The 56,546-nt window shown below is 53.3% G+C and carries 61 protein-coding genes; 51 read left to right on the top strand and 10 right to left on the bottom strand.

Features of this window, described 5'->3' with window-relative positions:
- Positions 1-67: 67 nt before the first annotated feature.
- Positions 68-241: a YtzI protein gene (ytzI, locus tag DFG60_RS09830; RefSeq protein WP_114571592.1), complete on the bottom strand. Its 174-nt coding sequence runs from the start codon at positions 239-241 to the stop codon at positions 68-70.
- A gap of 129 nt (positions 242-370) precedes the next feature.
- Here ytzI and DFG60_RS09825 point away from each other — a divergent pair, with 129 nt between their 5' ends.
- The gene (locus tag DFG60_RS09825) at positions 371-1,474 is read left to right on the top strand and encodes a PP2C family protein-serine/threonine phosphatase (RefSeq protein ID WP_114571591.1); all 1,104 of its coding nucleotides are present in this window, start codon (positions 371-373) and stop codon (positions 1,472-1,474) included.
- A gap of 92 nt (positions 1,475-1,566) precedes the next feature.
- Here DFG60_RS09825 and DFG60_RS09820 read toward each other — a convergent pair whose 3' ends face one another.
- Positions 1,567-2,502 (bottom strand): magnesium transporter CorA family protein, encoded by a 936-nt coding sequence (locus tag DFG60_RS09820; RefSeq protein WP_114571590.1) that lies wholly within the window; start codon positions 2,500-2,502, stop codon positions 1,567-1,569.
- A gap of 120 nt (positions 2,503-2,622) precedes the next feature.
- Between DFG60_RS09820 and DFG60_RS09815 the strand changes: the two genes are divergently transcribed.
- Positions 2,623-2,991 carry an Hpt domain-containing protein gene (locus tag DFG60_RS09815; RefSeq protein ID WP_114571589.1) on the top strand — a complete coding sequence of 123 codons (369 nt, stop codon included), beginning with the start codon at positions 2,623-2,625 and terminating at the stop codon, positions 2,989-2,991.
- Between the two features lie 45 nt (positions 2,992-3,036).
- Here the strand turns inward: DFG60_RS09815 and DFG60_RS09810 are convergent, their stop codons facing one another.
- A complete protein-coding gene (locus DFG60_RS09810) occupies positions 3,037-3,915 on the bottom strand; it encodes a chemotaxis protein CheV (protein ID WP_114571588.1) in 879 nt (292 codons plus the stop codon).
- 211 nt (positions 3,916-4,126) lie between these two features.
- Here DFG60_RS09810 and DFG60_RS09805 point away from each other — a divergent pair, with 211 nt between their 5' ends.
- A complete protein-coding gene (locus DFG60_RS09805; RefSeq protein WP_114571587.1) occupies positions 4,127-5,566 on the top strand; it encodes an NADP-dependent glyceraldehyde-3-phosphate dehydrogenase in 1,440 nt (479 codons plus the stop codon).
- 86 nt (positions 5,567-5,652) lie between these two features.
- Here DFG60_RS09805 and DFG60_RS09800 read toward each other — a convergent pair whose 3' ends face one another.
- A complete protein-coding gene (locus DFG60_RS09800; RefSeq protein ID WP_114571586.1) occupies positions 5,653-6,387 on the bottom strand; it encodes a VOC family protein in 735 nt (244 codons plus the stop codon).
- Positions 6,388-6,604: 217 nt separating this feature from the next.
- Between DFG60_RS09800 and DFG60_RS09795 the strand changes: the two genes are divergently transcribed.
- Genes DFG60_RS09795 through DFG60_RS09760 form a run of 8 tightly spaced genes read left to right on the top strand, consistent with a single transcriptional unit; the run spans position 6,605 to position 13,028 of the window.
- Entirely contained in the window at positions 6,605-7,600 is a 996-nt protein-coding gene (locus DFG60_RS09795) for an MBL fold metallo-hydrolase (RefSeq protein WP_114571585.1), read from the top strand.
- Entirely contained in the window at positions 7,584-8,342 is a 759-nt protein-coding gene (locus tag DFG60_RS09790) for an SDR family NAD(P)-dependent oxidoreductase (RefSeq protein WP_114571584.1), read from the top strand. Before DFG60_RS09795 ends, DFG60_RS09790 begins: the two co-directional genes overlap by 17 nt.
- Before the next feature lie 12 nt (positions 8,343-8,354).
- Positions 8,355-9,521: an ABC transporter substrate-binding protein gene (locus DFG60_RS09785; protein ID WP_232818690.1), complete on the top strand. Its 1,167-nt coding sequence runs from the start codon at positions 8,355-8,357 to the stop codon at positions 9,519-9,521.
- A complete protein-coding gene (locus DFG60_RS09780; RefSeq protein WP_114571583.1) occupies positions 9,508-10,269 on the top strand; it encodes an ABC transporter permease family protein in 762 nt (253 codons plus the stop codon). The genes DFG60_RS09785 and DFG60_RS09780 overlap by 14 nt, the downstream gene beginning before the upstream one ends.
- Complete coding sequence (locus DFG60_RS09775) at positions 10,266-10,985, top strand: ABC transporter permease (RefSeq protein WP_114571582.1); 720 nt, start codon at positions 10,266-10,268, stop codon at positions 10,983-10,985. The genes DFG60_RS09780 and DFG60_RS09775 overlap by 4 nt, the downstream gene beginning before the upstream one ends.
- A complete protein-coding gene (locus DFG60_RS09770) occupies positions 10,982-11,866 on the top strand; it encodes an ABC transporter ATP-binding protein (RefSeq protein WP_114571581.1) in 885 nt (294 codons plus the stop codon). The genes DFG60_RS09775 and DFG60_RS09770 overlap by 4 nt, the downstream gene beginning before the upstream one ends.
- Before the next feature lie 5 nt (positions 11,867-11,871).
- Entirely contained in the window at positions 11,872-12,453 is a 582-nt protein-coding gene (locus tag DFG60_RS09765; RefSeq protein WP_114571580.1) for a CDP-alcohol phosphatidyltransferase family protein, read from the top strand.
- Positions 12,450-13,028 (top strand): NUDIX hydrolase, encoded by a 579-nt coding sequence (locus tag DFG60_RS09760; RefSeq protein ID WP_114571579.1) that lies wholly within the window; start codon positions 12,450-12,452, stop codon positions 13,026-13,028. Before DFG60_RS09765 ends, DFG60_RS09760 begins: the two co-directional genes overlap by 4 nt.
- Before the next feature lie 47 nt (positions 13,029-13,075).
- On the opposite strand, the gene DFG60_RS09755 is transcribed toward DFG60_RS09760, so the two are convergent.
- Positions 13,076-13,384 (bottom strand): thioredoxin family protein, encoded by a 309-nt coding sequence (locus tag DFG60_RS09755; RefSeq protein ID WP_114571578.1) that lies wholly within the window; start codon positions 13,382-13,384, stop codon positions 13,076-13,078.
- A 138-nt stretch (positions 13,385-13,522) separates the two neighbouring features.
- Here DFG60_RS09755 and DFG60_RS09750 point away from each other — a divergent pair, with 138 nt between their 5' ends.
- Positions 13,523-14,068, top strand: a complete 546-nt coding sequence (locus DFG60_RS09750; RefSeq protein WP_114571577.1) for a PadR family transcriptional regulator — start codon at positions 13,523-13,525, stop codon at positions 14,066-14,068.
- 36 nt (positions 14,069-14,104) lie between these two features.
- Here DFG60_RS09750 and DFG60_RS09745 read toward each other — a convergent pair whose 3' ends face one another.
- Positions 14,105-14,761, bottom strand: a complete 657-nt coding sequence (locus DFG60_RS09745; protein ID WP_114571576.1) for a type 1 glutamine amidotransferase domain-containing protein — start codon at positions 14,759-14,761, stop codon at positions 14,105-14,107.
- A 70-nt stretch (positions 14,762-14,831) separates the two neighbouring features.
- A complete protein-coding gene (locus DFG60_RS09740; RefSeq protein ID WP_114571575.1) occupies positions 14,832-15,686 on the bottom strand; it encodes an aldo/keto reductase in 855 nt (284 codons plus the stop codon).
- A 145-nt stretch (positions 15,687-15,831) separates the two neighbouring features.
- Between DFG60_RS09740 and DFG60_RS09735 the strand changes: the two genes are divergently transcribed.
- From DFG60_RS09735 to DFG60_RS09690, 10 genes are all read left to right on the top strand, one after another.
- Entirely contained in the window at positions 15,832-16,362 is a 531-nt protein-coding gene (locus DFG60_RS09735) for an NUDIX hydrolase (RefSeq protein ID WP_114571574.1), read from the top strand.
- 103 nt (positions 16,363-16,465) lie between these two features.
- Positions 16,466-16,948 (top strand): ferric iron uptake transcriptional regulator, encoded by a 483-nt coding sequence (gene fur / locus DFG60_RS09730; protein WP_114571573.1) that lies wholly within the window; start codon positions 16,466-16,468, stop codon positions 16,946-16,948.
- Positions 16,949-17,073: 125 nt separating this feature from the next.
- Positions 17,074-17,958: a site-specific tyrosine recombinase XerD gene (gene xerD, locus DFG60_RS09725; protein WP_114571572.1), complete on the top strand. Its 885-nt coding sequence runs from the start codon at positions 17,074-17,076 to the stop codon at positions 17,956-17,958.
- A 109-nt stretch (positions 17,959-18,067) separates the two neighbouring features.
- A complete protein-coding gene (gene deoB, locus DFG60_RS09720) occupies positions 18,068-19,240 on the top strand; it encodes a phosphopentomutase (RefSeq protein WP_114571571.1) in 1,173 nt (390 codons plus the stop codon).
- A 37-nt stretch (positions 19,241-19,277) separates the two neighbouring features.
- Positions 19,278-20,090, top strand: a complete 813-nt coding sequence (locus DFG60_RS09715; RefSeq protein ID WP_114571570.1) for a purine-nucleoside phosphorylase — start codon at positions 19,278-19,280, stop codon at positions 20,088-20,090.
- Positions 20,091-20,119: 29 nt separating this feature from the next.
- Positions 20,120-21,421: a pyrimidine-nucleoside phosphorylase gene (locus DFG60_RS09710; RefSeq protein ID WP_114571569.1), complete on the top strand. Its 1,302-nt coding sequence runs from the start codon at positions 20,120-20,122 to the stop codon at positions 21,419-21,421.
- A 73-nt stretch (positions 21,422-21,494) separates the two neighbouring features.
- Complete coding sequence (locus tag DFG60_RS09705) at positions 21,495-22,502, top strand: S66 peptidase family protein (RefSeq protein WP_114571568.1); 1,008 nt, start codon at positions 21,495-21,497, stop codon at positions 22,500-22,502.
- 104 nt (positions 22,503-22,606) lie between these two features.
- On the top strand, positions 22,607-23,044 hold the full coding sequence (locus tag DFG60_RS09700) for a peptidylprolyl isomerase (protein WP_114571567.1): 438 nt from the start codon (positions 22,607-22,609) through the stop codon (positions 23,042-23,044).
- Between the two features lie 91 nt (positions 23,045-23,135).
- Entirely contained in the window at positions 23,136-23,660 is a 525-nt protein-coding gene (locus DFG60_RS09695) for a type 1 glutamine amidotransferase domain-containing protein (RefSeq protein ID WP_114571566.1), read from the top strand.
- Between the two features lie 169 nt (positions 23,661-23,829).
- A complete protein-coding gene (locus DFG60_RS09690; RefSeq protein WP_114571674.1) occupies positions 23,830-24,177 on the top strand; it encodes a GNAT family N-acetyltransferase in 348 nt (115 codons plus the stop codon).
- 6 nt (positions 24,178-24,183) lie between these two features.
- On the opposite strand, the gene DFG60_RS09685 is transcribed toward DFG60_RS09690, so the two are convergent.
- Positions 24,184-24,651: a DUF309 domain-containing protein gene (locus DFG60_RS09685; RefSeq protein WP_114571565.1), complete on the bottom strand. Its 468-nt coding sequence runs from the start codon at positions 24,649-24,651 to the stop codon at positions 24,184-24,186.
- 93 nt (positions 24,652-24,744) lie between these two features.
- Here DFG60_RS09685 and DFG60_RS09680 point away from each other — a divergent pair, with 93 nt between their 5' ends.
- The 27 genes from DFG60_RS09680 to DFG60_RS09550 all read left to right on the top strand — a co-directional run bounded on the left by DFG60_RS09680 (position 24,745) and on the right by DFG60_RS09550 (position 54,444).
- Entirely contained in the window at positions 24,745-25,500 is a 756-nt protein-coding gene (locus tag DFG60_RS09680; protein WP_114571564.1) for a segregation and condensation protein A, read from the top strand.
- Positions 25,487-26,065 (top strand): SMC-Scp complex subunit ScpB, encoded by a 579-nt coding sequence (gene scpB / locus DFG60_RS09675; RefSeq protein WP_114571563.1) that lies wholly within the window; start codon positions 25,487-25,489, stop codon positions 26,063-26,065. Before DFG60_RS09680 ends, scpB begins: the two co-directional genes overlap by 14 nt.
- Positions 26,065-26,826: a pseudouridine synthase gene (locus DFG60_RS09670; protein ID WP_114571562.1), complete on the top strand. Its 762-nt coding sequence runs from the start codon at positions 26,065-26,067 to the stop codon at positions 26,824-26,826. Before scpB ends, DFG60_RS09670 begins: the two co-directional genes overlap by 1 nt.
- Before the next feature lie 117 nt (positions 26,827-26,943).
- Positions 26,944-27,534, top strand: coding sequence for a redoxin domain-containing protein (locus DFG60_RS09665; RefSeq protein ID WP_114571561.1), 591 nt, complete (start codon positions 26,944-26,946; stop codon positions 27,532-27,534).
- Between the two features lie 18 nt (positions 27,535-27,552).
- On the top strand, positions 27,553-29,109 hold the full coding sequence (gene resB, locus DFG60_RS09660; protein WP_114571560.1) for a cytochrome c biogenesis protein ResB: 1,557 nt from the start codon (positions 27,553-27,555) through the stop codon (positions 29,107-29,109).
- Positions 29,106-30,272, top strand: a complete 1,167-nt coding sequence (gene ccsB, locus DFG60_RS09655; protein ID WP_114571559.1) for a c-type cytochrome biogenesis protein CcsB — start codon at positions 29,106-29,108, stop codon at positions 30,270-30,272. Before resB ends, ccsB begins: the two co-directional genes overlap by 4 nt.
- A gap of 138 nt (positions 30,273-30,410) precedes the next feature.
- Positions 30,411-31,184: a response regulator transcription factor gene (locus tag DFG60_RS09650; protein ID WP_114571558.1), complete on the top strand. Its 774-nt coding sequence runs from the start codon at positions 30,411-30,413 to the stop codon at positions 31,182-31,184.
- Entirely contained in the window at positions 31,181-32,908 is a 1,728-nt protein-coding gene (locus tag DFG60_RS09645) for an ATP-binding protein (protein ID WP_232818689.1), read from the top strand. The genes DFG60_RS09650 and DFG60_RS09645 overlap by 4 nt, the downstream gene beginning before the upstream one ends.
- Before the next feature lie 33 nt (positions 32,909-32,941).
- Positions 32,942-33,496, top strand: a complete 555-nt coding sequence (locus DFG60_RS09640) for a cob(I)yrinic acid a,c-diamide adenosyltransferase (protein ID WP_114571557.1) — start codon at positions 32,942-32,944, stop codon at positions 33,494-33,496.
- A complete protein-coding gene (gene yfmF, locus DFG60_RS09635; protein WP_114571556.1) occupies positions 33,493-34,746 on the top strand; it encodes an EF-P 5-aminopentanol modification-associated protein YfmF in 1,254 nt (417 codons plus the stop codon). The genes DFG60_RS09640 and yfmF overlap by 4 nt, the downstream gene beginning before the upstream one ends.
- The gene (gene yfmH, locus DFG60_RS09630; RefSeq protein ID WP_408608657.1) at positions 34,743-36,020 is read left to right on the top strand and encodes an EF-P 5-aminopentanol modification-associated protein YfmH; all 1,278 of its coding nucleotides are present in this window, start codon (positions 34,743-34,745) and stop codon (positions 36,018-36,020) included. Before yfmF ends, yfmH begins: the two co-directional genes overlap by 4 nt.
- Positions 36,017-36,721: an elongation factor P 5-aminopentanone reductase gene (gene ymfI / locus DFG60_RS09625; RefSeq protein WP_114571555.1), complete on the top strand. Its 705-nt coding sequence runs from the start codon at positions 36,017-36,019 to the stop codon at positions 36,719-36,721. The genes yfmH and ymfI overlap by 4 nt, the downstream gene beginning before the upstream one ends.
- Positions 36,722-36,808: 87 nt before the next feature.
- Positions 36,809-37,591 carry a DUF3388 domain-containing protein gene (locus DFG60_RS09620; RefSeq protein ID WP_114571554.1) on the top strand — a complete coding sequence of 261 codons (783 nt, stop codon included), beginning with the start codon at positions 36,809-36,811 and terminating at the stop codon, positions 37,589-37,591.
- 30 nt (positions 37,592-37,621) lie between these two features.
- The gene (locus DFG60_RS09615) at positions 37,622-38,497 is read left to right on the top strand and encodes a helix-turn-helix domain-containing protein (protein WP_114571553.1); all 876 of its coding nucleotides are present in this window, start codon (positions 37,622-37,624) and stop codon (positions 38,495-38,497) included.
- A 72-nt stretch (positions 38,498-38,569) separates the two neighbouring features.
- Entirely contained in the window at positions 38,570-39,148 is a 579-nt protein-coding gene (gene pgsA, locus DFG60_RS09610; protein ID WP_114571552.1) for a CDP-diacylglycerol--glycerol-3-phosphate 3-phosphatidyltransferase, read from the top strand.
- 61 nt (positions 39,149-39,209) lie between these two features.
- Complete coding sequence (locus tag DFG60_RS09605; RefSeq protein ID WP_114571551.1) at positions 39,210-40,442, top strand: competence/damage-inducible protein A; 1,233 nt, start codon at positions 39,210-39,212, stop codon at positions 40,440-40,442.
- Positions 40,443-40,555: 113 nt separating this feature from the next.
- Positions 40,556-41,596 carry a recombinase RecA gene (recA, locus tag DFG60_RS09600; RefSeq protein WP_114571550.1) on the top strand — a complete coding sequence of 347 codons (1,041 nt, stop codon included), beginning with the start codon at positions 40,556-40,558 and terminating at the stop codon, positions 41,594-41,596.
- A 175-nt stretch (positions 41,597-41,771) separates the two neighbouring features.
- Positions 41,772-43,325, top strand: a complete 1,554-nt coding sequence (gene rny / locus DFG60_RS09595) for a ribonuclease Y (protein ID WP_114571549.1) — start codon at positions 41,772-41,774, stop codon at positions 43,323-43,325.
- Positions 43,326-43,377: 52 nt separating this feature from the next.
- A complete protein-coding gene (locus DFG60_RS09590) occupies positions 43,378-44,172 on the top strand; it encodes a TIGR00282 family metallophosphoesterase (protein WP_114571548.1) in 795 nt (264 codons plus the stop codon).
- Between the two features lie 28 nt (positions 44,173-44,200).
- A complete protein-coding gene (locus DFG60_RS09585) occupies positions 44,201-44,461 on the top strand; it encodes a stage V sporulation protein S (protein ID WP_114571547.1) in 261 nt (86 codons plus the stop codon).
- 223 nt (positions 44,462-44,684) lie between these two features.
- Positions 44,685-46,436, top strand: a complete 1,752-nt coding sequence (locus DFG60_RS09580) for a 2-oxoacid:acceptor oxidoreductase subunit alpha (RefSeq protein WP_114571546.1) — start codon at positions 44,685-44,687, stop codon at positions 46,434-46,436.
- Complete coding sequence (locus tag DFG60_RS09575) at positions 46,423-47,289, top strand: 2-oxoacid:ferredoxin oxidoreductase subunit beta (protein WP_114571545.1); 867 nt, start codon at positions 46,423-46,425, stop codon at positions 47,287-47,289. Before DFG60_RS09580 ends, DFG60_RS09575 begins: the two co-directional genes overlap by 14 nt.
- Positions 47,290-47,384: 95 nt before the next feature.
- Positions 47,385-48,473 (top strand): L-threonine 3-dehydrogenase, encoded by a 1,089-nt coding sequence (tdh, locus tag DFG60_RS09570; RefSeq protein WP_114571544.1) that lies wholly within the window; start codon positions 47,385-47,387, stop codon positions 48,471-48,473.
- Positions 48,473-49,645: a glycine C-acetyltransferase gene (locus tag DFG60_RS09565; protein WP_114571543.1), complete on the top strand. Its 1,173-nt coding sequence runs from the start codon at positions 48,473-48,475 to the stop codon at positions 49,643-49,645. Before tdh ends, DFG60_RS09565 begins: the two co-directional genes overlap by 1 nt.
- A 168-nt stretch (positions 49,646-49,813) precedes the next feature.
- The gene (locus DFG60_RS09560; RefSeq protein ID WP_114571542.1) at positions 49,814-51,325 is read left to right on the top strand and encodes a histidine kinase N-terminal 7TM domain-containing diguanylate cyclase; all 1,512 of its coding nucleotides are present in this window, start codon (positions 49,814-49,816) and stop codon (positions 51,323-51,325) included.
- A 72-nt stretch (positions 51,326-51,397) separates the two neighbouring features.
- Positions 51,398-52,984, top strand: coding sequence for an alpha/beta hydrolase (locus tag DFG60_RS09555; RefSeq protein WP_114571541.1), 1,587 nt, complete (start codon positions 51,398-51,400; stop codon positions 52,982-52,984).
- Between the two features lie 11 nt (positions 52,985-52,995).
- Entirely contained in the window at positions 52,996-54,444 is a 1,449-nt protein-coding gene (locus tag DFG60_RS09550) for a phytoene desaturase family protein (RefSeq protein WP_114571540.1), read from the top strand.
- A 30-nt stretch (positions 54,445-54,474) separates the two neighbouring features.
- On the opposite strand, the gene DFG60_RS09545 is transcribed toward DFG60_RS09550, so the two are convergent.
- A complete protein-coding gene (locus tag DFG60_RS09545; RefSeq protein ID WP_157964522.1) occupies positions 54,475-54,873 on the bottom strand; it encodes a YciI family protein in 399 nt (132 codons plus the stop codon).
- A gap of 35 nt (positions 54,874-54,908) precedes the next feature.
- On the bottom strand, positions 54,909-55,406 hold the full coding sequence (locus DFG60_RS09540; protein ID WP_114571538.1) for a DinB family protein: 498 nt from the start codon (positions 55,404-55,406) through the stop codon (positions 54,909-54,911).
- Positions 55,407-55,714: 308 nt separating this feature from the next.
- On the opposite strand from DFG60_RS09540, the gene DFG60_RS09535 reads away from it, so the two are divergent.
- Both DFG60_RS09535 and DFG60_RS09530 read left to right on the top strand, forming a co-directional pair.
- The gene (locus DFG60_RS09535) at positions 55,715-56,008 is read left to right on the top strand and encodes a hypothetical protein (protein ID WP_114571537.1); all 294 of its coding nucleotides are present in this window, start codon (positions 55,715-55,717) and stop codon (positions 56,006-56,008) included.
- A gap of 215 nt (positions 56,009-56,223) precedes the next feature.
- Positions 56,224-56,546 (top strand): helix-turn-helix domain-containing protein (locus tag DFG60_RS09530; RefSeq protein WP_157964526.1); only part of this gene is annotated, 323 nt, incomplete at its 3' end.

The following is a 56,546-nucleotide window of genomic DNA, read 5'->3' as shown; positions in this document are numbered from 1 at the left end:
AAAACCTCAACTTGCTGAAACTTACAAAAAAACGAGCTGGTTGAGCCAGCTCGCGAACGGTGAATCCCTATTTTTTTGAACGGTCCCCATTTGATTCATTCGTGATCCGGCGATTGATCTCATCATAATCGATATCGATATCGTCCTTGTTCCCCTTATAGCCATAGCCTTTTGAGATGACGATGACAGAGGAGACGAGAACGAACAGGAAGATCAAGATAGAAACGACGTATATCCACATGTTCGAATTCCTCCCTTCAGACTTCTTACTCTTAAGTATGAGGGAAAAAAGTTCGCACGTCTAAACGAAATTCGAGCTTTATGTTAAACTAACTTCAGAAGTATATGTTTATTGGAACGAGGTGATGGTATGGCCATTATGGTAGTGGATGATGAGATCACGAATTTGTTGCTTCTTGAGCGCCTGCTCGAGAACGAAGGATACGAAGTAGAGACTGCGATGAGCGGTGAGGAGGCCATCGAGAAGATGGAGGATGCCGCTTTTCTTGAGAAGTTGGATGTCGTCCTGCTCGATGTTGAAATGCCTGGAATCAGCGGTATCGATACGACGCGACTGATTCGCCAACGGTTCGGGGTCGATGAGTTGCCGATCGTCATCGTCTCGAGCCGCTCGGACGAAGAGGACATCGCGGACGGTCTCGACGCCGGAGCTTCCGATTACACGATCAAGCCGATTCGCAAGACCGAGTTGCTTGCGCGAATCCGTAACGCGATGTCGCTCAAGCAAGCCGTCGACGCACGGAAGCGATATGAGAAGGTATTGCAGGAAGACTTCGATTTGGCGCAGAAGCTGCAGCAGAGCGTCCTCAGCGCAAACATCGAGGACGAGGAGATTCGGATCATGGCTACCTACATCCCGTCAAAGAAACTTGCCGGCGATATGTACGCCTGGTACCGTCTCTCGGAGAACAAGTATGCAATCATCGTCTTCGATGTGATGGGGCATGGTGTCTCGAGTGCCCTGATCACGATGGGGATGAGTTCGATTCTCTATGAGCTCGTTCATCGGGTAGGAAGGCCGGAACTCGTCCTTGAGGAACTGAATCGACAAATGAGCAGACTCTTTCCGGGTGATGAGACGGACATCTATTTCACGGCAGTATATCTCTACATCGATCTCGACAAGATGGAGCTGAGCTACGCGAACGCCGGGCACCCGCCTGGTCTGCTCCGCATGGGGGATCAAATCATTCCGCTTGGCAACACTGGGTTGCCTGTCGGGATGTTTGAGGATTCTACTTATACGAGTCAGGTCATACCGATCACTTCACCAGGCTGCATCTATCTTTACACCGACGGCTTCATGGAGCTGTACAGCAAAGGGATCGATGAGGGAATCAGTGCCATCATGGACTTGATCAATCTCCATGGACCGAACGTCCATCAACTGATCCAACCTGATCAAAGTGATGAAGCGGACGACCTGTGCCTTGTCACGGTCGAAATCAACTGACCGGAAATCGAATCGCAAGAAACAAAAAAGCGCTGATTGAAGTGAGCCTGACGGCATGACACTTCAAACAGCGCTTTTTGTGTTGTTCGGAATCAGAAAAACCTTCGTCTCCACAGGATGAATGCGGCAAGTCCGGAGAAAAAGACCATCATACTGAAGACGATCCAAAAACCGATCGCCTCGCCCTCCCAAGGAACTTGGACGTTCATCCCGAACATCCCGGAAATCATCGTCGGAATCGATATGACGATCGTGATCGAGGCGAGAAACTTCATGACGAAGTTGACGTTGTTCGAGATGACGGATCCGAACGTGTCCATCGTAGAACTGATGATGTCCTTATAGATCTGAGCCATCTCCATCGCCTGCCTGTGCTCGACGAAGACGTCCTCTAGCAGATCCTCGTCATCCTCATGCTTCTCGAGACTCGGTGTCTTGATGATCCGGTCGAGAACCCCGTCGTTCGACTTCAGCGACGTCATGAAGTAGACGAGCGACTTTTGCAGGTTCATCAGCTGGAAGATCTCCTGGTTTCGCATCGATCGCTGCAGCTCTTCTTCGAGCTCGTCCATCCGCCGGTCGATCTGACGGAGGAAGCGCAGATAGGATGAGCTGACCTTATAGAGAATCTGGAATACGAACCTTGATCGGTAATTGGTGCGGAAGCCGCGCATCTTGCCGTTTGAGAACAGCGAAAGCACATCGAGCTGTTGCGAACAGACGGTGATGAAATGGCGAGAGGTGACGATGATCCCGAGCGGAATCGTATTGTATCTCCGGCCTGATGACTCCTCCTCGATGTAAGGTACGTCGACGATCATCAGGAGGCCTTCATCATCTTTCTCGAAACGCGGTTTTTCTTCGACGTCAAGCGGGTCATAGATGAAATCCTCCGGGATCAAGGTCGCTTCGATCACCTGATCGGCTTCATCTTTCGTCGGATTGACGAGATGGATCCAAGAGCCCTTCGTGAACTCATTGATTTCATTGACCGCGCCCGTGACGTCGCTTCGATAAATCGTCAACATGGCATATCCCTCCTGCTCTTCACTTTTTCATTATAGGAACTGTTAACGGAGAGTGTAAATGATTCTATGATATTTTTCTTATGAAAATAATGATAAGATGAGGAAAGGGGAGGGATCAGCATGCCTTACTTCAATGATAAAAAACTTGAAGAACTACGTGCCATCGCGAACGGGGACGAAGCATTCCTCCGGAAGATCGGCGAGACATATATCATCCAGTTCGACAAAAAATATCCGGAACTCGTCGCAGCGGTAGAAAATCGAGATATCGTCCAGACCGAAAAACTTGCTCATCTGTTAAAAGGAGCATCGTATTCGGTAGCGGCCGACGATCTCGCTGACTTTTTCGAATCGCTCGAGAAGAGAGCGGAGCAAGGTTCGCTTGATGGGGCGGAAGAGACGATCGAAGCAATCGACTCATGCATGGTCGACTTCAGGGTCGTCTGGTTCGACGCATTCATCGGTAATGCGAATTTAAAACCATTTTAAAGATCAAAAAGGGAGCGCCCATCACGGGCAGCTCCCTTTGTTTGGTCAGAGGACGTGCAGGTCGACCGTCTCGATCAATTTACCGATTTCAGGTTTCGTGATCTGGGCGTTGACACCGACTGAATCACCCTTGTGGCGAAGGTCGTCAGAGATCAGCGACGAGAAGACGATGATCGGCAACGTCTTGTAACGAACGTCTTCACGCAGACGTTTCGAGAGGGTGAGTCCGTCCATCTTCGGCATTTCGATGTCCGTGATCAACAGGTCGCAATCGCTTCCTTCCTCGAATGCATCGAGCGCTTCCTTGCCGTTGAAGAAAAAGCGGATGCCGTGATAACCGGACTCCTCAAGCGTCTCGACGAGCAACGTTCGGAGCATCTCCGAGTCCTCAGCTACCCAGATGATTTTCTTGGATCGGTTGCGAGGAGTCACACGTTTGCTTTCCTCCCGTGCAAAGATATCCTTGCGGGAGAGCTCGAGAGCGATTTTTTCGTAGTCGAGAAGGATGATCATCTTGTCGCCCGTCTTGACGACGCCGTTCGTCAAACCTTCGATGCCGCGTGCGAGATCGTTCGGAGTATCGATGTCTTCCCATGAGATGCGACGGATCTCCGTGACGGAGTCGACGCGGAGGACGCTCTTCTCTCCGTTGAACTCACAGACGATCAACCGGTCTTCCGACGTCTCCTCGTGAGATACGCCGATCACGGTCGGCAAGTCGATGACCGTCATGACCTCGCCGCGCAGTTCGATCAGCCCCTTGACCGCAGGCGGTGTGCCTGGCAGAGGGGTGAGCGGGAGCGGTGTGATGATCTCCCGGACTTTCATGACGTTGATTCCGAATGTATAAGGGCCGCAATGGAAGATGACGATCTCCAGTTCGTTCGTTCCGGCCTCGAGTAAAATATCATGCTGGTTGTACACAGAACCAGTCTCCTTTCCATCATGCGATACGCTTCTGCCTCCTTATCGGTCGATTCAGAGGTAAATTGAACAATAAGACACAGAAAAAACATCTTGTAATCGTTTACATTTTATGTTAGGCAAATTTATTGGCATTCGTCTGACCAGTTGCGTACAATAGCAATGCAGCCACACTGAAGAAATAGAGAATATAGTATGGAGGTCGAGTGAAATGAAAACGGCAATTACTTATACATCACTGATCAATGGAAGATGGATCGAAAGTGAATCGAATGAGACGATCGAAATCAGTTCTCCCTACAAGGAAGAGCTCGTCGGACGCGTCCAGGCGATGACGAAGAATGAAGTTGACGAGGCGATCCGCTCCGCGAAGGTCGCTCAGCGCAACTGGGCACGCGTTCCTGCTCACAAACGGGCGAGCCTCTTGCATGAATGGGCTTCGGAACTCGAGCGCCGTGCTGAACAAATCGGTCGAGTCATCATGCTTGAAGTCGGCAAGGGTCTTGCTGACGGCGTCAAGGAAGTCATCCGTACGGCAGAAATCATTCGCTATACGGCGGAAGAAGGCCTCCGGTTCGCCGGCGGGATGATGCAAGGTGACTCCTTCCCGGGCGGAAGCGCGAACAAGCTAGCCGTCATCAAGAAAGTGCCGCTTGGTGTCGTCCTCGCGATCTCACCGTTCAACTATCCTGTCAACCTGGCAGCTGCGAAGCTTGCTCCGGCTCTGATGACAGGCAACGCGGTCGTCTTCAAGCCGGCGACGCAAGGTTCGATCAGCGGAACGCTCATGATCGAGGCGCTCGTCGAAGCGGGACTTCCGAAAGGGCTCGTCAACCTTGTGACTGGGCGCGGTTCTGTCATCGGCGATTACCTGACGACACACCCGGGCATCGACATGATCACGTTCACGGGCGGTACGAGCACAGGACAGCATCTGTCGAGACGATCAGCGATGGTTCCTCTCGTGCTCGAACTGGGAGGAAAGGATCCTGCCCTCGTCCTCGAGGACGCGGACATGGAGCTCGCCGCAGACCAGATCGTCAGCGGGGCATTCTCTTATTCAGGTCAGCGTTGCACAGCGATTAAACGCGTCTTCGTTCTCGAGAATCAAGCGGACGAGCTGATCGCGCTTGTCAAAGCGCGTGTCGAGAAGCTGTCAGTAGGCTCACCCGAGGAGAACAGCGTCATCGTTCCTCTGATCGACAAGAAGTCGGCTGATTTCGTCGAAGGCTTGATCACAGACGCCCGTGACAAAGGTGCGAAGGTGATTCACGGCGGGACACGTGAAGGCAACTTGATCGCTCCGACGCTCCTCGACGACGTGACGACTGAAATGCGCGTCGCTTGGGAAGAACCGTTCGGACCAGTCCTTCCGATCATCCGTGTGAAATCGGTCGACGAGATGGTCGACCTTGCGAACGAATCGGAATACGGTCTTCAAGCGAGTGTCTTCACACGTGACATCGACGCGGCCTTCCGCATCGCGGACGCGCTCGAGACCGGTTCTGTCCAAATCAACGGACGGACGGAACGCGGTCCGGATCACTTCCCGTTCATCGGTGTCAAATCGTCCGGTCTCGGCGTACAAGGCGTCGGACGCAGCTTGGAATCGATGACGCGCGATAAACTGACAGTACTCAATCTTCAATGATCATCCTGGCGACTCTTCAATCTGCGGAAGAGTCGTTTTTTTCATTTTGATTCGAGTGGGGGAGTATGCTCTTCAGCTTAGAGCGCTTAGAGAATTTTTCCGTGACTCCTTTTGAACGCGGACTCAAGTGGCTTTGTGGCCAGTAGTTCGTGCTGCATCTTCCCGGACGAATCAACCTGGATTCGATGCTGGTGGTTGAGCTCGATCATGATCGGGCTTGTGATCGCGTCTTTTTTAGAGAATAGCCAATTACGTCCAGCAGGTCCCAGCAAAATATGTGTCCCGTCTTGAGGCTCCCCGAGGAAGTTAAGGGAGTCTCCTTTAAGTGGCGAACCGTATCGCTGAAAAACGCCTATTTCTTCAAGTTTCTCCCCAACCCCCAATACGTCGTCCGTCGTCAGGTTCATCTCGCCGATATCTAGAATGTCTCGAGCGACAAATAGAGACGAAGGTCTAGTTGGATTCACCGCATGCCGTGCAATCAGTTCCACTACGTTTTCGTCCGAATCATAGAAATAGACGGAATGAGAATTGGTATTTTCAAAAAAGATTTCATCCTCTTCTTCATGTAGAAGTAAGGAGATATGATTTTTGATCCATTTTTTTGCTTCGATAAATAAATTTCCAGGTATATTGAAGGCGTAATGATACTGCTTCGGTGTTCTCAGAGGATCCAGTTCAAACTCAAGAACGCTAGCTCCTGCCTGAATCGCAAATGACCTGTCCGTCTCACTGACTTGGCTGAAACCTAATGTTTTCAAGTAAAACTGTTTCATTTGCTCGATATTATCTGTATACAAAGTAGCTTTCGTGATTTTCATTCGACCATCTCCTTATTATTGTTCACTACGTCAATACTACCTGATTTTAGCGAAATAACGCGAGATTAATCCCATCTATTCCCATATAGGTTTTCAGATGCTAAATATAATAAGGTGAAACTTCGTGCGAATACAGTCGGAAGACGGTCCCACGTTTGCCGGCGTGTCCTGATTCTCACTATAATGAAAAAAACGACTACGAAACGAGGGATTGAACGTGAAATCGAATGAACAAGTGACGGTGCTCAAGCTTCCGACCCCTTTTCCGGTAGGTGACGTGAATTGCTACCTGTTGCAGACGGCTGGAGAGAACATCCTGATCGACTCGGGTCCTGATACGGAGGAAGCATGGGAAACACTCGTCCGCGGATTGAAGCAAGCGGGCATCTCGCCGCATGAGGTGACGAAGCTGGTTTTGACGCATCACCATGCGGATCATGCAGGTCAAGCATACCGTTTCAATGAACTGGGAGTACCGGTGTACGGCCATCCGCGCATCCGGCCATACCTTGAACAAGAGGAAGCATTTCTTGCGACGGGAGACGAGTTCCTCCAACGGCTCGCGAAATCGTTCGGTGTACCGGAAGAGATCCGCGCACTTTTGCCAAGCTATTCCTCTGCCTTGAAGTGGCTCGGTCGCGGACGTCTCGACCATGAACTGCATGAAGGGGACGCCGTGACTGCTGACGGTACATACCGTGTCATCGAATTGCCTGGTCACGCGAGTGATCAGATCGGCATCCTCGGCAGCAGCGGAATCCTGTTCGCGGCGGATCATCTGCTCGCCCGCGTCGAGCCGAATCCATTGCTCGAGCAACCTCAGTTCGAGGGGGACACGCAAGTGAAACGGCCGGTGCTCCAGTACATCGAGTCTCTGAAGCGGTTACAGGGCGAAACCGTTCAGATCGCTTATACCGGTCACGGGGAACCGATTCGTGATGTGCCAACGCTGATCGAATCCCGCCTGTTGCAACGAAAAGCAAGAAGCACGCAGATGTTGAAGCTGATTCATCCGAAAATCTCCTTGTTCGAGCTTGCCGGCATCATCTATGGGAAGCGCCTCAAAAAATCATTCCCGCTCGTCATGAGCGAGATGAAGGCGCGGCTCGACTATCTCGTCGCGAGCGGACGGATCGAGGTGGCGAAGGTCGATGGCGTGCTCCGCTATACGCCGCTTGCGGAAAAGGGGACTGCAGATGCGATTCCTGAATAAGACCGTCGTCGTCACCGGGGCAACGAGCGGTCTCGGTCTTTCGCTCGTCAAGGCGTTGCAGAAGGAAGGGGCGAACCTCGTACTCGTAGCGCGGCGCGAGGAACTGCTCGCTGAAATCGCGAAGGGGACCGGGGCAATCTATCTTCCGTACGATTTAGAAGACGCTCCTGAACGTCTTGCCGAATGGGTCATCGATCAGTGCGGTAAGGTCGACGTCCTGATCAACAATGCCGGATTCGGCGAATTCAGCATGCTCGATGACGTGACGGTCGAGACGATCGAATCGATGAACCGGATCAACGTCCTCTCTCCGGTCCGCCTGACGAAGGCGCTTTTACCTGCCATGCCGACAGGGGGCATGGTCATCAATATCGCGAGCCAGGCAGGGAAGCTCCCGACACCGAAGTCGACGATCTACTGCATGACGAAGGCGGCGATGATCCAGTTCTCGAATGCGCTCAGGCTTGAATTGAAGCCGCGCGGCATCCACGTGATGACCGTGAACCCGGGACCGATCGCGACCGCGTTCTTCAAACGGGCAGATCTGAGCGGGAAGTACGAAGGGAGCGTCGCGTCGATCGTCCTGTCGCCTGACCATCTGGCTGTACAAGTCGTCCAGTCCGCCATGCGGAGGAAGCGGGAGTTGAACGCACCTTGGTGGATGGAGGCGTCAGCAAAGCTATATGCTGTCGCGCCGCGCATCGTGGAGTGGATCGGCAAATCGGGGTTCGATAAGAAGTGAGGGGGAAAGACGTTGAAGAAGACGATCATGGCGTCGGCAGCGGCACTATTTCTTGCCGGCTGTACAAGCGAAGACGCAAGGCCGAAGGAAGACGTGCTAGAGACACCGTTCGCCTCGCTCGAACAGGACGCGGAAGGTACGGTAGTCCGCCTGTACATGTGGGGCGGGGACGAGGGAATCAACGAGTATGTCGATCGTTTCGTCACCCCTTTTTTGAAGAAGCGGCATGACATCACGCTCGAGCGTGTACCGATTGATACGCAGGATATCATTCAGAAACTGCGGGTCGAGAAGAAGGCCGACAAGGAGGTCGGCGTCATCGACGTCGTCTGGATCAACGGGGACAATTTCAAGAACGCGAAGCGCGAAGGATTGTTATATGGAGACTTCGTCGATATCCTCCCGAATCGCAAGTTGCTCGACGATACGTTGAATAATGATGCAGGAATCGCGATCGATGGACTGGAGGCGGCATTCGGGAAAGTCCAGTTCGTCATGCATTATGATGCTGACCGCGTCAAGGATGTCCCGCAGAATCTCAATGAGCTTGCCGATTGGATCGCAGAGAATCCGGGACGCTTCACCTATCCGGAAGCTGCGGATTTCACAGGGAACGCATTCATTCGTCATGTCATGCTTCGACATGAAGGGACGGAGACGTTTGAGCAGGCATGGGCCTATTTGAACGACATCGAACCGAACCTGTGGAAGTCCGGCAAGACATACCCGAAGACGCTCGCACAGCTTGACCGCCTCTATGCGAATGGAGACGTCTGGATGACGATGGGATTCAATGAGAGACGTGCTGAACAGGAGGTTGCAAAAGGGGTGTTCCCGAAAGAGACACGCGCTCTCGTCCTCGAGGAAGGTTCGATCGCCTCGACCCATTTCCTAAGTGTTCCGTTCAATGCACCTAATCCAAGCGGAGCATTCGTCGTCATCAATGAGTTGCTGTCGCCGAAAGCGCAGCTCGCGAAATATGAATCGACGTATTGGGGGGACGGGACGAGCCTTGACCTCGACAAGCTGAGCGACCTTGAGCGGGAAGCTTTCTTGAACGTCAAAGCGGCATCCTCAACGCCGCGTGCCTCTGACCTCGAAGGGAAGGTAGCGAAAGAGATGGAGCCGGATGTCTTCGAACGTATCCGCAGCGAGTGGCCGGAATATGTGGCGAGGTGACGTACGGCCGGCGGCGCTGCTGATCTCCTGTATGCTTATCTCGGGCTTCTACTTCAGCCTGAGGGAGACGACGCTTGCCGATTACCGGCAGTTGTTCAAGGATCCGAACTTCAGCGACAGCCTGTTCCTCAGCTTTTATGTCGCAAGCACGAGCACGATTTTGTCGCTTCTGCTTGGATTGCTGTTCGCAAGGGTTGCCGCCAAGCATATGTTCCGCGGTCATGCTCTCGCGGTCCCGCTGTTCGTCCCGCACATCGGCGCAGCGTATCTTGCGCTGCTCTATCTGAGTGACGTACCGATCATCGCGCCGCACGAGGCATCCCACGTCAGCCTGATTCTGACCTATGTCTATAAGGAGCTTCCGTTCATCTTCTTCTACCTCACGCCGGTTTACACGCGTATCGACCGGCACTACCTTGAGCTGGCCGGGATGTTCGGACTTCCGCGGCACAAGCGCCTCTGGCTCGGTGAAGGTATTTTTTTATTTGTGCCGGTGTTAGAGGTGGCGCTGATCGTCTTCGCGTTCATTCTGTTCTCGTATGAAGTCCCGGCATTGCTCGGGGTGACGCAACCGAAGATGCTCGGCGTGTATGCGTATGAACTTTACACGACAGGTGATCTTTCGAGTCAACCTGTCGCCCTTGCCTCGACAGTCGTCGTGACGTTCTTCTTCCTGTTCATCGTCGCCGGTTTCGCGTGGATTCTCCGTCCATTCCGACTGCGCCTTACAAGAGGGATTGGACGATGAGGCGGAGGTGGCTTGAAATCATCCTCTGGCTGCTGATTGCCGCGCCACTCATCTTCCTGTTACGTCATGGACTCAGCTTCGAGGACCGGATCGTCTCGACGTTCGGGACGACGCTTTCGATGACTTGCGTCGTCATTATGTTGAACCTTCTGCTCGCATATCCTGCCGGAAAGAGAATTGCCCTCCATGACGGGCGTGCGACACATCTTTTCGAGCTCTTGATCAGCTTACCGCTGTTCACGCCGATCATCCTGATTTCCTTCGGACTGTACTTTGGATTCATCCGGACGGGGTTGTCGGATACGTTTCTCGGTGTCGCGCTCGTGCTGCTTCTTCCGACGCTTCCTTACTCCGTCCGGATGTTCGCGAACGGTTTCTCAGCAATCGGTGAGGCGATGCTCGAGCAGATGGTGAATTTCGTGCCGGGCAGAGTGCGGCGTTTCTTCCTGTTGACCGGTCCGATGCTCGAGTCGACGATCCAATCGGTCGTTCTCTTCGTCACGGTCATCACGATCAGTCAATATGCCCTCGTCACGCTGGTCGGAGGAGGAGTCGTGCGGATGATTTCGCTCGAGGCGTTCCCGCTCTTTTCCGACAACGACAGGGAGGCTGGCCGAGCGATCGTTTGGATGCTGCTTCTGCCGGCCATGCTTTACGGGATTCAGCGTCTGCTGTTTCAAGGATGGAAATATCTATTACGGAGGCATCTCGGATGAAACTTGAACTGATTAGCTTAAGAAAGCGATTCGCAGGCGGAGGGGACATCGGACCGATCGATTTATTCGTTGCAGATGGTACGTGTGCGGCACTCGTCGGACCAAGCGGCAGCGGCAAGACGACGGTCCTGCGTCTGATCGCCGGTCTTGAGAGCGCGGACGAGGGGAAGGTCATGATCGGAGATGAGGACGTGACGACAGAAGCTTCCTCAAAGAGGCGTGTGACCTTGATGTTCCAGCGGCCACTCCTCTTTCCGCACCTTTCAGCGGTACAGAACGTGATGCTCGCGATGAAGACGAAAGACCGGGAGAAGGCGCTTCGTCTGCTGGATCGTGTCGGACTCTCGCGACGGACGGACAGCTACGCGAGCGAACTTTCAGGTGGAGAGCAGCAACGGGTCAGCCTCGCGCGCGCGCTTGCGGACGAACCGGGACTGCTCTTGCTTGACGAGCCTTTCGCAAGCCTCGACCTGCCGAGGAGGCGCGAGCTTCAAATCCTGATTCGCGAACTGACGGAGGAAGAGAAGATCACGACGCTGCTCGTGACGCACGACCGGGGAGATGCCATGGCGATGGCCGAGCACGTCTACGTGCTGGAGGATGGAAAGGTCATCGAACAGGGGAATCCGGTCGAACTCAGCTTGACGAGCCGTTTTTTCGGAGACGGGATCGAAATCGGTGGCGAGTGGGTCCCGCTTCAAGAGCTCTCCTTGGTCCTAAGACCGACGAAAGGTGAGGCGGAACGTGTTATGATCACGAAAGAGCTACGTGAACGCGGCATGAGCTTCTTCGAGGTCGTTCGCGAAACAGGTGAACGAGTCATTCTACACGCGACCGTGCCATTTTCAAAGAACGATGAAGCATTTCTTGAAAGAAGGTGAATTCTATGCTCGATACACGGGCACGAAAATCAATACAACCACTGTTCGACCAAATCGGGCTACTCTTCAGCAGGCTCGGGTTGTCAGCGAACCAGGTGACGATCCTGTCTGCCATCATCGGGGCATCGACCGGATTCTTCATCTATAACGACATGGTCATAATCGCACTCATCCTACTTTGGATTTCAGGCACGCTCGACGCGGTAGATGGAACGATGGCCAGGAGGCAAAGGCCGACTGCGATCGGGACGATTCTTGACCTCGTCCTCGACCGGGTCGTCGAACTGTCCGTCATCATCGGTCTCGCGCTTCGTTTTCCTGAGGCGCAGTTCGCCTTGCTGTTGCTTGCGAGTTCATTCGTCATCGGGATGACGATGTTCCTTGCGATCGGCGCAGTGAGCGAGAACTTCGGTGGAAAGTCATTTCAATATCAACCCGGACTGATTGAACGCTCGGAAGGATTTTTGTTCTTTTCGCTGATGATCGTTTTTCCGAATCAGTTGATTTGGTTGACGATCGTGTTCCTCGTGCTTGAGCTGTTCACTGTCGGGCAACGGTTCCATCAGGCGTCAAAGGTATTGCGATGAGCACAGAATGGATCGAAGCCGAATGGGACGGAGTCCGTTTCAGGGCGACACGCGAGGAGGTACATCGTCTCGGATATTGGCACGAAACCTTTCATTGCTTCGTTCTTCATCCGGAGGGGCTGTTGTTACAGCGTCGTTCCGCTCAGAAAAGAGACTTTCCCGAAATGTTCGACATCACGGCAGCCGGCCATCTCTTATACGGGGAGGGCGTGCAGGACGGTGTAAGAGAACTCAAGGAGGAAATCGGGCTCCTCAGGCGTTTGGACGAGTTGACCCCGATCGGCACGATCGAGGACGAGCTCATCCTGCCGCCGTTCTTCGACCGCGAGCGTTGCCACGTCTTTTTGACTGAATCGGATCAACCGCTCGAGTCATTCCTGCTTCAGGCGGAAGAGGTGGATTGCCTGGTCGCAGTCCGGACCGGGGACTTCATCTCCTTCTTGCGAGGTGAGACAGAAATGATGTCGGTCGCAGCGGGACCTGCCCATTTCGTCGGACGAAATGAATTCGTCCCGCATGGCGAAAATTATCGTCTCCTTCTCGCGGACCAGCTCGAAAAACTCATCCATCCATGAAAAAAGTCCTTTCCTGCCTGAGGCTCAGGCAAAGAAAGGACTTATTCTCAATATTTTCCGATGAATGCTGCGACTTCTTCAGGCGTTTTTGCGTTGGCCGAATGCAGATGGCCGATTTTTTCACCGTTTTCATAAACGAGAAGCGAAGGGATTCCGCGAACTTCCTGTTTCTCTGTCAGATCGAGCAGCTCATCGCGATCGACTTCGTACCAATCGAGCGTACTTCCTGCTTTGATGTCATCGATGAACATCTCGAGACGCCGGCAATCCGGGCACCAATCGGCTGAGAATACGACGACGGAACGCTTGCCGCCAGTCGCTTGTTCGAACGATTCCACTGTTTTCAATTCATTCATGTATATTTCCCCCTAGACGATCATTGATAGTCTATTCTTTACATGATGGCACGTTTCTGTCAAACATTATGCAAGCTGGCACAACGTCATACTTTTTGAGATACTGAATAGAAGAAGAATGGAGGAAGGGGAGAGGTCGTGGCATTACGATTCGCATTGCTTGGATTGCTTACAGAGGAAGCGGCGACAGGCTATGACTTGAGCACGACGTTCAAGAAACAGATGACCCACTTCTGGACGGCACACCATACCCAAATCTATCGGGAGCTGCTGAAGATGGAAGAGGCGGGGCTTGTGACGAGCGAGCTCGTCGTACAAGAGGATCTACCGGACAAGAAAATCTACTCGATCACGGATCAGGGGCGCTCGGATCTCGTCGCTTGGCTTCGGGCACCGAGTGAGTTCAAACCGAAGATGAAGGACGAGAATCTGATGAGGGTATCGTTGCTTCATCTCTTGCCTCCGGACGAGGCGATCGCTTATCTTGAGGAGTCGAAGCGTCATCATGAGATGGCTGTCGAGATGATGCATGTCTGGAGGCAGGCGCATCTTGAACAGGGGGCGACCCTCGGTGAGAAGCTGACGAGCGAGTATGGCTTGCGCATGATGCTCAACTACTTGGAATGGTGTGACTGGGCGATTGAAGAAATTCAAAAAACGAACACGAAGTCGTCACTGCGTTAAAGTGACGACTTCGTGTTTTTATTGGATATGCAGTTTTCAGACGACTGCAAGTTTCGCGATCATCAGTTTCGCTACCGCTTCACTTGAAGCTGGGTTCTGTCCAGTGACGACGTTTCCGTCGATGACGGCGAATTCGTCGCCGGGCGAGGACTTCAGGAAAATCGCGCCTTCCTTCTTCAGAGAGGACTCGAGCAGGAAAGGCACCTTGTCCATCAAACCTGTCGATTTTTCCTCCTCATCCGTGAATCCGTTTATTTGACGGCCTTGAACGAACGGCTTTCCGTCGATCTCGAGGCCGACGAAAGCGGCGGGACCGTGACAAACCGATCCGACGACACCTTTCTTTTTCAATACGGAGTCAACGACGTCCTTGATGAAGGGGTTATTCGGGAAATCGACGACCGCGCCGTGACCGCCAGGGAAGTAGACGGCATCGAAGCTTTTCAAATCGACCTCGGCGATCGGCGTCGTCTTATGAAGCGCCTTGCGCGCCTCCTGGAACTTCGGCAGGATTTCCTTGACCATCGAGGCTCTGTCGATCGGGACGTCACCGCCATCGATCGAGGCGACTGTCACATGGTGGCCTGCTTCCTTGAACAGATTGTACGGTGCTGCGAACTCCTCGAACCACAACCCGGTCTTATGGCTGTCCATCATGCTTGCACTTGTTGATACGATCAGAATTCTGCCCATTGAAAAAACTCCTCTTCTGTATGAGATATCTACAGAGAAAGGAGTTCCCCAAGCTGAAAATGGATAAACCTCACAGATGGTCCGTGTAGGGATGGACGGGACAAAGACCGAGAACCGTTTCGACTGCACCTGCAGGCAACGTCTCGCGCATCGACTCGATATTCGCACGGAGCTGTGAAACGCTCGAGGCGCCGGCAAGGACGATGTCTGCCTTCGAGTCGACGGCTTGCAGCGCTACAGCAGGCAGCGGATATTTCGCGAGCTCAGGCAACAGGCGCTCGAGTGCGCCGTGGTCATATTGCTCGAATTGATCAGTCGACTGGAGACGGGAGTCCCACTCCGGCGTCAGCAGTCCTTTTGCGAGCGGGCCGCGCGCGACGAGCTTGACGCCCTTCTCTTGAAGAGCCGGCAAGAGCGTCTCGATACGACGGTCAAGCAGTGAATAAGGCGTCATCAAGTAGGAGATGTTACTGTGTTCCAGCCAATGCTTGATGACGTTCGGTCGAATCGAGGACAGGCCGTAAGCTTTGATGCGACCTTCAGCGACAAGGTCTTCCATCGCCTGGATCGAAGCATCGATATCGTCCTCGATCGTACCTCCGTGGACGTAATAGAGGTCGAGATAATGCGTCTCGAGCCGGTTAAGACTCTCCATGCACGCATGCTTCAGGTAGTCATGGCTCGGATCCCATGTCCAACCTGTTCCTGTCGCATTCATCCGATTTCCGCCTTTTGAGGCAAGGAAAAGACGGGCACGATCCTCTGGAGAAAAAGTCTGCCCGATCAAGGATTCGACGGCCCCATTCGCGTAGACGTCTGCCGTATCGAAATGTGTGATGCCTTCCTCTAGTGCAGTCCGGAGGATGCTACTCGCCTCCTCCTGGCCTCTCTTTAAAATCGTCATCGTGCCTAAACCAAGTGTCATGTCATTCCCTCATTTCCTGATCGTTATGTTTTCAGTGTAGCATACCGAGGCACATGTGCCGAAACGTGGTGACGGTATGGGTTGCAGGAGTTCCATCAGTACAGGCATAATGTGGGGGAGAGAGCAAACAGGAGGCGTTCAGAAGATGGAAGAAAAAACGATTGAACGGGAAGTCATCTATCAAGGCAAGGTGTTCGATGTAGAAAAGCATGTCGTCAGTCTGCCGAACGGGAATACATCGGTCCGGGAGCTCGTCTATCATAACGGGGCGGTCGCGATCGTCGCCTTCAACGAAGCAGGCGAACTGCTCGTCGTCGAGCAGTACCGCAAAGCATTCGAGCAGATGTCGATCGAGATTCCTGCTGGCAAGCTCGAAAAGGGCGAGGAACCAATCGAATGCGCACGTCGCGAACTCGAGGAGGAGACTGGCTATTCAGCTGGAAAGATGACTCACTTGTTCGACTTTTACGGTGCACCGGGCTTTTGCAGTGAACGGGTACATATATACGAAGCAAGCGAGATGGTCGCAGGCGACATGAACCTCGATGAGGATGAGTTCCTGAACGTCGGCTCGCTATCGCTCGAACAGGCACTTGGAATGATTTCAGATGGCAAGATCGTCGATGCGAAGACGATCATGGCGATTCAACACTGGCATATCAATACATTAAAATGATTCTAAAATGAGAATCCCTAGATGATAGTCATTATCATTTGAAAAAAGAGACGCTATCCGCTATGATAAAAGCATCAGTTTCGAGTCAAAGGGGGACGCTTGGATGGAAAGTCGTGTCGAAAGAATCAAGAAACAGCTGAGCGGAAAAGGTTATAAGCTGACTCCTCAGCGTGAAGCGACAGTACGCGTCCTGCTCGAGCATGAGTCGGATCACTTGAGTGCAGAAAACGTGTTTCTATTAGTGAAGGAAAAGAATTCCGATATCGGACTTGCGACGGTCTACCGGACGCTTGAATTGTTGACGGAGCTCGAAGTCGTCGACAAGGTCAACTTCGGGGATGGGGTGTCGCGGTTCGATCTTCGTCAGGAAGGCGCCAGCCACTCGCACCATCATCTCGTCTGTATCGAATGCGGATCGGTCGAGGAGATTCTCGAAGACATGCTTGAGGATGTCGAAAAAGAGATCACGGCGAAGTTCAAATTCAAGATTAAAGATCATCGTTTGACATTCCACGGTGTCTGCCGCGTCTGTCAGGAACGACATGCACGGGAAGCGCTCGAGGAAGCTCAGACGCAGTCCGTTTAATCACCATCTTCCATTAAGGGAAGAGGTGATTTTTTTAATTGAAAAATAGGTCTGACGTCTTCACAACGGTTTACCGCTTTGATATGATGGGAAAGTAAGCGATTACGAAAAAAAGGGTGAGCTTGATGAAAGATTTGCTGGAACAGTTCATCACCTATTTGAAGGTGGAGCGACAGATGTCTTCAAACACGGCGGCAGCGTATCGAAACGACCTGAACCAATATGTCGCCACACTGTCAACGCTTGGGACCGAGACATTCCAGCAAGTGGAACGCCATATGATCGTCTCGCACATGGAGAGACTGATGAGCCAGGGGAAGTCGCGTTCGACGATCAGAAGAGCCACGAGTTCGATCCGCTCCTTTCACCAGTTCCTTCTTGAACGTCGATTGGTCGATCACGATCCGTCAAGGCATCTCGATTTGCCGAAACCTGAGCGTAAACTGCCGGTCGTCTGGAGCAAGGACGATGTGTTCACGTTGCTTGATTCCGTACAGGGGAATGACCCGTTGACGCGTCGTGATCAAGCGATGCTCGAACTTCTCTACGGAACTGGCATGCGGGTCAGTGAGCTGCTCGGACTCGACTTGAAGGATCTTCAGCTCGAACTCGGTTTCCTTTCGTGTCACGGGAAAGGCGACAAGACGCGGATCATCCCGATCAGCGGGACCGCGATCGAACGCGTCGAGACGTACATCGAACTCGCACGCAACGGACTCGGCGGCAAGCAGACGGAAGCGCTCTTCTTGAACAGCCGGGGGGAACGCCTTTCTCGACAAGGATTTTGGAAGATGATCAAACGGCGGGCGAAGAATGCGGGCATCGAGAAGGAAATCACACCGCATGTACTGCGCCATTCGTTTGCGACGCACCTGCTCGAGAACGGGGCAGACCTTCGGGCGGTTCAGGAGATGCTTGGCCACGCCGACTTGTCGACGACGCAGATGTATACACATGTGAATCGGTCGCGTCTCCAGGACGTATATAAGAATCACCATCCGAGAGCATGAGGTCGGATGAAATAAAGGTCTGACTTCAGACAAATGTCGCGTTTTACGATCGATGGAAAAGGGAAAATACTTTCGCTTACAAGAACGCTAGGTATAGGAGGAAGAGCAAATGGCTCAAAAATTCAAACGTGTATTTCTAGTGGTGCTCGATTCAGTCGGAATCGGAGAAGCGCCTGATGCGGAACAGTTCGGTGACATTGGCGCGAACACGCTAGGTCATATCGCGGAGAGCAAGGGCGGGCTCGTCATGCCGAACATGGCGAAGCTTGGGCTCTCACATATCGAGCCGATTCTTGGCGTCCCGTCCGATGAAGAAGCCGTCGCTGCCTATGGCAAGATGGAGGAAGTATCAGCAGGCAAGGATACGATGACTGGACACTGGGAGATCATGGGTCTTCGCATCGATACGCCGTTCCGCGTCTTCGAAGAATTCCCTGAGGATCTGATTTCACGTCTCGAGTCGTTCTCGGGACGGAAGATAATCGGGAACAAGCCTGCTTCAGGCACAGAGATCTTAGACGAACTCGGACGTGAACATGTCGAGACAGGCGCGTTGATCGTCTACACGTCTGCTGATTCAGTCCTTCAAATCGCAGCTCACGAGGACGTCGTGCCGCTCGAGGAACTCTATCGCATCTGCGAGTACGCCCGTGAAATCACGCGTGAAGATCCTTACATGCTCGGGCGCATCATCGCTCGCCCGTTCATCGGTGAGGAAGGTAACTGGATCCGCACCGCTAACCGACATGACTATGCGCTCAAACCGTTCGACCGGACAGTCATGAATGAGCTCGAGACGGCCGGATTCGACGTCATCTCACTTGGCAAGATTGCCGATATCTTCGATGGCGAAGGTGTCACGGATGCAATCCGCACGAAATCGAACATGGATGGGATGGACCAGCTCGTCCTTCAGGCAGACCGCGACTTCAATGGACTCTGCTTCCTCAACCTTGTCGACTTCGATGCGCTGTTCGGTCATCGCCGCGACCCTGCAGGCTATGCGCAGGCACTCGAGGAGTATGATGCCCGTCTTCCGGAAGTGCTTGAACGCCTGAAAGAGGACGATCTGTTGATCATCACGGCAGACCACGGGAACGACCCTGTCCACGCTGGAACGGATCATACGCGTGAGTACGTCCCGCTTCTCGCATATCACAAGAACGTCGCCGGTAAATCGCTAGGGATTCGTGAGACGTTCGCAGATATCGGAGCGACGGTTGCCGAGAACTTCGGCGTCAAAGCTCCTCAACATGGCAAAAGCTTTTTGAACGAACTTTAAGGGAAGACCAACTATTCGAACAGAGGAGCGATTTTTGATGAACGTCAACTGGAATGAAACTCGTGATTTTTTGGAAGGCAAGATGCAGGCAAGACCGGAGATCGGATTGATTCTTGGATCGGGTCTCGGCGTACTCGCCGATGAGATCGAGAACAAAGTAGCGATTCCTTACGATGAAATCCCGAACTTCCCGACTTCGACAGTCGAAGGACATGCGGGTCAACTCGTCTTCGGTACGCTCGAAGGAAAACAGGTCGTCGCGATGCAAGGCCGTTTCCACTTCTACGAAGGATACTCGATGGAGATGGTCACCTTCCCGGTCCGCGTCATGAAGGCGATCGGCGTCGAGACGGTAGTCGTGACGAACGCCGCGGGAGCATGCAACGAGTCGTTCGAGCCGGGCGATTTGATGTTGATCACGGATCACATCAACTTCTTCGGCACGAACCCGCTCATCGGGGAGAACGTTTCGGAATTCGGTCCACGTTTCCCTGACATGTCGAAGCCATATGATCCGGAACTCGTCGCGCTCGCACAAGCGACGGCAGACGAGCTCGGCATCCGCGTGCGCCAGGGTGTCTACTTCGGCAACACTGGTCCGACATATGAGACGCCGGCTGAAGTCAAGATGGCACGCCTGCTCGGCGGAGATGTCGTCGGTATGTCGACGGTCCCTGAAGTGATCGTCGCAAGACACTCCGACATGCGCGTGCTCGGGATCTCATGTGTCTCGAACATGGCGGCAGGCATCCTCGACCAACCGCTCAACCACGAGGAAGTCATCGAGACGACAGAACGTGTCAAAGGACATTTCTTGTCACTCGTACGCGGAACGCTCAAGAAAATGTAAGTAAACATACATCCTAGGAGGAATTACTCATGCGCATGGTAGATTTGATCGCGACGAAACGCGATGGCGGAGAATTATCGACAAAAGACATCAAATCAATGGTGGACGGATTCACGAACGGAGATATCCCCGACTATCAAATGTCGGCAATGTCGATGGCGATCTATTACAAAGGGATGTCTGATCGTGAAATCGCCGACTTGACGATGGCGATGGTCGAATCCGGAGACGTGATCGACCTCTCGAAGATTCACGGCAAGAAGGTCGACAAGCACTCGACAGGAGGAGTCGGCGACAAGATCAGCCTGATCGTCGCGCCACTCGTCGCTTCGATCGGCATTCCGGTCGCGAAGATGAGCGGACGCGGTCTCGGTCACACAGGCGGAACGATCGACAAGCTCGAGGCATTCCCGGGCTTCGACGTCGAGCTGACTGAGGAAGCATTCGTCAATCAGGTCAACGACATCAAGATGGCGATCATCGGACAGACGGGCAACCTGACGCCTGCCGATAAGAAACTTTATGCCCTCCGTGATGTCACGGCGACGGTCGATTCGATCCCGCTCATCGCGAGTTCGATCATGTCGAAAAAAATTGCGGCCGGCGCTGACAGCATCGTCCTCGACGTCAAGACGGGTTCAGGCGCGTTCATGAAGTCGCTCGACGATGCGAAAGCTCTCGCGACGGAGATGGTCTCGATCGGCAAGAGCGTCGGTCGTAAGACGATCGCGGTCATCACGGACATGGATCAGCCGCTCGGCTATGAGATCGGGAACGCGAACGAGGTCAAGGAAGCGATCGAAGTGCTTCAAGGCAAGGACGTACGCGACCTGAAGGTCATCGCACTCACGATTGCTGCACACATGGCTGTGCTCGGCGAATTCTATCCGACATTCGACGAAGCGTATGCTGACCTCGAGCAACGTCTGTCGAACGGCGCGGCACTTGACGTATTCAAGAAGTTCATCGCTGCTCAAGGCGGGGACGCGTCACTCGTCGATGACATGTCAAAAGCGCTCGAGACGAAGTATGAGAAGGAGTTCGTGGCCTCGACAGCAGGTTACGTCTCTGAGATCATCGCGGATGAAGTCGGTGTCGCTGCGATGATTCTCGGTGCCGGACGCGCGACGAAGGCCGATGAAATCGATCATGCTGCAAGCATCACGCTCCATAAGAAAGTCGGCGACCAAGTTGCTATCGGAGATGTCATCGCGACACTTCGCTCGAACAAGGAGACGCTCGACCAGGCGATCGAAAAGATGAACCATGCGTATCACTTCAGCGCGACGAAGCCGGAAGAACGTCCGCTCGTCCACGCAGTGATTCAATAATCGGCAAAGCCATTCTCTTCTTACAGAGAATGGCTTTTTTTGGTATAATCCCTAGAAATAGGGGGGGATTTACATGAAACCAGCAAAGCTAAAACGTGGCGATACGATCGTCATCCTTTCACCTGCTTCGGCAGTCGCGGCATTCGTCCCGCGCCGCCTCGGGCGCGCCGTCGATTATCTCGAGAAGCTCGGCCTCAAGGTCAAATTGTCTGAGCATGCGACGGCACGTTGCGCGCATACTGCGGGGACGATCGAGGAGCGTGTCGCAGACCTGCACGCTGCTTTTCGCGACCCGGAGGTGAAGGCGATCATCACGACGATCGGCGGTTTCAACTCGCACCAGCTCCTTGACGAACTGGACTACGACTTGATCCGGAACAATCCGAAGATCCTTCTCGGATACAGCGACATCACGTCGCTCCATGCCGGCATACATGCGAAGACGGGGCTCGTGACGTTCCTCGGCCCTGCCATCCTGCCGCAGTTCGGAGAGTTCGGCGGATTGCATCCATTTTCGCTCGACTCGCTAGAGCGGACGCTCATGAAGGCGGAGCCGGCGGGGGAGCTTGGCGTTTCCGAAGAATGGACCGACGAGCATTTGCTTTGGGATGAGCAGGACGACCGGCTCAAACAATTCAAGCCGAATAAGGGACTCGAAATCATCCGTCAGGGTCGGGCGAGCGGCAAAATCATCGCCGGCAACGTCGGTACGCTGCTGCTGCTCGCAGGAACATCATACATGCCGTCTTTCGACGACGTGATCCTGTTCGTCGAGGACGAGGAGAGCGAGACGCCGAGCACGCTCGACCGCTACTTCACGCAACTCCGCCACCTCGGTGTCTACGACAAAATCAAAGGGATGGTCGTCGGTCGATTCTCGGACCGGCTCGAATTCTCGGATGACATGCCGCTCAGCAAAATCATTCTTCGGGCGACACGCGGCTATGACTTCCCGATCGTCCTCGGGGCAGACTTCGGGCACACCGATCCGATGCTGACGCTTCCTCTCGGTGTTGCGGTCGAACTCGATGCCCGGACGCAGGCTCGTTTACGTATCACGGAAAACGCTGTTTCGGAGTGAAATGACTGCGCGACGTCATTGTTTTTGTTACAATACGATTTGAGGTAGCGATGACGCGCCAAATACCCGCTCCGCATCAGAGGAGCCCGAAAGGTTGATTTGACATGAACAAAAAAGGATATATCTTGCTTGAAGACGGCAACAAAATGGAATTCGAACTGTTCAACAGCGATGCACCGATCACGACGGAGAACTTCGAGAACCTCGCGAACTCGGAATTCTACGACGGACTCAAGTTCCACCGTGTCATTCCTGGATTCGTCTCGCAGGGCGGATGCCCGATCGGAAACGGCACAGGCGGTTCTGGCAAGACGATCCCTTGTGAGACGTCGACTTCTTACCCGCACAAGCACCAAGTCGGTTCGCTTTCGATGGCGCACGCTGGCCGTAACACGGGTTCGAGCCAGTTCTTCGTCGTTCATCAGCCGCAGCCGCACCTTGACGGCGTGCACACTGTATTCGGCCAAGTGACATCTGGTGTCGAGTTCGCACAAAACATGAAGCAAGGCGCTGGAATCAAGGAAATCCGCGTCGAGGGGTAAAATGTCGCTCCGTTCCTCTTCTTGAGGAACGGAGTTTTTTTGTCGTTCGGGCGGGTAAAGACAAGAAGTGAAATCAGAAGGGGGAATGAATGTGGAACTGCAAGGCAAGAAAGTCATTCAAATCGTTTCGAAGGATTTCGAGGATCTCGAGCTTTGGTACCCCGTGCTGCGTCTGCGGGAGGCAGGAGCCACGGTCGACATCGCAGGAGAGAAAGCTGGCGAGACCTATATCGGGAAATACGGCGTTCCTGTTACATCGGACAAGGCATTTTCAGAAGTCTCAGCTGATGAGTACGATGCGATCCTCGTCCCCGGGGGATGGTCGCCGGATTTGTTGCGTCGTTTCGATGACGTACTGAATCTCGTAAGGGAGATGGATAAGGCGGAGAAGCCGATCGGACAGATCTGTCACGCCGGCTGGGTACTGATTTCCGCTGACATCCTGAAAGGGCGTAACGTGACGAGTACGCCAGGCATCAAGGACGACATGACGAATGCCGGAGCTATCTGGCACGACGAGGCGGTCGTCGTCGACGGCCATATCATCTCGAGCCGCAGACCGCCCGATCTTCCGGACTATATGCGTGAGTTCATTAAGGTGTTTGCTGAGAAGTGATAGTGAGGAGCGGTTCGCTCCTCTTTTTTTGGTTAGAAAAAAGAATCACATCTTCTTTCTAAAAGGTGTAGAATAGAAAAGTCACACACATCAGCAAGACGCTAGTAGCGATCTGACGAGGCGATTTGTCGACAAGGTGCCTCTTCATTGAAGGATGGTGAAGGAAAAGATGTTAGTGAAGTACAAAAAGATGCATGAGCGGACAGCGATGGGTTTGATCGCCTTTTCGTGTGAAGTGAAGGACCCGCTATTTCTTCTTGAGACCGTCCAAGGGTATGAACAGGACGAGAATCGGAGACTATACCTGTACCGCCAGGACGATGATTTTATTGGGATCGTCGGGTTCCAATTGATGGATGGCCATGCAGAATTGGAACATATCGCGCTCTCTCCGTCCTTCCGCGGGGAAAAGATGTCTTATGAACTGCTCGATGAAGCGCAAAAGATGTTGCAGATGGAAATCGAGGGCGGGACAGATGAAACGAAAAGATTGATCGAGAAATGGAAAGACCGCTGAAACGAATCAGCGGTCTTTCATCGTTTCACGCAGGCCGAGTGCTTCCTCCCTTGCGACGATCACTTCAGTGCGATCGCGCAGCCGGTGCTTATGCATGAGATAGTGCGGGTCGAGATCGAGCTTCTCGAGCTGCTCGACACCTTCCTTGACCGGAGAAAGAAGCGGCAGACGAATTGGAGTGAAGCGCTCCTGAATCTCCCTTTCAACTTCAAGCAACAGCCCAGCATCGATGCCGTAAGACCGGATCGTCTTCGCGTGCTGCCGGATTTTTTGGAAAGCCTTCGGATAAGTCTTCATCGCGCCGGCCTCGTTCCCTCGCCGGTGATGGTACTGTGCAACTGCCAACTGAATAAGACCGACGAGTGAATCGTCCGTCCTGTTTCCGGCCTGCCAAAGTTCCTCGAGTATCTCATGGCATTCGAAATAGTCTTGGTGCACATTGAATTCAAAAGCGAATCGCTCGATTGATTGCATGTCGCGTCCCCCTTTCCACCAATATAGCATAGTCGGGTGCAGGCGTTGTGTGGTATACTTAGGCGCAAAAAACGTTGATGGGCAGGGAGATACATGGAATCATACAGTGTGAAGATGGATGCGTTCGAAGGCCCGCTCGACTTGCTCCTTCATTTGATCGGGAAACTGGAGATCGATCTCTATGATATATCCGTATCGGTCGTCACTGACCAATACGTATCTTACATCCGCGCGATGCAGCATCTCGAACTGGATGTCGCGAGTGAATACCTGGTGATGGCAGCGACGCTCCTGCAGCTCAAGAGCAAGCAGCTGTTGCCAATCGAACAGCAGGATTACGAGGACGTGCCCGATTTCGAGGAGGAACCTACTCGGGAAGGTCTGATCCAACAGCTCGTGGAATACAAGGCATATAAGGAAGCAGCGGTCATCCTCAAGGAAAAAGAGGAGGCCAGGCTCGAACTCTATTCGAAACAACCGGAAGACTTGACGCATTACCTCGAAGGAGAGACGCTCTACAGTGGCGGACTGTCCTTTAGTGATCTGTTGCATGCCTATGAGAAGATGAAGAAGCGGGCAGCGTGGAAGGTGCGCAGGTCGAGGACGGTAAGACGGGAAGAGCGGACGCTTGAGGAACAGATGCGCCGGGTGGCGGATTATATCGAAAACTCGGACGGGGCGACCTACTTTGGCTTCTTCCACGAAGAGCCGACCGTCGAAGAGCTCGTCGTCACTTTCCTCGCAATCCTCGAGCTGGTCAAGCAACGGCACATTTCTTGCAAACAAACGGGAGAAGATATCCTGTTGAACATTATCACGCAGGAGGCGAGTCCAATTGGCGTCTTATGAAAGAATCATCGAAAGCCTATTATTCGTCGTCGGCGAGGACGGACTCGATCCGCGCGGACTCAGCACTACGCTCGATATCAGTGAGGCGGCGGCGCGGGAACAGCTCCTGCGCCTCGCGGACCGGTTCGAGCACGAAGACAGGACGCTCCAGATCGTCGAGTCAGGCGGAGTCTTCAAACTGGTGACACGAAAAGAGATGTCACCGTATATCCAGGCATACGCCGGGTCGCTCGCTGAAGATTCGCTCTCGCGGGCGGCGATGGAGACGCTCGTCATCATCGCCTACAAGCAGCCGGTCACCCGTGCCGACATCGAGGTCATCAGGGGCGTCAAGACGGAACGGGTCATCCACACGCTCAGTGCAAAAGGACTGATCGATGAGGCCGGGCGCGCAAAAGGCGTCGGACGAGCAAAATTGTACAAGACGACGGATCATTTCCTGGACCACTTTGGTCTTAACAGCATCGAAGAGCTGCCACCGCTCGAATTCGAAGAGACGTTCGAAGCAGACGGTGACTTGTTCTTCCGAAATGATCCTTTGACAACAGAGGAGAGAGTAAATTAATGGAACGACTACAGAAAATCATCGCACAAGCCGGTGTGGCTTCGCGACGCAAAGCAGAACAACTCATTCTTGACGGACGTGTCAAGGTAAACGGTAAAGTCATCAAGGAACTCGGAACGAAAGTTGGAGGCAAGGCGGAAGTCGAGGTCGACGGCGTAAAGCTCGAGCGCGAAGAGCACGTCTACTACCTGCTCTATAAGCCGACTGGTGTCGTCTCGACGGTCGATGACGACAAAGGAAGACGCACGGTCGTCGATCTCGTACCACCCGGGCACCGCATCTTTCCGGTCGGTCGGCTCGACTACAACACGAGCGGTCTGTTGCTGATGACGAACGACGGCGAGTTCTCGAACCTCTTGCTTCACCCGAAGTATAAGGTGCCGAAGCGCTACATCGTCAAGATCAAGGGAGTCCCGGAATACTTCCAGGTCAAGGGGCTTGAGAAGGGCGTCGTCCTTCCTGACGGTTTCAAGACGGGTAAGGCGCGCGTCGAGATGCGTGACGTCGACAAGAAGAAGAATACGGCAATCCTCGAGATGATCATCTATGAGGGACATAACCGTCAAGTACGTCAAATGGTCGAGACGCTCGGTTCCGAGGTCGTCAAGCTGAAGCGCGAACAATTCGGCTTCCTGACGCTCGCCGGACTCAGTTCAGGCGAATGGCGTGAACTCTCGAAAAAAGAAGTAAGTCAATTGCGTGAGCTGGCGAACCCGACTGTTCCGCCTACGAAAAGACGTGGTGGCACGAAGAAACGTTGATTTGTAAAGCAAAAAGCTCATCCATTCGGGTGAGTTTTCTTTTTTTGTGACAATCCGATTAACGTTCGTCACATTGTTTCCACATTCAAGTACAATAAAGGACGGAGGCGGTAAATCATGGACAAGAAAAAACAGACTACGGAAGAACGCTTACACAAGGCTTCTGACGGTAAAAAGAAACGCTCTTTCTGGCGCTTGATGATCATGACGATGGTGCTGTTCGCAGGTGCTGTCGTGATCATGCAGTTCATCGAACAGGCGACCCGTGACAAAAATGGACGCGTCATCGCCGGAGACGACGCACCGGACTTCGCGCTCGTCGACCTGTACGGGGAAAAGCAGCATACTTTGAAGGATTATGAAGGGGAAGGCCTGTTGCTGAACTTCTGGGGAACGTTCTGTGAGCCATGCAAGAAGGAGATGCCCCTGATCAACAAAAACTACGGCGCAATGAAGGACCAAGGTGTCGATTTCGTTGCTGTCAACGTCGGTGAGACACCGATTCGGGTATCGAACTTCATCAAGGACATCGGCGGTACCGATTATCCGATCCTGATGGACACGGACTCGTCGGTCGAGAAGGCCTACGGTATCTACAACCTGCCTGTGACGTTCGTCATCAACAAGGACGGAGAGGTCATCGAGAAGTACGAAGGCGAAATCGACCAGGCGAAACTGGATGAATTGATCGCGAAGGCGAAGAAATAAAGCCTCGGAAGGGGAATCATGATGCAAAAAGAATTCAAACCAATCGACATGCGCTATGAGGAAGCGGAGCTGCGCTCGAACAGGCGGAGCCGCTCTTCCATCTCGCGGACGATCGACCGGGTCTGGGCGTTCTTCTCCTCGGTGAAGGTCGGGCTTTGGCTGATCGGCTTGATCATCCTGGCTTCCGGCGTCGGTACGATTTTCCCGCAGGAAATGTACATTCCTCAGAATCTACCTCCTGCAGAGTACTATCAAAAGGAGTACGGATCGGCCGGACTTCTGTACTATACGCTCGGCTTCCACCGGCTTTTCGAGTCGTGGTGGTATATCGGCCTGATCACATTGTTGCTCCTTTCGATCATCATCGTTTCGATTGACCGCTTCTTCCCGCTATATCGTGCGCTTAAGAAGCAACCGGTCATCCGGACGAAACGCTTCATGGACGGTCAGCGATTCGGCGCATCGGCGAGCGGATCGCAGGATCAAATCGATGGGCTTGAGCCGCTCTTGAAGAAGAAAGGCTACAAAGTGAAGCGCAAGGATGGTGCGCTCTTTGCAGAAAAGCAACGGTTCGGGCGCTATGGTCCATACATCAACCATATCGGGCTCGTTTTGTTCTTTGGGGGAGCGATGCTGCGTGTCGTCCCGGGCATGCACGCGGACGAACTGATTTGGCTGCGCGAAGGGGACACGTTGCCGATCCAGGCGACGGACAGTCAGTATTACTTGAAGAGCGACGCGTTCAATCTCGAGTTCTATGACCCGAAGAAGGAGAACGCCAAGTTCCAGGAGGCGCTCGAACGTGCAGGCAGCAATGTCCCTAAGAACTACGAGACGGAGCTGCGTCTGTACGAGCGGACCGGTACGCTTGAGAACGGGAAACCGAAGCTCGAGGAAGTGAAGAGTGGATCGACAGAGGTCAATCATCCGTTTACGTTCGGAGATTACCAAGTGTTCCAGGAACAATATGCTTCTGAGCCTGAATTCATTTCGATGTCGTTCGACATCATGAACCAAAAAACAGGGAAGCCGGTCGATTCGATCAAAATCGATTTGCGCGATCCGAAGCAGGAATACGATCTGAAGGAAGGCTACAAAGTCGAACTCATCGATTTCTTCCCTGATTTCGTCGTCGAGGACGGCGTGCCGAACACGAAATCGGCACGCCTGATCAATCCGGCGTATGTCTTCAACATCACCTCACCCGAACATCCGAAGGGCGAACGGAGCCTGGTCGGTATCCGGATGAACGTCGGCGGGGATGACAACCAATACGCGATGGAGTTCGCAGGAACGGAGTTTGCGGACATCTCGGGGCTTCGTGTGAAGAAAGACCTGACTCTGCCTTTCCTGTACGTCGGGGGAATCATCTTCATGGCAGGTCTGATCATCGGCATGTACTGGCCGCATCGCCGACTCTGGGTCCGTTCTGAAAATGGACAGGTGGAGATCGCAGGCTACACGAACAAAAATGCATTGGCGCTTCAGAAAGAAGCGAATCACGCGCTGACGGCAGTGGGACTTCCAGAGCTCGAAGATCGTCAAAAGCTGCGTGAAGAGGGGGAAACGGCATGAATCTGCTCAGTCTAAGCGGCAATCTGCTGCTTGTATCATTCATTCTTTATCTAATCAGCACGGCATTCTTCGCCGTCGCGACGAGCGGGAAGAAAGGGCCGTCGAAGAGCGGTCGGATCGCCTTCTCGCTTGCGCTGATCGGTTTCATCGCGCAGCTTGGATACTTCTTTACGCGCTGGGCCGGTGCAGGACACGCTCCTGTATCGAATCTGTATGAATACACGACGTTCTTCGGCATGATGATGGTATTCGGTTTCCTGATCGTCTACGGCATCTACCGGAACAACGTCCTCGGCCTCATCGCGATGCCGGTCGCGCTTCTCGTCATCGCATACGCCTCGATGTTCCCGGATGAGGTCCAACCGCTCATTCCGGCGCTGCAGAGCGTCTGGCTGAAGATTCACGTCACGACGGCTGCGCTAGGTGAAGGAATCCTTGCCGTCAGCTTCGCGACCGGTTTGCTTTACCTGGTCCATGCGACTGACTTCTCGAAAGAATCGAAAACACGGACATGGCTTGAAATCGTCTTCTTTACGCTCATCTGTGTGGTCGGATACATTTTTGTCGGTCTGATGTTCAAAGCGATCGGAAGCGATTCGACGATCGAGTATGTCGCGAAGAACGGTGCGACGATGAAACATGAGTATTCGATGCCGGTCTTGACTGGTCCGGAGGGTGGCAAGGTACTCAGTGGTTCAGGCGCATTCGTCGAACTGCCGAACTATATCAATGCGAACAAACTGAACACGGTGTTGTGGTCTTTGATCAGCGGGCTGATCCTCTACGTGGTTCTGCGCTTCGTCGTCTTCCGGAAGCGGATCGCCGAGACACTCAAGCCGATCGCGCGAAAGATCGACCTCGACACTGCTGATGAAATCAGCTACCGTGCCGTTGCGATCGGATTGCCGGTCTTCATTCTCGGTGGCCTGATCTTCGCGATGATCTGGGCGCAGATGGCATGGAGCAGATACTGGGGCTGGGATCCGAAAGAGGTCTGGGCGCTCATCACGATGTTGTTCTACGTCTTCTACCTGCATATGCGCATACAACGCGGCTGGGTCGGGAAAAAGTCAGCTTGGCTTGTCGTCGGCGGTTTCGCCGTCATCATGTTCAACCTGATTTTCGTCAACCTCGTCGTCGCTGGCCTTCATTCCTACGCATGATTTGACAGTCACCTGAAAATTTCAGGTGACTTTTTTTGCGGGTGCAGACAGGGAATCGCCATGTTTTTATAGTATACTGTTGGAGAAGTGAACAGATTAAACGCCCTAGATGCGTAGTTAAATAGGAGGATTCAATCAATGGCCGAAGAAGCTCGTATTTTAGTAGTCGATGATGAGGAACGGATCCGCCGTCTGCTCAAGATGTATCTCGAACGTGAAAACTTCAAGATCGATGAGGCGGACAATGGCGAAAAGGCACTCGAGATGGCGCTTGAAAATGATTACGATGTCATCCTGCTCGACGTGATGATGCCGAAGATGGATGGCATGGAAGTTTGTGAAGAGTTGCGCAAAACGAAAGCGACACCGGTCGTCATGCTGACGGCGAAAGGCGAGGAGACGAACCGCGTACACGGGTTCGAGATGGGCGCTGACGACTACATCGTCAAACCGTTCAGTCCGCGCGAAGTCGTCCTTCGCATCAAGGCGATTCTCCGCCGTGCGAGTTCGACGAAATTCCTCCATACTGAACCGAAGACGAAGGACATCATCGTCTTCCCTCACCTGATGATCGATAATGACGCGCACCGGGTGACGGTCGATTCACACGAACTCAATTTGACTCCGAAGGAATATGAACTCCTATATTTCCTCGCGAAGCAGACGGATAAGGTCTTTTCACGTGAACAGCTGCTGAAGGATGTCTGGAACTATGAGTTCTTCGGCGATCTTCGGACGGTCGACACGCATGTCAAAAGATTGCGTGAGAAGTTGAACCGATTCTCTCCTGATGCCGCATTGATGATTGCGACCGTATGGGGCGTCGGTTACAAATTCGAGAACCCGGTCATTCCTGAGGACCTCGAGAACACTGAAGACGCGTCAGGCGCGGAGGCGTCTGGCGAGGAATGATGAAATGGTTACGCAGTGTCGTCATCAAGCTTTGGGGAACGATCTTGCTGCTTGTAGCGGTCGTCCTCATCGCCCTGACGATTCTTTTGCTGGAGTTCTTCAACTCCTTCCATATCGAACAGGAACGGGGTCACCTCGCTAAACTTGGTCAGCAGGTCGAGACGATTCTGCAAGCCCACGGCGGGATGGCGGCAGGAGCACAGACAGCGACGGAGATCACCGACATATACGGTGCGACCTTGATCGCGACGGACGGGACGGGCAAGATCCAGACGAACATACCGGATTCTGAGGCGAGCCGTCTGATCCGCGAACTTGAAAGACAGAACTGGAAGGCGGTCGACGGAGAACCGGGTCATACGGCCATCGGAAATTACGAGACGCTGCAAGGGAAGGCGGCATTAGCCTATCGATCGACCTACGAGACGTCGAGCGGTACCGGAACGATCTATATGCTCGAACAGTTGAAAAACATCGAGCAGGCGAATAAAGGGGCTCGTCAGATCATCCAAGTCGGGGTCTTGCTCGCCATCATTGGGACGACCGTGTTCGCCTTCTTCCTCTCGACCCGGATCACGGCACCGCTTCGTGCGATTCGCCAGGCGGTCGTCGAGGCGGGAGAAGGGAAATTCGATCAGAGCTTGAAGCAGCGCTCCCGTGACGAAATCGGAGATCTTGCTCTCGCCTTCAATGACATGAGCAGTCAGCTCAATCAATACGTGACCGATCTAGACAAGGAACGTCATCTGCTTTCGTCAATCCTTCGCTGCATGGCGGACGGGGTGTTGACATTCTCGAGGGACGGGGAGCTGCTTGCGACGAATCCGCCTGCCGAAAGTTTTCTTGCAGGTTCCGCAGTTCCGACCGAATTGATCGATCTGTTCCAAACGGTCATGAAGGAAGGGAAGGAACGGACGGTCGCATTCGAGCGGGAGAGCAGGTACTACATCATCATCGTCAGTCCGCTGCTCGAACAGGAAGAACAGATCGGTGCCGTCGCCGTCCTGCGTGACATGACCGAAGCCCAGCAGCTCGAGAAGATGCGGGCCGACTTCGTCGCGAACGTCAGCCACGAGCTTCGTACTCCGCTCGTCATGCTCCAAGGCTACTCGGAAGCGATCGTCGACGGCATGACGGAGAGCGACGAGGCGACGAAGGAATTCGCTTCGATCATCTACGACGAGTCGCTTCGATTGTCCCGGTTGGTCAACGATCTGCTCGACCTGGCTCGAATGGAGGCGGGGCATCAGGAACTCCGTTTCGAGACGATCGAAGCTGTCCCGTTCGTCACCCGCGTCATCAAGAAGTTCAAGCAGATGGGCAAGGAGAAGAACGTGACGTTCCATGTGACAGGGGAGAACGCCGTCTTCGAAGGAGATCAGGACAAGCTTGAGCAAGTGCTGACGAACCTGCTCGGAAATGCCCTCAGGTACACGGAAAATGGCGAAATCACGATTCAAATCGAGGATGTTGGGGAAAAAATAAACTTATCGGTGATTGATTCCGGCGAAGGAATACCGGAAGAAGACGTCCCGTTCGTGTTCGACCGCTTCTACAAAGCGGACAAGGCACGGACGAGGGGCGGTACGGGGACCGGAATCGGGCTTGCGATCGTCGCGAACGTCGTCCGCGCCCATGCGGGTGAAGTCGACGTCACGAGCACGCTCGGGAAAGGTTCGACATTCCGGATCCAATTGCCTAAACAACAAGGGAAGCGAAGCTAAGTTCGCTTCCTTTGTCTTATAGGAGGGTTTTTCATGAAAATCTATACGAAATCAGGAGACGAGGGGCAAACCTCCCTCGTCGGCGCGAGAGTGCCGAAGACGGATCATCGCATAGAGGCGATGGGGGACTTGGATGAATTGAACAGTTTCATCGGTTTAGCGCGAAGCAAGGCCGGCTCGATCGAGGTCAAGGAGCAACTCATCGTCATCCAGCACGCGTTGTTCGACTGCGGGAGCGACCTGATGTATGCAGTGCCGAAAGAATCCCGCTTGAGCAAGGATGCGACGCATGACCTCGAGCGGTGGATCGATGCACTGACAGAGCTTGCGCCTCCGATCGAAAAGTTCATATTGCCTGGCGGAACAGAAGCAGCGTCGACGCTTCATGTGGCCCGAACGGTCTGTCGACGGGTCGAACGCCGGCTTCTCCGCGTCGAGGAGGCGAAACATCTCATCCCGTTCATCAATCGGCTGAGCGACTATTTCTTCACGGCGGCAAGGTATGAGAATGCCGTCGGACACAAGGCGGACATCGAATATGTCCGAAGCGCGCACGTCTTTAAACGAAAGGAAGAAAATAACGAATGAGCCAATCATTTAAGCAATGGAAGCGGGACGGGGTCACGATGCACCTCGTTCCGACTGATAAATTCAAGACGACGACAGTCCTCGTCACATTCTCTGCTCCGCTGAAGCGGGAGACGATCACGAGCCGGGCGTTGCTGCCCTATATCATGGAGAAATCGACTGCCGCCTATCCTTCGATGAAGGCCCTTCGTGAACCGCTTGAAACGCTGTATGATGCAGGTTTGTATGCGGACGCCTCGAAGTTCGGCGAAGAGCATGTCGTTTCATTCCAGCTCGATTTCGTCCGTCCTGAACTCGTTCATCATGAGACACTGATGGAGGAGGCGCTCGAGCTACTCGAACAGATGATCTTCTATCCGGATCTGACGGAAGGCGGATTCCGAGAACAGTTCGTCAAGCAGGAAAAACGTCTCCATGAACAGCGGATCGCTTCTGTTTACGACGACAAGATGCGATATGCCCAGCAACGGCTGCTTGAATTGATGGCGCAGGATGAAGCGGTCTCCATTCCATCTCTCGGGACGATCGAATACCTGAAGGAAATCACGGAAGCATCCCTTGAGGATACATACCAGGCAATGGTCGGCGAAGACCGAATCGATGTCTTCGTCGTCGGCAATTTGACAGAGGATCAGCTCGAAGACGTCATGTCCTTTTTACCGAAGCAAGATGAAAAATCGGCGCACTTCATCCCGGTCCGTAAAAGTGTGGCGGGGACGAAGCGTCTCGTCGAGAGCCAACCGATCAAACAGAGCAAACTGCATCTAGGCTACCGTGTCGATGTCGATCCATCCTCGGCGGATTCGATTCTGATGCAGGCAGTAAATGGCCTGTTCGGAGGATTCCCTCACTCGAAGTTGTTCATGAACGTACGTGAAAAGGAAAGCCTCGCCTACTATGCGGCTTCAAGGTACGCGGCACTGAACGGTCAGCTTTATGTCTATGCCGGCGTCGAAGCCTCGAAGGCAGAACGAGCCGAGCAAATCATCGGTGAACAGCTCCTCGCGCTTCAGCGCGGCGAGTTCACGGAAGAAGAGTTGGATCAGACGAAAGCGATGCTCATCAATGCAAGGAAACAGATCCTCGACCAGCCGGGACAGTTGATCGGCTGGCTGAACGGATCGAAGATGCGGGGCTTGACGCTCGACGAAGAGATCGATGTCATCGAACGTGTGACGCGCGAGGACATCGTCCGATTGGCCGGGAAAATCGAATTAGACGCGGTCTATCTATTGAGAGGTGAAGAATGATGAAACAGTTGGCATATCATGATGTAGGGGAGACGCTTTACTTTGAGAAGCTCGACAACGGGCTGTCGGTCTACCTTTTGCAAAAACGCGGTTATGAGAAGACATACGCCACTTTCTCGACACGATACGGTTCGATCGACAACCGGTTCAAGAGCGGTGACGACTTCGTCCAGGTACCGGACGGCATCGCCCATTTCCTCGAGCACAAGATGTTCGAATCGGAACACGGGGACGTCTTCCAGGAGTTCGGGAAACTCGGTGCGTCGGCGAACGCCTTCACCTCCTTCTCCCGTACAGCCTATCTGTTCTCAGCGACATCGAACATCGAGAAGAACATCTCGACGCTGATCGACTTCGTCCAGGATCCCTACTTCACACCGGAAAGCGTGGAAAAGGAAAAGGGCATCATCAACCAGGAAATCAAGATGTACCAGGATAATCCGGGATGGCGCTTGTTCTTCGGACTGATCGAGTCGCTCTATGCGGTCAATCCAGTCCGGATCGACATCGCCGGAACGACAGAGTCGATCGATAAGATCACCGCCGACGATTTGTATACGTGCTATGACGCATTTTACCACCCGTCGAACATGGTGCTCTTCGTCGTCGGGAACATCGATCCCGAGCAGGTGCTCGAACTCGTCAAAAACAATCAGTCGCAGAAGAACTACAGCGCCCGCAACCCGGTCGAACGGGATTACGGACAGGAACCCCGAGCCGTCTCGCGCAAACGGTTCGAACTCGAGCTCGACATCAAGACCCCGAAGGTATTGATCGGGTACAAGGACGAATCGCTCCGAGGGGAGGCGCAGTTGAAGCGCGAACTGACCAGTGAACTGCTGTTGCATCTTCTGTTCGATCAAACGGCAGATACGTATCTCGAATTGTATGAAGAGGGACTGATCGATGATACGTTCAGTTTTGATTACTCGAGCGAGGAGGAGTTCGCATTCGCGTCGTTCGGCATGGAGACGGCCGAACCGGACCGATTCATCACCGCCTATGAGAAGTTGTTGTCGAAGCGTCCGAACTTCAAGGAAGCGGAAGTCGTCCGGAAACGGAACATGATGCAAGGGAAGTTCCTCCGTGCGCTCAACTCCCCGGAATATATCGCGAATCAATTCTCCAGACATGCTCTTGCCGGTACGAATCTGTTCGACTTGCCGCATCTCATCGCCTCGATCACGAAGGCCGATGTCGAGCAGCGATTCGACGAACTGTTCGTCGCTGAACAGCGGGCGGTCTCGATCGTCAAGCCGCGTTTGAACGGATGAGGATTTTGGTAACCGGCGCAAGCGGGGCAATCGGACGTGCGTTGATCGACGTGCTCATGCCCCGTGCTGAATCGTTCGTCCTGCATACGCACTCGAAGGAAGACGAGCTGGTCGCCTATGCGGAGACCATCCCTGTACCGGTCGAAATCATTCAGGCGGACTTATCTGACCGGGATTCACTCGCTTCCTTTTGCGAGAAGTTGCCGGTCGTCGATGCGTTCGTCCACAATGCCGGAACGAGTTATAGCGGTCTGCTGATCGATCAGGATGAATCTTCGATCAGCTCGATGCTGACGTTGCATGTTGAGGCGCTCATTCGAATCAGTCGCACATTGACGGCGAGAAAGCCGTTCGACGCATCACTTTCAATCGTCACGATCGCGAGCATATGGGGCCTTTCCGGCGCTGCCGGTGAGGTCACGTATTCCGCTTGTAAAGCCGGACAGATCGGTTTCGTCAAAGCATACGCCAAGGAACTCGGACCGCTCGGCGGGCGCATCAATGCCGTCGCTCCCGGCTGGATCGATACGCCGATGAACGAGGATTATACGGAGGAAGACAGACGTTCCGCCCTCGAAGAGATTCCGGCAGGACGGATGGGAACGGTCAAGGAGGTAGCCGATGCTGTCGAATTCCTGCTCGGTCCAAGAGCAAGCTATGTCTCAGGAACGATCCTGAAGATCGACGGCGGCTGGATTTGACGCAAGAATCGGTCTTTAGAATGCTTTTCATTTAATTGAAAATCATTTAAGATGAGGAATGGATAGACGAGGAATGGAGGGACGGCGATGGGTGAGCTTGAACAGTGGTATCTCGAGTACGAATTAAAGGTGAACCGGCCAGGTATACTCGGGGATATCGCCTCGCTCATGGGGATGCTACATATTTCGATCGTGACGATCAACGGCGTCGATCATCAGCGCCGAGGGATGCTGCTTCAAACGAAGCAGGCAGATCAGATGCCTCGCCTTTCCGCCATTCTGAAGACGATGCCGACAATCGAGGTTTTGAAGCTTCGTCGTCCGAAGTTGCGCGACCGGATCGCTATCCGGCACGGGCGTTACATCGATCACGACAGCGATGACAGGAAGACGTTCCGCTTCGTGCGGGAAGACCTGGGGATTCTCGTCGATTTCATGGCAGAGCTTTTCAAGCAGGACGGCCATCGGCTGATCGGTGTGCGCGGCATGCCGCGTGTCGGCAAGACGGAGTCGATCGTCGCTGCGAGCGTCAGCGCGAACAAGAAATGGTTGTTCCTCTCCTCGACACTGATCAAACAGACCGTCCGCACATCCCTGTTCGATGACGAACGGAGCGGGGATTATGTCTACATCATCGATGCACTGGTCTCGCAGCGGCATTTCGATGAACGGCATTGGCAGATCCTTCGGGAAGTGATGCGTCTGCCAGCTCCGAAAATCGTAGAGCACCCGGATGCGTTCGTCAAGTCGAGCGAGTATACGTGGGAGGATTTCGATTACATCATCGAATTACGCCACACGACCGATGAGATCATCATCACTGAAGCCCCCCGGACCGAGGAACAGAACGGGTGGTTCAACTTTGAATAAGCAATTGAAATTATGGAAGGTGTGTTACCGATGACCGAGCTCGGAGCCTACTTAAAGGAACAGCGAGAAGCACTTGGCGTCTCATTAGAACAAGTCCAAAGCACGACGAAAATTCAAAAACGCTATCTCCTCGCAATCGAGGAGGGGGAATATGATAAGCTCCCTGGTGCGTTCTATGCGCGCGCATTCATCAAGACCTATGCGGAAGCGCTCGGGCTCGACGTCGATGAAGTCTTCTCGACATATCGGCGCGACCTGCCCGAACCGGAAGCTCAGCCGGCAGTCGAATTGTCGCGACGTGCGACATATTCGAAGTCGACCGCCCCGAAGAAGAGCGTCGCGAAGCGATGGATTCCAAACATCATCATCATTGCCTTGATCGTCGGAATCGGCGTCGGCATCTGGTGGTTCATCCAGAACCTCGGCAACAGTGCCGAGCCGAGCACCTCATCTACGCCTGAACCGAAAGTGACGGTCGAGGAGAAGGATGCTCCGGAAGAGAAGACGGAGGAACCGGCGGAGAAACCGGCCGAGGAACCGAAAGAAGAGGTAAAAGAGGAAGTCAAGAAGCCTCTCGCCCCAAAAACGACAGTCGGCCAGGATGTCACGTACGAAATCAAGACGGATGAGCTTCTCGATGTCAAAGTCGCGATCAAGAAAGATGCAAACCCTTCGCCGTTCGTAGGCATTCGTGATACGTCACTCGAAGGGCCAGCGCTCGCTCCGGATCACATCAGTGCTTCGGATAAGAACCCGATGGTCGTCAATGATGCGAAAACGAATTTGATTCGAATTCGGGTCGGATCGATCAAGGGAATCGAGGAAATCACCGTCAATGGACAAGCGTTGAAGCTTGATACAGGATTGATGGTCCAGAACATCTACGTAAAGAAAGTAGCTCCTTGATCGGAGTGCTTTCTTTACGTTTGCCGAGAGATTGGCAAACGCCATCGTGGCAGAAGGAGGAAGAATTCCGAAATGAACTTACCCAATAAACTGACTGTCCTGCGGATGCTGCTCATCCCGATTTTCGTCGCAGTTCTTGCATTCGACCCGGATTGGGGCACCTGGGACGTGCTCGGCGCTGAGTTGCCGGTCAGCCATTTCGTAGCAGCTATGATTTTCTCGGTTGCCGCCATCACGGATTGGTTCGATGGCCACTTGGCCCGTAAGCATAAATTGATCACGAACTTCGGAAAGTTCATGGATCCGCTCGCTGACAAGATGCTTGTCACGGCGGCACTCGTCTATCTCGTCGAGCTCGACTTCGTCGCTGCCTGGATCGTCGTGATCATCATTTGCCGTGAATTCGCAGTGACGGGACTTCGCCTCGTCGCATCTGATGAAGGAATCGTCCTTGCTGCCGGTAATTCAGGAAAAGCGAAGACGTGGGTACAATTGACGTCGATCATCGCTTATCTCCTGCATGACGTCGGATTCGCTCTCGTCGGGATCCCGTTCGCGGACATCACGATGTGGCTCGCATTGATTCTGACGATTTATTCCGGTGTGGAGTATTTCGCAAAAAATATTAAACTCATCACGAAATCGATGTGATGCTCAGGCTGTTCGCTAGACGAGCAGCCTTTTCTTAATTTCAGGAACGGGGGGAAACGCGATGCGTGGAGAAATCATAGCTGTCGGCAGCGAACTGCTACTCGGGGAGATCGCGAACACGAATGCACAATATCTTTCAGAATGGCTCGCGACGTGCGGTATCGGTGTCTATTATCATTCTGTCGTCGGTGATAATGCTGAGCGGATGAAGGAGAGCTTCGAGCTTGCAAGAAGCAGGGCGGACCTGATCGTCATCACTGGAGGGCTCGGTCCGACGGAGGACGACCTTACGAAAGAGGTGCTCGCTGAGATGCTCGGTCGGAAGCTCGTACTCGATGCGCCCGCATATGAAAAAATCGAAAGGTTCTTCAAAGGTCGATCCTTACAGGTGACGGAAGGAAACCGGAAGCAGGCGCTCGTCATCGAAGGGGGAGAAGTCCTCTCGAATGAAGCGGGTCTCGCGCCCGGGATCGTCATAAAGGATCAGGATAAGCAGTTCATCCTGTTGCCTGGCGTGCCGCGCGAGATGAAGAGAATCCTTTCCGACCATTTCTCGCACTTGCTCGGCAAGGAGACGATCCAGTCGCGGACGCTCCGATTCTTCGGCATCGGCGAATCTGCGCTGAACGATTTGCTGAAGGAACAGATTCGTACCGCAGCGAATCCGTCGATCGCCCCATACGCCGACCTTGCCGAAGTACGCCTTCGTCTGACAGCGAAGGCGAACAGTGAGGAAGAGGCCAGATTGATGCTCGATCAGGTCGAAACGGAGATTCACGCCGTCGCGGGTGAGTATTTCTATGGTCATGATGAAGCATCCTTGCCTGGAGTCGTCCATTCCTCGTTGAGAGCGGAGAATGCGACACTTGCTGCAGCTGAGTCGTTGACTGGCGGAATGTTCGCGAAGGGATTGACGGATCTCGCCGGCGTGAGCAGCGTGTTTCGCGGCAGTGTCGTTGCCTATGACCGGCAAGCGAAGGAAAAGCTGCTCGCTGTCGAGTCGTCCCTTATCGACACGGAAGGGGTCGTCAGTGAGGCGGTCGCCATTCAAATGGCTGCAGGTGCGAAAGAGGCGTTTCAAAGTGACTATGCCATCGCCTTCACAGGAGAGGCGGGACCTGACAGTGGAAGCGGCGTAAAAGTAGGGACGGTCTGTTGCGCGATCGCCACCCCGGACGATGTGGTCGTCCGCACATTCCACTACGCTTCGTCAGACCGCTCTATGATTCGTTTGCGAGCCGTTAAAGATGGCTACTTCTGGTTATACAAGTTGCTTAACCGAAAAAACGCATGAAAAAGAAAATGCGGCATAATTAATATACGAATAAATGTTCGTTTATCGCTTGTGTTCCTGTCTCAAAAGAAGTACAATAATCACAGGTAAGATAAACAAAGGAGGCCTGCTACGTGAGTGATCGTAAAGCAGCACTCGAGATGGCGTTACGCCAGATCGAGAAGCAATTTGGTAAAGGTTCAATCATGAAACTTGGAGAAAATGCTGATCAAAAAGTATCAGTCATCTCTTCCGGATCGATTACATTAGATATTGCACTTGGCGCAGGCGGTTACCCGCGTGGCCGCGTCATTGAAGTATATGGACCAGAGTCCTCAGGTAAGACGACGGTCGCACTCCATGCGATCGCTGAAGTACAAAAACAAGGCGGCCAAGCGGCTTTCATCGATGCAGAGCATGCGCTCGACCCGGCATATGCGAACAAGCTTGGTGTCAACATCGACGAATTGCTCCTGTCTCAACCAGACACAGGTGAGCAAGCACTTGAAATCGCAGAGGCGCTCGTTCGCTCAGGTGCCGTCGACATCCTCGTCGTCGACTCGGTCGCGGCTCTCGTCCCGAAGGCTGAGATTGAAGGCGAAATGGGTGACTCACACGTCGGTCTTCAGGCACGACTGATGAGCCAGGCGCTCCGTAAGCTCTCAGGTGCTACGAACAAATCGAAGACGATCGTCATCTTCATCAACCAGATCCGTGAGAAGATCGGTGTCATGTTCGGTAACCCGGAAACGACACCGGGCGGACGCGCGCTCAAATTCTATTCGTCTGTACGTCTAGAAGTGCGTCGCGCTGAAGCGCTCAAGAACGGCACGGACATCGTCGGTAACAAGACGAAGATCAAAGTCGTCAAGAACAAGATTGCGCCTCCGTTCAAGCAGGCAGAAGTCGACATCATGTACGGACAAGGAATCTCTAAAGTCGGTGAGTTGATCGACATCGGTACTGACCTCGATATCGTTCAGAAGAGCGGTGCATGGTATTCGTATAATGAGGAGCGTCTCGGTCAAGGCCGCGAAAACGCGAAACAGTACCTCGTCGAACATCCAGAAGTCGGTGAGGAAGTCGAACGTTTGATTCGCGAGCATCATGGACTCGGCGAACCGAACCTTGATGAGGACGTCGAACCGGTGACGAACGACCTTTTTGCTGAATAATGTACTGTGCGAAGGGATTCTGAGGAATTTCTTCGCTTTTTTGTATACAGTTGTCTGCACGTTCGTTGACAATGAATGATTGCTATCCTTACAATATAGATGTACGTTTTTTAGACATGATTCGAAGAACTTCCGAAATGAACTAAGAAACACCTTGCAAAGGGGAGGTGAACCCATGGATACTTGGTTGATTTTACTCCTCTCTTTGCCAATTGCTTTCATCGTAGGCTACTTCTTGCGAAAATCGCTGGCTGAAGCAAAAATCCAAGGCGCGGAAACAGAAGCGACAAAAATCGTCGAACGAGCGCAGGCTGCTGCTGAAGCAACGAAAAAAGAAGCATTACTTGAAGCGAAGGATGAATCCTTTAAACTACGGAATGAAGTAGAGAAGGAACTCAGAGAACGTCGTCAAGAGTTGGCGAAACAAGAAGCACGTCTGCTCCAGAAGGAAGAAACACTCGATCGCCGCGTTGACTCGCTTGACCGAAAGGAAGAGCAAATCGATGTACGTGAAGCAGAGATTCTGAAACGGAAGCAGCAAGCGGAAGAGCTGGAACGCAAAGTAGAGGACCTGTACGAACAGGGACGCCAAGAGCTCGTACGCGTCGCGAATCTTTCGCGAGACGAGGCACGAGCCATCATCATGGATGAGACGAAACAAGCTGCACTACACGAGGCAGCACTTCTTCAAAAAGAAATCGAACAAAAGGCGAAGGAAGAAGCGGACAAAAAAGCCCGCAATATCCTTTCGCTTGCGATTCAGCGGTTCGCCGCCGAGCATATCGCAGAAACGACGGTCTCCGTCGTCAACTTGCCGAATGACGAGATGAAAGGCCGGATCATCGGCCGGGAAGGCCGGAACATCCGGACGCTCGAGACGTTGACAGGCATCGATCTCATCATCGACGACACGCCGGAAGCAGTCATCCTTTCAGGATTCGATCCGATTCGCCGTGAAGTGGCGAAGATGGCACTCGAGAAACTCGTTCAGGACGGTCGGATTCATCCGGCTCGAATCGAGGAGATGGTCGACAAATCACGCCGTGAAGTCGACGAACGAATCCGGGAAATCGGTGAGGAAGCGACGTATGACGTCGGCATCCATGGAATCCACCCGGACCTCGTCAAAATTCTCGGCCGCCTGAAGTACCGGACGAGCTACGGGCAGAACGTGTTGTTCCATTCGCTCGAGGTCGCACACCTCGCGGGTATGATGGCCGCTGAGCTCGGAGAAGACGTCACGCTCGCGAAGCGCGCAGGACTTCTTCACGATATCGGTAAGGCGATCGACCACGAAGTCGAAGGAAGCCACGTCGAGATCGGTGTCGAACTCGGTACGAAGTACAAGGAGCACCCGGTCGTCATCAACGCGATCGCCTCGCACCATGGAGATACGGAAGCGACATCCGTCATCTCGGTGCTCGTCGCAGCAGCCGACGCATTGTCAGCAGCTCGTCCAGGCGCACGTCAAGAGACGCTCGAGAGCTACATCCGCCGTTTAGAACGCCTTGAGGAAATTTCCGAGTCGTTCGAAGGCGTAGAAAAATCATTTGCGATCCAAGCGGGTCGCGAGGTCCGAATCATCGTCCGACCAGATGTCGTCGACGACGTCCTCGCGCATAAGATGGCGAGCGACATCCGGAAGAAAATCGAAGAAGAGCTCGACTACCCTGGCCACATCAAGGTCACGGTCATTCGGGAGACGCGTGCAGTCGAATACGCGAAATAAAAGGGGAGTGGCGGGCGACCGCCACTCTTTTTCATTTAAAGGAGACAGAGAGATGAAGATTTTATTCGTCGGGGATGTCGTCGGTTCGCCGGGACGTCATATACTGGAGCAATTCACGAGCCGCTTGAAGGCTAAATACAACCCAACGTTCATGATCGTCAACGGCGAGAACGCGGCACATGGCCGCGGTATCACGAAGGCGATCTATCATCAGATGCTCGAGCTCGGGTATCATGGAATCACGATGGGGAATCATACGTTCGACAACAAGGACATCTTCGACTGGATCGATGGGGCGGACAAGATGGTCCGACCTGCCAACTATCCGGAAGGAACGCCTGGACGCGGTATGATGATCGTCAAGGCGAATGGAAAGAAGCTCGCCGTCATCAACCTTCAAGGTACGGTATTTCTGCCTGCACTCCGCTGTCCGTTCCGTATGGCTGACGAATTGATCAGCGAGGTCGAAGGTGACGTGGATGCCATCTTCGTCGATATGCACGCGGAGGCTACGAGCGAGAAGATCGCGATGGGGTATCATCTGGACGGGCGTGTACAAGCCGTCGTCGGTACGCACACCCATGTCCAGACGGCTGACGAGCGCGTTCTCGAAGGCGGGACGGCCTATATTTCAGACGTCGGCATGACCGGACCGCTCGACGGCGTGCTCGGAATGCGCAAGGAAGATGTCCTTCGAAAGTTCAAGACTCAGCTTCCGACACGGTTTGAAGTGGCGAGCGGGCGGGAACAGTTAAATGGAGTTCTGATTCATATCGATGACGCAACGAAGCGTGCGACGAAAATCGAGCGCATCCATCTGACGGATCAATCCATTTTCTTCGATTGACAACTTAATCCGGCTGGGAGGTACATGCATGGACGTCCTGAAAGTATCAGCTAAGTCGAATCCCAACGCGGTCGCCGGTGCGCTCGCAGGGGTTCTTCGGGAGAAAGGTGCAGTCGAGATACAGGCAATCGGAGCAGGGGCATTGAACCAGTCCGTGAAGGCCGTCGCCATCGCGCGCGGTTTCGTGGCGCCGACCGGCATCGACTTGATTTGTATCCCGGCATTCACCGACATCATGATTGATGGAGAGGAACGGACGGCAATCAAACTGATCATCGAGCCCAGATAAGCAGTGCCTGTGGACATCGGTCCAGCCAAGACGAAGACAGCCTACTCGGCGAGAGTAGGCTGTCTTTTTTTGTCAATGTCGTTCCAAAGTAAAGGCAAGCCAACGATTCGCGCGATAAGGTTGAAGCAGGCATTGAAGTCAGCTCGTTGAATCGGTATCATGAAATAGGGTGAACTAGAAACAGAGAAAGAAAAACAGGGAAACGAAAAGGGAGGACTCGCACATGTACGATCAATTATCGTGGAAAGTGGGCGGCCAGCAAGGGGAAGGAATCGAGTCGACGGGGGAGATTTTCGCAATCGCCCTCAATCGTCTCGGCTACTATCTTTACGGCTACCGGCATTTCTCGTCCCGAATCAAGGGAGGGCATACGAACAATAAAATCCGCGTCGCGACGCATGAGGTCAGAACGGTCGCTGACGATCTCGACATCCTCGTCGCGTTCGATCAGGAGACGATCGACGTCAACTTCCATGAGCTGAAGGAAGGTGCGATCATCATCGCCGACGCAAAGTTCAATCCGGTCAATCCGGATGAGGCGCGAGCTGCACTTTATCCAATCGCTTTTACGGAGATTGCGGCGGAACTCGGCACTTCCCTTATGAAGAACATGGTCGCGATCGGTGCCTCGAGTGCGATACTCGGCATACCGATTGAACGCTTCCAAGCGGTCGTCGAACAGATTTTCGGTAAAAAGGGTCCAGAGATGGTCGCAAAGAACTTGAACGCGATCAAGGAAGGCGCGAAAGCGTTCGAGACGGCGGCGCGTGACGCAGAACGCTTCATCCTCGCGCCGGCTGACGGGAAACAACGCATGTACATGATCGGAAATGATGCGATCGCGCTCGGAGCTGTCGCAGGGGGAGCGCGTCTCATGGCGGCCTACCCGATCACACCGTCATCCGAGATCATGGAATATTTGATCAAGGCACTCCCGAACTTCGGCGGGACGGTCGTTCAAACTGAAGACGAACTGGCTGCCGTGACGATGGCGATCGGTGCGAACTATGCCGGCGTACGGGCGCTGACGGCTTCAGCAGGACCGGGTCTCTCGCTGATGGCAGAAGCGATCGGCTTATCCGGGATGACGGAGACGCCGCTCGTCATCGTCGATACACAGCGGGGCGGTCCTTCGACTGGTCTGCCGACGAAGCAGGAACAGTCGGACTTGCTCGCGATGATCTATAACACGCATGGGGAGATTCCGAAAGTCGTGCTTGCACCGTCGACGGTCGAGGAAGCATTCTATGACGCGGCGGAAGCTTTCAATATCGCTGAAGAGTATCAGTGTCCGGTCATCCTCTTGACAGACCTCATGCTTTCACTCGGCAAACAGTCGGTCGAACCGCTCAACGTGAACAAGGTCGAGATCCGCCGCGGCAAGCTCTTGCAAGGAGAGCTGCCGAAACTCGAGGGGAAGGCGTATTTCAAGCGTTATGAAGTGACGGAAGACGGAATCAGTCCGCGCGTCCTCCCGGGTACGAAGCATGGGATCCATCACGTCACCGGAGTCGAGCACAATGAAGAGGGACGACCGTCGGAAGCGACGAAGAACCGCGTCGACCAGATGAACAAGCGTCTTCGTAAGCTGAACAGTTTCCGGATGAAGGATGCCGTACTTGAGACTGTGCTGCATGACGATCCAGACATTCTGTTCGTCGGATTCAACTCGACACGCGGGACGATCGAAGAAGTCATGCCCCGCCTCGAAGCAGCAGGTATCAAGGTGAACCATCTCCACATCCGACAGCTCCACCCCTTCCCTGCGGAAATCGTCCGCCCGCACCTCGAACGGGCGAAGAAGGTCGTCGTCGTCGAGTATAACGCGACAGGTCAGCTCGCGAAGCTGATCAAGATGAACTGCGGATTTGCAGAGAAAATCGAACATATCCTTAAATTCAACGGTGACCCGTTCTACCCGGCTGAAGTGGTAGAACAGGTCCAGATGGGGGGCATCTATCATGGCAACGTTTAAAGATTTCCGGAATGATGTGAAGCCGAACTGGTGCCCGGGTTGCGGAGATTTCTCGATTCAGGCAGCTATCCAGCGCGCCGTCGCCGGTATCGGACTTGAGCCGGAAGATCTTGCGCTCATCTCAGGGATCGGCTGTTCCGGTCGCATCTCCGGCTATATCAACACCTACGGTTTCCACGGCGTCCACGGCCGTTCTCTCCCGATCGCCCAAGGCGTCAAGATGGCGAACCGCGAGTTGACGGTCATCGCGTCAGGCGGCGACGGCGATGGTTTCGCGATCGGCATGGGACACACGATCCACGCCTTCAAACGAAACATCGACATGACGTATATCGTCATGGACAATCAGATCTATGGATTGACGAAAGGGCAGACGTCTCCGACGTCCGCTCCCGGTTTCAAGACGAAGACGACACCGAAGGGTTCGATCGAAAAGAGCATCTCGCCTGTCGAGCTCGCGCTCACATCGGGTGCGACATTCGTTGCGCAGAGCTTCTCAAACGACTTGAAGGGATTGACGAGCCTGATCGAGCAGGCCGTCAACCACAAAGGATTCGCTTTCATCAACGTCTTCAGTCCATGTGTGACGTTCAACAAGGTCAACACCTATGACTGGTTCAAACAGAACTTGACGAAGCTTGATGAGATCGAAGGATATGATCCGACTGATCTCGATCAGGCGAAGAAGGTCGTCCATGAACATGAGGGACTCGTCATGGGACTGATCTATCAGGATGCTTCACGTCCAGACTACCAGTCGCAAGTGACAGGTTATCAGGAAAAAGGACTCACTTATGCAGATCTCGAGCTGAACGAGGAGACGTTCGCAGGTCTCGCGGCAGAATTCATGTGAACACGAACGGCATGCTGACTAGTCCAGAAATGACGCGCTCCCGGAACAGATAAAAAGATGCGGGAATGCTTCATTCAAGAAGGGGTTTGAGGGAAATGACAAAACAGACAGCACTTGAGACGGAGACCATCAAGACGAAGACGATGAAAGCACTCGTCAAGGAGGAGCGTGCCTACGGAGCGGTCCTCAAAGAAGTACCGATTCCGAAGCCGGGCCGGGGGGAAGTCTTGATTCAGGTCGAAGCGACGTCGATTTGCGGTACAGACGTCCATATCTATGAATGGGATGCGTGGGCTGCTTCGCGTGTCAATCCGCCCTATGTCTTCGGACACGAATTTTCCGGGAAGGTCGTCGAACTCGGTGAAGGGGCGAAGCGGATCAAACTCGGAGACCGTGTATCGGCCGAGACGCACATCGTCTGTCACCAGTGCAAACAGTGTCTTCGCGGTCAGTATCATATCTGCAAGAACACGAAAATCATCGGCGTCGATACGCAAGGCTGTTTCGCAGAGTATGTCGTCATGCCGGAAGAAAACCTGTGGGTCAACCCGGAAGAGATGCCTGCAGGTGTCGCTTCGATTCAAGAGCCGATGGGGAACGCGGTCCATACCGTTCTCGCGAGCGATGTCAGCGCAAAGACGGTCGCAATCGTCGGCTGCGGTCCCATCGGCCTGATGGCGATCAGTGTCGCGAAAGCGGCAGGCGCGGCAGAGGTCGTCGCGATCGATGTCAACTCGTACCGGCTCGAGCTTGCCAAGAAGATGGGCGCTGACGTGACGATCGACTCTCGGCACGAGGATGTGCTCGAGCGGGTGATGCGGATGACGGACGGCGACGGAATCGATGTCGTCTGTGAGATGAGCGGGCATCCGGTCGCGATCAAGCAAGCGTTCGAGATGGTGACGGCAGGTGGGGATGTCAACATCCTGTCGTTGCCGACGAAACCTGTCGAAATCGATCTGACCAACCACGTCGTCTTCAAGGGAATCCGTGTCCAAGGTATCACGGGACGCAAAATGTATGAGACGTGGAGCCAGGTATCTGCCTTCCTGTCGAGTGGCAAGGTCGATGTCGCTCCGCTCATCACACACACGTTGCCGATCGAGCGGTTCGAGGAAGGCTTCGAACTGATGCGTCAGGGAAAATGCGGTAAAGTCGTACTACAACCAGGGGGACGAAACTGATGGGATTCGAACATTTGAAACTAGAACTGGATGAAATGAGAAATGCAGGCACGTTCCGTAAGCTCGTACCACTCGAAAGCGCGCAACATAATCGCGTCACGATCGACGGCAAGGAACTGATTCAGCTGTCTTCGAACAACTACCTCGGCCTGGCTGCGCATCCGCGCCTCGCAAAAAAAGCGTGCGAAGCGGCACTTGAGTTCGGTGCCGGTACCGGATCCGTCCGGACGATTGCCGGAACGCTGAAGATGCATGACGATTTCGAACGGGAGCTCGCGACGTTCAAGCATACGGAAGCTGCTCTCGTATTCCAATCGGGATATGCGACGAATCTCGGTGTGCTATCGGCGCTCCTCAGCCCGGAAGATGTCGTCATCTCGGATGAGTTGAACCATGCCTCGATCATCGATGGAATTCGCCTGACGAAGGCGAAGCGCCGTATCTACAAGCACGTCGATCTGAAGGATCTCGAAGCTGCGCTACAGGAGACGCAGGACGCGAGAACGCGTCTCGTCGTCACGGACGGCGTCTTCTCGATGGACGGGAACATCGCGCCCCTTCCTGAGATCGTCGAGCTCGCAGAGAAGTATGATGCACTCGTGATGGTCGACGATGCACACGCTTCAGGTGTCCTCGGGAAGAATGGCCGGGGAACAGTCAATCACTTCGGGCTCGACGGACGCGTGGCCCTTCAAGTCGGCACACTCTCGAAAGCAATCGGAGTACTCGGCGGGTACGTCGCTTGTGAGCAGCACGTCAAGGATTACCTGATTCACAAGGGACGCTCGTTCCTGTTCTCGACATCGCATCCACCGGCTGTCGTCGAAGCGAACCGGGAAGCGCTCCGCGTGATGGAGGAAGAGGTCGAGTTGTTTGATCGTCTCTGGTCGAACACGGCGTTCTTCAAGGAAGGGCTCCGCGCGCTCGGTTTCGACATCGGAACGTCGACGACGCCGATCACGCCGGTCATCGTCGGCGACGAAGCACTCTGTCACAAGCTGTCTGACCGTCTCCGTGAACTCGGGGTGTTCGCGCAAGGGATTGCCTTCCCGACCGTAGCGAAAGGAAAAGCACGTGTCCGGACGATCGTAACGGCAGAACACACGCAGGAGGATCTTGAGCAAGCACTGGCTGCTTTTGAAAAGGCTGGCAAGGAACTCGGATTGATTTAAAGAAAGATGAGAGGCTGCTTCCCTTTGGAGGCGGCCTTTCTTGCTGAACGATGGAAGATGTCCAAACGGGCAATCAGAATTTCATCTGGTCATATGCCAATGAAAGGGGTAATATGGAACTATCAGGAATAGGTCTTTTGGCATATAGAGAGAAAGAGGCGATTTGGGATGGAATATATCAAAGAAGCAATCTGGTTCGGACCGATGATCGGTATGTCCTTCCTATTGCTCCACTCCTTGCGTTTCAGAAGGGAATCAGAGATCAGCGGCTGGTTCAGCTCGTTGATGTTGCTATTGTTCACTTGGTCGGTAGGAAGCTATATCGAATTGCGGACGGATACGTTCGAATGGAAGCTGTTTGGCCGAAATGTCCAGCAAATCGGAGTGTTTCTCGCACCTGTCATCGTATACGGACTCATCCGAAGGCTGATTGGAAAACCGCTCGGTACGGCGAGCATGTTCATTCTCATGCCGTTCGTCACGGCGGTCGTCCTCATCTTCACGGATCGATATCATGGCTTGATGCGTTCCTATGTTCGGCTGGAGGGGGCAGGCGAAAAGGTGATCGAGGTCGTCCGAACACCACTTAATACGATACTCCTGCTGTCCGGGCTATTGCTGTGTGTGATCGGGATCATCATGCTCGTCATCGAAGCGTTCAGGATCGGGACGGCGCAAAAGAAAAATTATCTTGCGTTCGCCTTCTCGCTGATTGCGATCTCATTACTCGCGGCCTTCCGGCTTGGAAGTACATACCTCGCAGACATTCTTCCGTTGTCGACGCTCTCGTTCCCATTCGTCGTACTGCTGTTCAACCAGGCGTACCGACATCAGCTTCTCAAAGTCATACCGATTGCAAGGAGCGTCATCGTCGATCATTTGAAGGAGCCGATCATGTTGCTTGACGGCAATCTGAAGATCGTCGACTTCAACCCTTCGGCGGAGCACTTCCTTGAGAAGCTTGGTCCACTTCGAATCGGCATCTCGATGCTGCACTTCGTCAATGACCATCCGCTGATCAAGAAGGCGATCACCTCACGCGAGAAGACGACAGTCGGATTTGAAATCGATGAACGGGTCTTCGAGATGCAGCTGATTCCATTAAAGGCACATGCCGGGATGGAGAGCGCGCTAATCCTGATGCTGAGTGACCGGACGAGTGAGGTGCGTGAAGAGCAGCTCCTCCGGCGTCTTGCCGAAACCGATCCGTTGACCGGCCTCCTCAACCGGAGAGCATTTCAGGATCGTGTCGAGCTGTCGCTCGACCGTGGCGACGGCTGCGGGTTGATCCTCTTCGACATCGATCACTTCAAACAAGTGAACGACACGTATGGACATCAAAAGGGCGACGAGGTGATCTGTCTCGTCACTCGGATCGTCGAGAACGTGCTTGATGGGTCCGAAGCGTTTTCACGAATCGGCGGCGAGGAGTTCGGCGTGTTGTTGTCGACACAAGACCAACCGTCCTTGTTGAAGAAGGCGGAAACGATTCGAAAATCCGTCGAGAGTACTACTCGGGAGAGTGATATCGCAATAACGGTAAGCATCGGTTGCGGAGTACTCGCCCGAGGTGAGCGATTCGAGAAACTGTATCACAGGACGGACAGCGCACTGTATGAGGCCAAGCGAAATGGGCGCAATCAGACGATTTGGGCTGAGCATGTCGTGCAAAACAGCTGAGGAGGACCTCAGCTGTTTTTTTCGTGTGAGGACGCGTATGATTGGGAAAAGGATGAAGAAGGAGGGGATGATTTGAAAAAAAGACTGTCGTTCGTCCTGCTATTGAGTACATTGATTCTTCTTCTTGGCGGTTGCATAAGAATCAAGTATGATGCGACGATCCACACGGACCAGAGCGTCACACTGAAGACGACTTACGCGGCAAAAGAGCATCCAGTCGCGAGACTGCTCAACATGCAGCCCGACTGGGAAAAGCTCTCGAAGCAGGCAGAAAAGAATGGATACGAGACGGAACTCTTCTCGACGAAGGATGACTTCGAGGGGATGAAGATGGTCAAGACGTTTGACCGACTTGAGGACATGGCTTCAATCAAGGACGAATGGAAGACGGGGATCGGAGGTATCCTGATTCCGCCGGATACGACATATGATGTCAAGAAAACGGACGGTTTCTGGTTCGATAAATACCGGCTCGATACGACGATCGATCTCAGTATCGACCGTCTGAACATTCAAGGATATCAACCGACCGGGCAAGTGAAGAAGCTTGCTGATCGCTACATTCGCCAAGCGGATATCGAAATCAATCTTCACGCGCCAAAAGCGGTCATCCTCCAGAACGGAGAGCAGATTGACTGGGCGAACTACAGCGACGTCTCCTGGAAACTGTATGGAACGAAGGCGAACCAGTTGCAACTGATCGCCTATGTGCCGAATCCGACCGGCTGGATCATTACGATCATCGTCTTGTTGCTCGCACTTGGCATCTTCCTATACTGGCTGTTCCACCGGGTACGGCGTCTGCGCCGCGAACAGGTCAAAACTGTCGGGGTGACGTTGCTGATCTGTTTCGTATTCGGAACAATCACCCTGATGATTGCCCCTGACTCGTCCAGTGCTCCTCCGCCGACGGAGCAGGTCGTCTCTGCCAAAGGTGAAATCACGCCGACTTTCCTCGTGCATGGGTTATTTGGGACGGAGCGAACATTTTTACCGATGATCGAGCATATGCGAAAATCGAAGGTGGCTGACGACGGCGGACGATGTGACGTCGACCTAGAAGGCGGTGTGAAATGCCAGGCCGCCCCTTCGACAACAGGCAATCCGCTCGTCCGAATCGTCTTCGAAGATGATGAGGCGAGCATCGATGAACAAGAGAAGTGGATCGCGGAGTCGATCGCCGCTTACGATAAAGCGCAACGGGCAAACTTCACGGACATCAATTTAGTCGGTCACAGCATGGGAGGTCTCGGAATCGTCAACTATACGTTGAGAGAAAGCATACCTTACCATGTCAGAAAAATCGTCACGCTCGATTCCCCGATTGCGGGATCCGATTATGCGGACCTCGGCCTTGTTCTTGCTCCTTATGGGACGAATACGAACAGCCCGGCCATCCGCGATCTCGCTAGCAAATCCGAAGTCATTCAGACGTTGACTGAACGGCTTGAGACATGGCCGCGCGATGTCATGGTCTATTCCTTCGGTGCTAAGGGAGGCGACTTTGATCTGATCCGGCTCGATAGTTCGTTTGCGCTTGAGAACTATACGGACAACATCGAGACGAAATCATACAAGTACGATCATTTCACGATCCATCGAAGAGAGCCGGTCTTCAAGGAAATCAAGCGGTTTCTTTTCGATGATTCAAACAGTTGAGGGGGAGCGTCATGCGAATCGGTATCATCGGAGGCGGGATTGCCGGTTTGACGGCAGCTGCGCTGCTTAGCGAGGCGTACGATGTCGTCGTATATGAAGGAGCGAGGGAATGGGGAGGGTCTGCCGGCAAGTTCAGCCGGGGAGAATTCACTTTTGCTGCTGGTGCGACGCTCGGAATGGGTTTTGAGAGGGGCGGAATCCATGAACGTGTCTTGAGTCATCTAGGGATATCTTTAGAAGCCGAGCTGTTAAGAGAAGTCATGATCATCGAGCTTGACGGACAGCGCATCACCTATCATAAAGACAAGAGGAAGTTCGTCAAGCATCTCAGCGAGATATTTGAGGCTGACAAAGAGGGAATCGTTTCTTTTTATGAGGAGTTGGATCAGATCGTCTCGCGCATCGAACCGATCATGGAGACGCTTCCCGTTCTCCCGCTCCGGACGTCAGGAGACATCAAAGCCCTTCTTCCTCACACGGTCGATGGATTGATGATCGCCCCTTATCTGATGCAAACCGTAAAAACACTGCTGGCGCGTCACGGGTTACTCGGGACGACGTTCGAAAGAATGGTCGACGGTATTCTGCTCGACAGCATGCAGACCGGAATCGAAGCGTCCGCTTTGCTCGGAGCAATCGCTCTGACGATCTATCACCGCGGGGCATATTACGTTCCGGGCGGACTTTTCCGGATTGCAGATGCCCTGAAGGAAAAGGCGCTCGAGAACGGGGCTGAGCTACAAATGGGGCGTCAGATGACCGGAATACGTCGTGTGCCAAACGGCTTTTTGCTGAGTGACCGCCGGGGGAGGTTCGAGCTCGTCGACGAACTGATCTGCGCGATGCCGATCGAAGGCGTCATGAAAATCAGCGATTCGTCGATCGAACGAATGCTGAAGAAAACCTATCGGCATCAGCAAAAACTCTCTCAGTGGGCGACATTCACTTACTATGCGGCTATTCCTGAACACCTTGTCCAAGATGGAGCCCTCTTCAGACAAGTTCATGACAGGACATTGCCTTCAGGGCACGCCTTCATCTCCCTCTCGAAAATAGGGGACGAATATCGAGCGCCGACGGGATACCGTACATTGACGATGTCGTGTCATATCGAAATCGGTCGTTTTTCGAAGGAGAGAAATCTTTATGCTGTTCAGGAACAAGAGATGCAGCAAGTGTTTGAGCGAATTCTTGAAGGACAGTTTCCCGGATTCAATCAACATGCGCTTGAACGCCTGCCTGGGGGACCTGGAGCATGGGTCCGCTATACGTTCCGGCCAGACGGAGGGGTCGGTGGTTATCCGCAGTTGCCGGGATCGAGCCTGTTTCGAGCCGCGTCCTTCCGTACCGGACTATCTGGTCTGTCGATCATCGGCGACACGATTTTTCCAGGCGCAGGGACGATTGGTGTAACGACGTCGGCTATTCACGTCGCACGAATGTACGGAGTCGACATATGATGAAACTTCAATTGACGCTATTTGATGATTTTAGGAATCGTTTGACGGAACGGATGATTGCTTCATTTCGAAATGATGGATAGGGTGAATTTCGATTTCCCAATCGAGCTTCTCACCTCTGCTGACCTGGACGGTAGGATGTAGGGATGCTGTTCGAATTGCGTCCTCCATGTCTTGAGCTTCGAGCATGAACACACTTCCGAGCATTCTTTCACGTTCGCCTGGTTGAATGTTTTCAACACGTATCTTCCCGTCAACCAGGCGCAAAATATTCATTTCTTGTTCGACTCCGGTATCTAATAGCAAACGATCGGTTTTTTGGAGAGTTTCGAGATGTATCTGACATTCCTCCATGATGGCGTCGACATCCTTTTTCGGAAGAACGTTCATTTTTGAAGGGTTGAAGAATCCTAGGCATACATATCTCATTTGTTTCCGTCTCCTTTCGGCGCTGATGCGGTTAGTCAATTGATGAAATGTTCCAGTTCCGTTTTTTGGCGCAAGTGATGTCGTGCATGCATTTCGACCAAATCGAACCATTCCTGAGCATTCAGCCAACCTAATCCTCCATGCATTACCTTGCGGTGAGGATGTGCAGAACCGACTATTGACTTCAAATGCTCTGTCCGTTCGATCAATCTGTCCAATCTGGCAGTGAGCTCTGCTTGGCTGTCAGAGTTGTTAGGAGGGGTATTCATTTCATCCGGCAAACGAATCTTGATATCTGGAAATCCACCCTCCCGGAATAATTGCTCACCAAAAGAACTTTTTCCTGATGGCTGTATCTCTATCTGTCCAAGGCACGCTTCCGCATTATCAAGATATTCGTTCGAAACCACGATGATATGGTCGAACATCTGACCGATCGACCAGACGTCATGCTCATTTTTATGGCGAAGTTCCTGTAGAGAATAAGTGCCGAGATCATTTCTATATTGTGTGAGCAGTTCTTTGATGTTCATCGGGCAATCAGCCCTCCTGTCCTTGAAGTGAAGTCGAAATGAAAATGATGCGAATACACGTTCGTTGTTATATATTGAACTTCCCCTTTTAATCCAATATTAACCTTGTCATGGGTGAATAAGATATGACTTTCAGAAGAGGCACCTTCAACATGACCTTCGTAACCTGTCTTCCGCCTCATGTCGCCAGTGTGAGATTACTTATTTTGGCTTGATAAGATTATTCCATTAAACATCTGGGAACATATACTCTGTAAAGCACCTCAGATAGAGAATAATTTCAATGTGGATAAAGGAGAGAATGCAGCATGAATCAGCAACTATTCGAAGAGAAGTGCCAAATGTTCATCAAGCAAAGACGTCCGGAAGTCGGTGAGATTCAACTCGAGAAGACCAGAACGTTCCTCAATGCGCGGGGACTTAGTGTCTATGAACGGGTATATCAAGGCAAAGAGGAAGTGCGTCTCGCCTTCGTCGAACAGACGAACGGACCGCAACGCGTCTCGCTTCTTGAGAATACGTTCGGATCGGGTCTTGTCTATTTCGTGTCGACCGCGACTGCAACGTGGGATGGAGAGAACTTCGGCGAATTCATTTTCTAATCGAGTAGTACATACGGAATCCCGGCTATGCACGCATGGCCGGGATTCGATTATGATAGGAGATGAACAATAGTAATTGAATAAATAGACAAATGGTATGGAATGTACCTGAATATGGACAGGATTGGACTATCCCCAGCTATGCTTCGCTTGGAAACGGAGGCAGTTCAAGAGCTTCGGAAGTACAAAAAATAAACTGAAGGAGGATGAAGAGGTTGTTGAGGGCATACAAGACAGAGATCCGACCGACTGAAGGACAACTCATTCTGATTCATAAGACCATCGGCACTTGTCGTTATGTCTACAACCTGTACCTTCAAAAGAATAAAGAAGCGCATGAGGCAACTTCTTCGTTCCTCTCCGGGTATGACTTCTCGAAATGGTTGAACAACGAACACGCGACGCAGGATGAGTTCGCCTGGATCAAGGAAGTGCCCAGCAAGGCGGTCAAACAAGCCATCATGAACGCGGACGCAGCCTACAAACGATTCTTCAAGAAGCTGTCCTCTTCCCCTCGCTCCAAAAGAAAGAGCGACTA

This window comes from Exiguobacterium flavidum (genome assembly GCF_003344535.1).
GTDB lineage: Bacteria > Bacillota > Bacilli > Exiguobacteriales > Exiguobacteriaceae > Exiguobacterium_A > Exiguobacterium_A flavidum.
This window is presented reverse-complemented; position numbering and strand designations above follow the sequence as displayed.

What these genes read in the sequence shown, in the direction of transcription:
- ytzI (WP_114571592.1), bottom strand. Translation starts at nt 241, where the DNA reads ATGTGGATATACGTCGTTTCTATCTTGATCTTCCTGTTCGTTCTCGTC.
- DFG60_RS09825 (WP_114571591.1), top strand. Translation starts at nt 371, where the DNA reads ATGGCCATTATGGTAGTGGATGATGAGATCACGAATTTGTTGCTTCTT.
- DFG60_RS09820 (WP_114571590.1), bottom strand. Translation starts at nt 2,502, where the DNA reads ATGTTGACGATTTATCGAAGCGACGTCACGGGCGCGGTCAATGAAATC.
- DFG60_RS09815 (WP_114571589.1), top strand. Translation starts at nt 2,623, where the DNA reads ATGCCTTACTTCAATGATAAAAAACTTGAAGAACTACGTGCCATCGCG.
- DFG60_RS09805 (WP_114571587.1), top strand. Translation starts at nt 4,127, where the DNA reads ATGAAAACGGCAATTACTTATACATCACTGATCAATGGAAGATGGATC.
- DFG60_RS09800 (WP_114571586.1), bottom strand. Translation starts at nt 6,387, where the DNA reads ATGAAAATCACGAAAGCTACTTTGTATACAGATAATATCGAGCAAATG.
- DFG60_RS09790 (WP_114571584.1), top strand. Translation starts at nt 7,584, where the DNA reads ATGCGATTCCTGAATAAGACCGTCGTCGTCACCGGGGCAACGAGCGGT.
- DFG60_RS09780 (WP_114571583.1), top strand. Translation starts at nt 9,508, where the DNA reads ATGTGGCGAGGTGACGTACGGCCGGCGGCGCTGCTGATCTCCTGTATG.
- DFG60_RS09775 (WP_114571582.1), top strand. Translation starts at nt 10,266, where the DNA reads ATGAGGCGGAGGTGGCTTGAAATCATCCTCTGGCTGCTGATTGCCGCG.
- DFG60_RS09770 (WP_114571581.1), top strand. Translation starts at nt 10,982, where the DNA reads ATGAAACTTGAACTGATTAGCTTAAGAAAGCGATTCGCAGGCGGAGGG.
- DFG60_RS09765 (WP_114571580.1), top strand. Translation starts at nt 11,872, where the DNA reads ATGCTCGATACACGGGCACGAAAATCAATACAACCACTGTTCGACCAA.
- DFG60_RS09760 (WP_114571579.1), top strand. Translation starts at nt 12,450, where the DNA reads ATGAGCACAGAATGGATCGAAGCCGAATGGGACGGAGTCCGTTTCAGG.
- DFG60_RS09755 (WP_114571578.1), bottom strand. Translation starts at nt 13,384, where the DNA reads ATGAATGAATTGAAAACAGTGGAATCGTTCGAACAAGCGACTGGCGGC.
- DFG60_RS09745 (WP_114571576.1), bottom strand. Translation starts at nt 14,761, where the DNA reads ATGGGCAGAATTCTGATCGTATCAACAAGTGCAAGCATGATGGACAGC.
- DFG60_RS09740 (WP_114571575.1), bottom strand. Translation starts at nt 15,686, where the DNA reads ATGACACTTGGTTTAGGCACGATGACGATTTTAAAGAGAGGCCAGGAG.
- DFG60_RS09735 (WP_114571574.1), top strand. Translation starts at nt 15,832, where the DNA reads ATGGAAGAAAAAACGATTGAACGGGAAGTCATCTATCAAGGCAAGGTG.
- fur (WP_114571573.1), top strand. Translation starts at nt 16,466, where the DNA reads ATGGAAAGTCGTGTCGAAAGAATCAAGAAACAGCTGAGCGGAAAAGGT.
- xerD (WP_114571572.1), top strand. Translation starts at nt 17,074, where the DNA reads ATGAAAGATTTGCTGGAACAGTTCATCACCTATTTGAAGGTGGAGCGA.
- deoB (WP_114571571.1), top strand. Translation starts at nt 18,068, where the DNA reads ATGGCTCAAAAATTCAAACGTGTATTTCTAGTGGTGCTCGATTCAGTC.
- DFG60_RS09715 (WP_114571570.1), top strand. Translation starts at nt 19,278, where the DNA reads ATGAACGTCAACTGGAATGAAACTCGTGATTTTTTGGAAGGCAAGATG.
- DFG60_RS09710 (WP_114571569.1), top strand. Translation starts at nt 20,120, where the DNA reads ATGCGCATGGTAGATTTGATCGCGACGAAACGCGATGGCGGAGAATTA.
- DFG60_RS09705 (WP_114571568.1), top strand. Translation starts at nt 21,495, where the DNA reads ATGAAACCAGCAAAGCTAAAACGTGGCGATACGATCGTCATCCTTTCA.
- DFG60_RS09700 (WP_114571567.1), top strand. Translation starts at nt 22,607, where the DNA reads ATGAACAAAAAAGGATATATCTTGCTTGAAGACGGCAACAAAATGGAA.
- DFG60_RS09690 (WP_114571674.1), top strand. Translation starts at nt 23,830, where the DNA reads ATGTTAGTGAAGTACAAAAAGATGCATGAGCGGACAGCGATGGGTTTG.
- DFG60_RS09685 (WP_114571565.1), bottom strand. Translation starts at nt 24,651, where the DNA reads ATGCAATCAATCGAGCGATTCGCTTTTGAATTCAATGTGCACCAAGAC.
- DFG60_RS09680 (WP_114571564.1), top strand. Translation starts at nt 24,745, where the DNA reads ATGGAATCATACAGTGTGAAGATGGATGCGTTCGAAGGCCCGCTCGAC.
- DFG60_RS09670 (WP_114571562.1), top strand. Translation starts at nt 26,065, where the DNA reads ATGGAACGACTACAGAAAATCATCGCACAAGCCGGTGTGGCTTCGCGA.
- DFG60_RS09665 (WP_114571561.1), top strand. Translation starts at nt 26,944, where the DNA reads ATGGACAAGAAAAAACAGACTACGGAAGAACGCTTACACAAGGCTTCT.
- resB (WP_114571560.1), top strand. Translation starts at nt 27,553, where the DNA reads ATGATGCAAAAAGAATTCAAACCAATCGACATGCGCTATGAGGAAGCG.
- ccsB (WP_114571559.1), top strand. Translation starts at nt 29,106, where the DNA reads ATGAATCTGCTCAGTCTAAGCGGCAATCTGCTGCTTGTATCATTCATT.
- DFG60_RS09650 (WP_114571558.1), top strand. Translation starts at nt 30,411, where the DNA reads ATGGCCGAAGAAGCTCGTATTTTAGTAGTCGATGATGAGGAACGGATC.
- DFG60_RS09645 (WP_232818689.1), top strand. Translation starts at nt 31,181, where the DNA reads ATGATGAAATGGTTACGCAGTGTCGTCATCAAGCTTTGGGGAACGATC.
- DFG60_RS09640 (WP_114571557.1), top strand. Translation starts at nt 32,942, where the DNA reads ATGAAAATCTATACGAAATCAGGAGACGAGGGGCAAACCTCCCTCGTC.
- yfmF (WP_114571556.1), top strand. Translation starts at nt 33,493, where the DNA reads ATGAGCCAATCATTTAAGCAATGGAAGCGGGACGGGGTCACGATGCAC.
- yfmH (WP_408608657.1), top strand. Translation starts at nt 34,743, where the DNA reads ATGATGAAACAGTTGGCATATCATGATGTAGGGGAGACGCTTTACTTT.
- ymfI (WP_114571555.1), top strand. Translation starts at nt 36,017, where the DNA reads ATGAGGATTTTGGTAACCGGCGCAAGCGGGGCAATCGGACGTGCGTTG.
- DFG60_RS09620 (WP_114571554.1), top strand. Translation starts at nt 36,809, where the DNA reads ATGGGTGAGCTTGAACAGTGGTATCTCGAGTACGAATTAAAGGTGAAC.
- DFG60_RS09615 (WP_114571553.1), top strand. Translation starts at nt 37,622, where the DNA reads ATGACCGAGCTCGGAGCCTACTTAAAGGAACAGCGAGAAGCACTTGGC.
- pgsA (WP_114571552.1), top strand. Translation starts at nt 38,570, where the DNA reads ATGAACTTACCCAATAAACTGACTGTCCTGCGGATGCTGCTCATCCCG.
- DFG60_RS09605 (WP_114571551.1), top strand. Translation starts at nt 39,210, where the DNA reads ATGCGTGGAGAAATCATAGCTGTCGGCAGCGAACTGCTACTCGGGGAG.
- rny (WP_114571549.1), top strand. Translation starts at nt 41,772, where the DNA reads ATGGATACTTGGTTGATTTTACTCCTCTCTTTGCCAATTGCTTTCATC.
- DFG60_RS09590 (WP_114571548.1), top strand. Translation starts at nt 43,378, where the DNA reads ATGAAGATTTTATTCGTCGGGGATGTCGTCGGTTCGCCGGGACGTCAT.
- DFG60_RS09585 (WP_114571547.1), top strand. Translation starts at nt 44,201, where the DNA reads ATGGACGTCCTGAAAGTATCAGCTAAGTCGAATCCCAACGCGGTCGCC.
- DFG60_RS09580 (WP_114571546.1), top strand. Translation starts at nt 44,685, where the DNA reads ATGTACGATCAATTATCGTGGAAAGTGGGCGGCCAGCAAGGGGAAGGA.
- DFG60_RS09575 (WP_114571545.1), top strand. Translation starts at nt 46,423, where the DNA reads ATGGCAACGTTTAAAGATTTCCGGAATGATGTGAAGCCGAACTGGTGC.
- tdh (WP_114571544.1), top strand. Translation starts at nt 47,385, where the DNA reads ATGACAAAACAGACAGCACTTGAGACGGAGACCATCAAGACGAAGACG.
- DFG60_RS09565 (WP_114571543.1), top strand. Translation starts at nt 48,473, where the DNA reads ATGGGATTCGAACATTTGAAACTAGAACTGGATGAAATGAGAAATGCA.
- DFG60_RS09560 (WP_114571542.1), top strand. Translation starts at nt 49,814, where the DNA reads ATGGAATATATCAAAGAAGCAATCTGGTTCGGACCGATGATCGGTATG.
- DFG60_RS09550 (WP_114571540.1), top strand. Translation starts at nt 52,996, where the DNA reads ATGCGAATCGGTATCATCGGAGGCGGGATTGCCGGTTTGACGGCAGCT.
- DFG60_RS09545 (WP_157964522.1), bottom strand. Translation starts at nt 54,873, where the DNA reads ATGAGATATGTATGCCTAGGATTCTTCAACCCTTCAAAAATGAACGTT.
- DFG60_RS09540 (WP_114571538.1), bottom strand. Translation starts at nt 55,406, where the DNA reads ATGAACATCAAAGAACTGCTCACACAATATAGAAATGATCTCGGCACT.
- DFG60_RS09535 (WP_114571537.1), top strand. Translation starts at nt 55,715, where the DNA reads ATGAATCAGCAACTATTCGAAGAGAAGTGCCAAATGTTCATCAAGCAA.